Source organism: Mesorhizobium sp. Root102, from assembly GCF_001425625.1.
GTDB lineage: Bacteria > Pseudomonadota > Alphaproteobacteria > Rhizobiales > Rhizobiaceae > Mesorhizobium.
On the sequence record NZ_LMCP01000016.1, the window covers coordinates 1 to 57,671 of the forward strand.

General features: G+C 59.2%; 51 protein-coding genes, 1 pseudogene and 1 riboswitch (1 of these 53 running past the window's edge). Of the genes and pseudogenes, 25 read left to right on the forward strand and 27 right to left on the reverse strand.

Features of this window, described 5'->3' with window-relative positions; translation table 11 throughout:
* The 5 genes from ASD12_RS16115 to ASD12_RS16135 all read right to left on the reverse strand — a co-directional run.
* Positions 1-556 (reverse strand): thiamine pyrophosphate-dependent dehydrogenase E1 component subunit alpha (locus tag ASD12_RS16115; protein WP_162252253.1); only part of this gene is annotated, 556 nt, incomplete at its 3' end.
* Between the two features lie 116 nt (positions 557-672).
* A complete protein-coding gene (locus ASD12_RS16120) occupies positions 673-1,539 on the reverse strand; it encodes a carbohydrate ABC transporter permease (RefSeq protein WP_056587862.1) in 867 nt (288 codons plus the stop codon).
* 63 nt (positions 1,540-1,602) lie between these two features.
* A complete protein-coding gene (locus ASD12_RS16125) occupies positions 1,603-2,478 on the reverse strand; it encodes a sugar ABC transporter permease (protein WP_082525471.1) in 876 nt (291 codons plus the stop codon).
* A 38-nt stretch (positions 2,479-2,516) separates the two neighbouring features.
* Positions 2,517-3,989, reverse strand: coding sequence for an extracellular solute-binding protein (locus ASD12_RS16130; protein ID WP_244482863.1), 1,473 nt, complete (start codon positions 3,987-3,989; stop codon positions 2,517-2,519).
* A 77-nt stretch (positions 3,990-4,066) separates the two neighbouring features.
* Positions 4,067-5,182: an ABC transporter ATP-binding protein gene (locus tag ASD12_RS16135; protein WP_056587867.1), complete on the reverse strand. Its 1,116-nt coding sequence runs from the start codon at positions 5,180-5,182 to the stop codon at positions 4,067-4,069.
* A gap of 1,057 nt (positions 5,183-6,239) precedes the next feature.
* Between ASD12_RS16135 and ASD12_RS16140 the strand changes: the two genes are divergently transcribed.
* On the forward strand, positions 6,240-7,175 hold the full coding sequence (locus ASD12_RS16140) for a MurR/RpiR family transcriptional regulator (protein WP_056587871.1): 936 nt from the start codon (positions 6,240-6,242) through the stop codon (positions 7,173-7,175).
* A 159-nt stretch (positions 7,176-7,334) separates the two neighbouring features.
* Here the strand turns inward: ASD12_RS16140 and ASD12_RS16145 are convergent, their stop codons facing one another.
* From ASD12_RS16145 to ASD12_RS16170, 6 genes are all read right to left on the reverse strand, one after another.
* The gene (locus ASD12_RS16145) at positions 7,335-8,222 is read right to left on the reverse strand and encodes a fumarylacetoacetate hydrolase family protein (protein ID WP_056587874.1); all 888 of its coding nucleotides are present in this window, start codon (positions 8,220-8,222) and stop codon (positions 7,335-7,337) included.
* 94 nt (positions 8,223-8,316) lie between these two features.
* Complete coding sequence (locus ASD12_RS16150) at positions 8,317-9,903, reverse strand: GMC family oxidoreductase N-terminal domain-containing protein (RefSeq protein WP_056587877.1); 1,587 nt, start codon at positions 9,901-9,903, stop codon at positions 8,317-8,319.
* A gap of 151 nt (positions 9,904-10,054) precedes the next feature.
* Positions 10,055-10,474, reverse strand: coding sequence for a nuclear transport factor 2 family protein (locus ASD12_RS16155; RefSeq protein WP_056587881.1), 420 nt, complete (start codon positions 10,472-10,474; stop codon positions 10,055-10,057).
* A gap of 109 nt (positions 10,475-10,583) precedes the next feature.
* A complete protein-coding gene (locus tag ASD12_RS16160) occupies positions 10,584-12,344 on the reverse strand; it encodes a hydantoinase B/oxoprolinase family protein (protein ID WP_056587884.1) in 1,761 nt (586 codons plus the stop codon).
* Positions 12,345-12,453: 109 nt separating this feature from the next.
* Positions 12,454-14,529 (reverse strand): hydantoinase/oxoprolinase family protein, encoded by a 2,076-nt coding sequence (locus ASD12_RS16165; RefSeq protein ID WP_056587887.1) that lies wholly within the window; start codon positions 14,527-14,529, stop codon positions 12,454-12,456.
* A gap of 71 nt (positions 14,530-14,600) precedes the next feature.
* Positions 14,601-15,866, reverse strand: coding sequence for an aminotransferase class III-fold pyridoxal phosphate-dependent enzyme (locus tag ASD12_RS16170; protein WP_244482864.1), 1,266 nt, complete (start codon positions 15,864-15,866; stop codon positions 14,601-14,603).
* 746 nt (positions 15,867-16,612) lie between these two features.
* On the opposite strand from ASD12_RS16170, the pseudogene ASD12_RS35355 reads away from it, so the two are divergent.
* A pseudogene (locus tag ASD12_RS35355) lies at positions 16,613-16,828 on the forward strand (IS66 family transposase); the annotation flags it as partial.
* Between the two features lie 284 nt (positions 16,829-17,112).
* Here ASD12_RS35355 and ASD12_RS16180 read toward each other — a convergent pair.
* The 6 genes from ASD12_RS16180 to ASD12_RS16205 all read right to left on the reverse strand — a co-directional run bounded on the left by ASD12_RS16180 (position 17,113) and on the right by ASD12_RS16205 (position 24,087).
* Positions 17,113-18,000, reverse strand: coding sequence for an alpha/beta hydrolase (locus ASD12_RS16180; protein WP_082525473.1), 888 nt, complete (start codon positions 17,998-18,000; stop codon positions 17,113-17,115).
* A gap of 648 nt (positions 18,001-18,648) precedes the next feature.
* Positions 18,649-20,064: an FAD-binding oxidoreductase gene (locus ASD12_RS16185; RefSeq protein WP_200953703.1), complete on the reverse strand. Its 1,416-nt coding sequence runs from the start codon at positions 20,062-20,064 to the stop codon at positions 18,649-18,651.
* A 170-nt stretch (positions 20,065-20,234) separates the two neighbouring features.
* Complete coding sequence (locus tag ASD12_RS16190) at positions 20,235-21,188, reverse strand: C-terminal binding protein (protein ID WP_056587896.1); 954 nt, start codon at positions 21,186-21,188, stop codon at positions 20,235-20,237.
* Between the two features lie 144 nt (positions 21,189-21,332).
* The gene (gene gloA / locus ASD12_RS16195; protein ID WP_056587899.1) at positions 21,333-21,743 is read right to left on the reverse strand and encodes a lactoylglutathione lyase; all 411 of its coding nucleotides are present in this window, start codon (positions 21,741-21,743) and stop codon (positions 21,333-21,335) included.
* A gap of 250 nt (positions 21,744-21,993) precedes the next feature.
* Entirely contained in the window at positions 21,994-22,425 is a 432-nt protein-coding gene (locus ASD12_RS16200) for a hypothetical protein (protein ID WP_056587902.1), read from the reverse strand.
* Positions 22,426-22,428: 3 nt separating this feature from the next.
* Positions 22,429-24,087: a GMC family oxidoreductase gene (locus tag ASD12_RS16205; RefSeq protein WP_056587905.1), complete on the reverse strand. Its 1,659-nt coding sequence runs from the start codon at positions 24,085-24,087 to the stop codon at positions 22,429-22,431.
* Positions 24,088-24,165: 78 nt separating this feature from the next.
* Here ASD12_RS16205 and ASD12_RS34150 point away from each other — a divergent pair, with 78 nt between their 5' ends.
* From ASD12_RS34150 to ASD12_RS16220, 3 genes are all read left to right on the forward strand, one after another.
* The gene (locus tag ASD12_RS34150; RefSeq protein WP_156398601.1) at positions 24,166-24,375 is read left to right on the forward strand and encodes a hypothetical protein; all 210 of its coding nucleotides are present in this window, start codon (positions 24,166-24,168) and stop codon (positions 24,373-24,375) included.
* Between the two features lie 329 nt (positions 24,376-24,704).
* Positions 24,705-25,535, forward strand: coding sequence for a putative hydro-lyase (locus ASD12_RS16215; RefSeq protein WP_056587911.1), 831 nt, complete (start codon positions 24,705-24,707; stop codon positions 25,533-25,535).
* A 302-nt stretch (positions 25,536-25,837) separates the two neighbouring features.
* The gene (locus ASD12_RS16220) at positions 25,838-26,728 is read left to right on the forward strand and encodes a LysR family transcriptional regulator (protein WP_056587914.1); all 891 of its coding nucleotides are present in this window, start codon (positions 25,838-25,840) and stop codon (positions 26,726-26,728) included.
* 135 nt (positions 26,729-26,863) lie between these two features.
* On the opposite strand, the gene ASD12_RS16225 is transcribed toward ASD12_RS16220, so the two are convergent.
* Positions 26,864-27,085, reverse strand: a complete 222-nt coding sequence (locus ASD12_RS16225) for a hypothetical protein (protein WP_056587917.1) — start codon at positions 27,083-27,085, stop codon at positions 26,864-26,866.
* A gap of 595 nt (positions 27,086-27,680) precedes the next feature.
* Between ASD12_RS16225 and nadA the strand changes: the two genes are divergently transcribed.
* From nadA to ASD12_RS16310, 17 genes are all read left to right on the forward strand, one after another.
* Complete coding sequence (gene nadA, locus ASD12_RS16230) at positions 27,681-28,655, forward strand: quinolinate synthase NadA (protein ID WP_056587921.1); 975 nt, start codon at positions 27,681-27,683, stop codon at positions 28,653-28,655.
* On the forward strand, positions 28,652-30,193 hold the full coding sequence (locus ASD12_RS16235) for an L-aspartate oxidase (RefSeq protein WP_056587924.1): 1,542 nt from the start codon (positions 28,652-28,654) through the stop codon (positions 30,191-30,193). The genes nadA and ASD12_RS16235 overlap by 4 nt, the downstream gene beginning before the upstream one ends.
* A 26-nt stretch (positions 30,194-30,219) precedes the next feature.
* Positions 30,220-31,047, forward strand: coding sequence for a carboxylating nicotinate-nucleotide diphosphorylase (nadC, locus tag ASD12_RS16240; RefSeq protein ID WP_056588054.1), 828 nt, complete (start codon positions 30,220-30,222; stop codon positions 31,045-31,047).
* A 51-nt stretch (positions 31,048-31,098) separates the two neighbouring features.
* Positions 31,099-32,100: a biotin synthase BioB gene (gene bioB, locus ASD12_RS16245; protein ID WP_056588057.1), complete on the forward strand. Its 1,002-nt coding sequence runs from the start codon at positions 31,099-31,101 to the stop codon at positions 32,098-32,100.
* A complete protein-coding gene (locus ASD12_RS16250) occupies positions 32,097-33,236 on the forward strand; it encodes an 8-amino-7-oxononanoate synthase (RefSeq protein WP_056587927.1) in 1,140 nt (379 codons plus the stop codon). The genes bioB and ASD12_RS16250 overlap by 4 nt, the downstream gene beginning before the upstream one ends.
* Positions 33,233-33,868 carry a dethiobiotin synthase gene (gene bioD, locus ASD12_RS16255; RefSeq protein ID WP_056587929.1) on the forward strand — a complete coding sequence of 212 codons (636 nt, stop codon included), beginning with the start codon at positions 33,233-33,235 and terminating at the stop codon, positions 33,866-33,868. Before ASD12_RS16250 ends, bioD begins: the two co-directional genes overlap by 4 nt.
* Positions 33,868-35,133 (forward strand): adenosylmethionine--8-amino-7-oxononanoate transaminase, encoded by a 1,266-nt coding sequence (locus tag ASD12_RS16260; RefSeq protein ID WP_056587932.1) that lies wholly within the window; start codon positions 33,868-33,870, stop codon positions 35,131-35,133. The genes bioD and ASD12_RS16260 overlap by 1 nt, the downstream gene beginning before the upstream one ends.
* Positions 35,130-36,113 (forward strand): beta-ketoacyl-ACP synthase III, encoded by a 984-nt coding sequence (locus ASD12_RS16265; protein WP_056587934.1) that lies wholly within the window; start codon positions 35,130-35,132, stop codon positions 36,111-36,113. The genes ASD12_RS16260 and ASD12_RS16265 overlap by 4 nt, the downstream gene beginning before the upstream one ends.
* A gap of 56 nt (positions 36,114-36,169) precedes the next feature.
* The gene (gene panD, locus ASD12_RS16270) at positions 36,170-36,622 is read left to right on the forward strand and encodes an aspartate 1-decarboxylase (protein ID WP_056587937.1); all 453 of its coding nucleotides are present in this window, start codon (positions 36,170-36,172) and stop codon (positions 36,620-36,622) included.
* Positions 36,623-36,728: 106 nt separating this feature from the next.
* Positions 36,729-36,845: riboswitch (TPP riboswitch) on the forward strand.
* Positions 36,846-36,951: 106 nt separating this feature from the next.
* Positions 36,952-38,787, forward strand: a complete 1,836-nt coding sequence (gene thiC / locus ASD12_RS16275) for a phosphomethylpyrimidine synthase ThiC (RefSeq protein WP_056587944.1) — start codon at positions 36,952-36,954, stop codon at positions 38,785-38,787.
* Positions 38,784-39,785, forward strand: a complete 1,002-nt coding sequence (thiO, locus tag ASD12_RS16280; RefSeq protein ID WP_056587948.1) for a glycine oxidase ThiO — start codon at positions 38,784-38,786, stop codon at positions 39,783-39,785. Before thiC ends, thiO begins: the two co-directional genes overlap by 4 nt.
* Complete coding sequence (gene thiS / locus ASD12_RS16285) at positions 39,754-39,951, forward strand: sulfur carrier protein ThiS (RefSeq protein WP_056587951.1); 198 nt, start codon at positions 39,754-39,756, stop codon at positions 39,949-39,951. The genes thiO and thiS overlap by 32 nt, the downstream gene beginning before the upstream one ends.
* Position 39,952: 1 nt before the next feature.
* The gene (locus ASD12_RS16290) at positions 39,953-40,726 is read left to right on the forward strand and encodes a thiazole synthase (RefSeq protein ID WP_056587955.1); all 774 of its coding nucleotides are present in this window, start codon (positions 39,953-39,955) and stop codon (positions 40,724-40,726) included.
* Entirely contained in the window at positions 40,723-41,328 is a 606-nt protein-coding gene (locus tag ASD12_RS16295) for a thiamine phosphate synthase (protein ID WP_056587957.1), read from the forward strand. The genes ASD12_RS16290 and ASD12_RS16295 overlap by 4 nt, the downstream gene beginning before the upstream one ends.
* On the forward strand, positions 41,319-42,077 hold the full coding sequence (thiD, locus tag ASD12_RS16300; RefSeq protein ID WP_056587961.1) for a bifunctional hydroxymethylpyrimidine kinase/phosphomethylpyrimidine kinase: 759 nt from the start codon (positions 41,319-41,321) through the stop codon (positions 42,075-42,077). Before ASD12_RS16295 ends, thiD begins: the two co-directional genes overlap by 10 nt.
* A 134-nt stretch (positions 42,078-42,211) precedes the next feature.
* Positions 42,212-42,457, forward strand: a complete 246-nt coding sequence (locus tag ASD12_RS16305; RefSeq protein WP_056587964.1) for a hypothetical protein — start codon at positions 42,212-42,214, stop codon at positions 42,455-42,457.
* A gap of 451 nt (positions 42,458-42,908) precedes the next feature.
* A complete protein-coding gene (locus ASD12_RS16310; protein ID WP_056587967.1) occupies positions 42,909-44,492 on the forward strand; it encodes an ABC transporter substrate-binding protein in 1,584 nt (527 codons plus the stop codon).
* A gap of 582 nt (positions 44,493-45,074) precedes the next feature.
* Here ASD12_RS16310 and ASD12_RS16315 read toward each other — a convergent pair.
* Complete coding sequence (locus ASD12_RS16315) at positions 45,075-45,689, reverse strand: helix-turn-helix domain-containing protein (protein WP_244482865.1); 615 nt, start codon at positions 45,687-45,689, stop codon at positions 45,075-45,077.
* Between the two features lie 238 nt (positions 45,690-45,927).
* Here ASD12_RS16315 and ASD12_RS34155 point away from each other — a divergent pair, with 238 nt between their 5' ends.
* Both ASD12_RS34155 and ASD12_RS16320 read left to right on the forward strand, forming a co-directional pair.
* Positions 45,928-46,089: a hypothetical protein gene (locus ASD12_RS34155; RefSeq protein WP_156398602.1), complete on the forward strand. Its 162-nt coding sequence runs from the start codon at positions 45,928-45,930 to the stop codon at positions 46,087-46,089.
* Positions 46,086-47,489 (forward strand): cytosine permease, encoded by a 1,404-nt coding sequence (locus ASD12_RS16320; RefSeq protein ID WP_056587969.1) that lies wholly within the window; start codon positions 46,086-46,088, stop codon positions 47,487-47,489. The genes ASD12_RS34155 and ASD12_RS16320 overlap by 4 nt, the downstream gene beginning before the upstream one ends.
* A 267-nt stretch (positions 47,490-47,756) precedes the next feature.
* Here ASD12_RS16320 and ASD12_RS16325 read toward each other — a convergent pair whose 3' ends face one another.
* On the reverse strand, positions 47,757-49,829 hold the full coding sequence (locus ASD12_RS16325) for an acetate--CoA ligase family protein (protein ID WP_156398603.1): 2,073 nt from the start codon (positions 49,827-49,829) through the stop codon (positions 47,757-47,759).
* Between the two features lie 59 nt (positions 49,830-49,888).
* On the reverse strand, positions 49,889-50,707 hold the full coding sequence (locus tag ASD12_RS16330; RefSeq protein ID WP_082525474.1) for an enoyl-CoA hydratase-related protein: 819 nt from the start codon (positions 50,705-50,707) through the stop codon (positions 49,889-49,891).
* A gap of 140 nt (positions 50,708-50,847) precedes the next feature.
* Here ASD12_RS16330 and ASD12_RS16335 point away from each other — a divergent pair, with 140 nt between their 5' ends.
* Entirely contained in the window at positions 50,848-51,759 is a 912-nt protein-coding gene (locus tag ASD12_RS16335) for a LysR substrate-binding domain-containing protein (RefSeq protein ID WP_056587978.1), read from the forward strand.
* A gap of 61 nt (positions 51,760-51,820) precedes the next feature.
* On the opposite strand, the gene ASD12_RS16340 is transcribed toward ASD12_RS16335, so the two are convergent.
* From ASD12_RS16340 to ASD12_RS16365, 6 genes are all read right to left on the reverse strand, one after another.
* Positions 51,821-54,271, reverse strand: a complete 2,451-nt coding sequence (locus ASD12_RS16340; RefSeq protein ID WP_056587981.1) for an FAD-dependent oxidoreductase — start codon at positions 54,269-54,271, stop codon at positions 51,821-51,823.
* Positions 54,272-54,331: 60 nt separating this feature from the next.
* Positions 54,332-55,069 carry an SDR family NAD(P)-dependent oxidoreductase gene (locus tag ASD12_RS16345; RefSeq protein WP_056587984.1) on the reverse strand — a complete coding sequence of 246 codons (738 nt, stop codon included), beginning with the start codon at positions 55,067-55,069 and terminating at the stop codon, positions 54,332-54,334.
* The gene (locus ASD12_RS16350; protein WP_056587987.1) at positions 55,069-55,512 is read right to left on the reverse strand and encodes a MaoC/PaaZ C-terminal domain-containing protein; all 444 of its coding nucleotides are present in this window, start codon (positions 55,510-55,512) and stop codon (positions 55,069-55,071) included. The genes ASD12_RS16345 and ASD12_RS16350 overlap by 1 nt, the downstream gene beginning before the upstream one ends.
* A gap of 1 nt (position 55,513) precedes the next feature.
* Complete coding sequence (locus ASD12_RS16355) at positions 55,514-55,921, reverse strand: OB-fold domain-containing protein (RefSeq protein ID WP_056587991.1); 408 nt, start codon at positions 55,919-55,921, stop codon at positions 55,514-55,516.
* Entirely contained in the window at positions 55,918-56,811 is an 894-nt protein-coding gene (locus tag ASD12_RS16360) for a hypothetical protein (RefSeq protein WP_244482866.1), read from the reverse strand. Before ASD12_RS16360 ends, ASD12_RS16355 begins: the two co-directional genes overlap by 4 nt.
* Positions 56,812-57,113: 302 nt before the next feature.
* A protein-coding gene (locus ASD12_RS16365) for an ABC transporter permease subunit (RefSeq protein ID WP_082525475.1) crosses the window boundary here: on the reverse strand, positions 57,114-57,671 show its end. 1,131 nt of this gene lie beyond the right edge of the window; 558 of the gene's 1,689 nt are visible here — the last part of the coding sequence; the start codon falls outside the window, past its right edge — the gene reads right to left on this strand; its stop codon occupies positions 57,114-57,116.

The following is a 57,671-nucleotide window of genomic DNA, read 5'->3' on the forward strand; positions in this document are numbered from 1 at the left end:
CATTCGCCGTYGCCTCGCCAAAGCCGTTGTCCTCGATCGCGAAGATGATCGGCAGGTTCCAGATCTTGGCAAGGTTGAAGCTCTCCGACATCACCCCTTCGTTCATGGCCCCGTCACCGGCAAAGGCGACCGCGACCTGCCGGCTGCCCAAAAGCTTGATGCTCAACGCCGCCCCGCAGGTGATCGGCGCGCCCGCCGCCACGATCCCGTTCGCGCCAAGCATCCCCTTGCGAAGATCGGCAATGTGCATCGAGCCGCCCTTGCCGCCGCAGGTGCCGCTGGCGCGGCCAAACAGCTCCGCCATCATGCCGTCGATGTCGACGCCCTTGGAGATGCAGTGGCCATGACCGCGATGCGTCGACGAAATGTAGTCGTCGTCGCGAAGCTGGAAACAGACGCCAACCGCGCTCGCCTCCTGGCCGGCATAGAGATGGGTGTTGCCCGGAATGTCTCCGGTCCCCATCTCCTCCATCACCCGCTCCTCGAACCGGCGGATCGTCCGCATCGTTCGATAGATCTTGAGAAGTTCGTCGTGCGACAATTGTAGCGCTGACATTGATTCCTCTCGCTCAAACCCAACCGTTCAATCCATTGGCACTCAGCTTCTGGACAAGGCTCTCCAGCTGGTCCGCTGTTAGGACCGCTACAAAATGCTTTTCCGCTGCAAGACGGCTACTTCACCGCCCCACCAAGCGAAAATCCGGCCTTGAACTGGCGTGACATGCCGAAGAACAACACTATGACCGGAAGTGAGTAGATGATCGAATAGGCCGCAATCACACCATAGTTTATCGAATTCGACCCCATGAAGCCGAATAGGCGGACAGGGGCTGGCTGATCGGCCAGGCGATTGATGAGGACGACCGGCATCAAGAAATTGCCCCAGGCATTGACGAAGCCGAAGATCGCCGCCGAGGCCAGACCAGGCTTGGCAAGCGGGAAGATAACCTTCCACAGGATTTGGAAGCTGCTGGCCTGCTCCAGCACGGCCGCCTCCTCAAGCTCGACCGGTATGGCGTCGATGAAGTTCTTCAGTTGGTAGATCTGAAAGGGAAGAGCGGTTACGCCGAGCAAGATGCCTGTTGGGATGATGGACAACCATCCAAGCGCTGCGAACATCTTATAGATGGGAACGATCAAGATTGAGATCGGAACACCTGAAAGGAAAAGAACCGTCAGGAGAAGCGGATTCTTGAAGGGGATGTGCTGTTTCGACAAAACGTAAGCCGCAAGGAACGCGGCCATGGTTCCCACAACCGTTGCAACTGTCGAAATGATCAGGCTGTTGCCAAGCGCGCTGAGATTCTCCGACTGTACCGCGACCCAATAGTGGGCTGCGGTCAAGTGCGGCAGATTCAGCTGGTTTGTCGCTTCGCTGTCGACCGAAGCAAGCACCATCCACACCATCGGCAGTGCAAAGAATATGGCGAGCAGGGCCGCAGTCAAGTTGCTGATAACCCGACCTCCGGTCAGGGTCCGTGGCTCGTTGATCTTCAAATCCATCGGAAGGTTATAAGAAAGTTCAGTGGAGGTTTGCATACGCAACAACCTTTCGATTCGAGTCTCGGCTTGAGTCGCGATCAGTACCAGCCGGCGATGCCTCTATCGGCGAGACTTAGTAACGCTTACGAACAATCCACCAAGGACCGCTGACAATATCACCACAACATTTCCCAGAAGAGCTGCATAGCCCAAGTTGTGGAACTTGAAGCCCTGCAAGTATGTATAGACGGGGAGGATGTTTGTATCATTAGCCGGCCCTCCGCCAGTCATCAGATAAATCAGTGTGAAATTGCCAAAAGTCATCAGCATCATCAAAAGCGCGCAGGTGACGATGGTCGATTTAAGCAGCGGAAGTGTGATCGATGTTAAGATCTGCCGCAGGGACGCACCTTCGAGCTTGGCCGCCTCAATGAGGTCGCCCGGAATGTTGCGCAGGGCCGCGGAGAACATCGTCATGGCAATGCCAGCCAGGGACCAGGCATTGGCGAGCGAAACCACCAGCATTGCGTGACTGTAAAGAAGGTCGAACTGCCGGTTTCCTGCCAGCAACGAAATAAGACCAGACTGGGTGCTTGTCGCCATCCAGACAAAAGCGATGGTAGTCGGCGGCAGCGTCCAGGCCAGTATGGCCGCAGCGCTGCTGATCCATCTTACGAATGGCATGCAGCCTTGCAAGGCCAAGGCCAAGACGAGGCCGAGCATGGTTGCCCCGATCGCGCCCGAGCCGATCACGAATACGATCGTCAACCACAACGACTGATAGAAGATCTCGTCATGCAGGAGGAAGACGACGTTGCTCATGCCGGTGAAGCGGTAATTTATGGCATGTATTCCGATCAACTGCAGATTGGTGAAGCCGAGATAAATCGCGTAAATCACCGGCCCCATGAAAAGGGCACAAAGAAGCAGGGCGGCCGGGGCAAGAAAAACGAAACTTACCGGGTCGACGCGCGGAATATCCAGGCGCACGCTCATCGCGTGCGCCTGGTTAACCGCGGGAGAGCGGGTTGAGTTCACGGCAAGGTCTCTATGCGGTCAGCCCCAACCTGGTTTGCCATGTAGGAGCGCAAGATCTCCACTCCTTCATCGATCGTCGTTTCCGGCTTCAGCACCATGGCCTGCGTTGCCTGTTGGAATGCATTGCCCCAGATCGGGAATTCAGGATGGGAGGGCATGCTTTTGGCCGACGAACTGAGGTCGGCGAACCCCGCCTGGAAAGGCGCCCGGCTGAGAGCGAGATAGCTGGGTTCGGTTCGCAGCGAGGTGGGCGCCGGAACAACCGGAACCCAAGCGGCGATCTTCAGAAGGTTCTCCTTCTGCTGCATGATCTCGATCGCGGCCCAGGCTAGGTCGGGATTCGAAGCATTCTTCGAGACCGACAACACAACTCCGTTAAAGCTCGCCGCCGTCCCTGGCGCTTGACCTTCAGAAGTTGGCACCTGAGTGAAGCCTATCGTCTCTTCTTTGTCGTCCCAGCAGGGAGCGCAAATGTCCTTGCTCCAGAAGACCGGTATCCAGTTTCCGGCAAAGGTGATGCCGAATTTGTGATCGTGCAATGCCTGGGCCGGATGGGTCGCCCCGTTCGGATCCATGATCTGCGAAGTTGGCGCTAGCAGACCTTCAGCGGCTGCCGTCTTATAGAAGCCGAGGACCTCACGAATGCCCTTGCTGTCGACGACCCACTTGTCCGTTGCCTGGTCATAAATCGTCGGCGTGCTGGACGCGGAAAGCAGGATGCCCGGGCCGGCGACGACACCGAAAGTGCCTTGCGACGTACCGGTGATGACATAGAGCGGCGAGGCATCGGGCGAGGATTTCTTGATTGCCCGCGCACCGTCAAGAATCTCGTTCCAGGTCTTCGGCTTCCAGTCCTTCGGCAATCCCGCCTTGTCGGTCAACGTGCGGTCAAAGAGGACCGCGTAGGTATTGATACCCTGGGCGACCGAGTAGACTTTGCCATCGTACTTGCTCGATTCCTTCACCGCATCCGGCGTCTCTTGCCACCAAGGTGCGTTGGCGACCTTGTCGTCAAGAGGGGATATAAGTCCGCTACCGGCGAATTGCCCGACATTGATGTCGAAATACTCCACCACATCGGGAGCTGTGTCAGGGGAGTTGTAGAGGAGGCTCAGCTTGGTGATAAAATCGTCGTAGGTACCAGGGATCGGAATCAGTTCCATCGTATCGCCGGGATGGGCGGCCTCGAACTGGGTCTTGACGCCACCGAACCACTTCTCGGCGAGCTTGGGATCGGCAAAGGTCCAGTTCAGACTGAACGCGACTTTGACGTTGGCAGCCTCAGCGTCTTGCGCAAAGCCCGCAGTGCCGGCAGCCAAAGCAATCAAAGCCGCACTGAGCAATCCGCGGCTTGCCTTGCGCCAGGCGGCGGTCGCGATCGTCTTCGGAAGCAGCCGGCGATTCTGGGCCCGGTCAAAGCGGTGCAACAGATTCTGGATATCCAAGTTTTCCTCCTTATTGATGTTCATCACGCGTGGTTCCTCTCTCACTGTTTTTCCATTCTACCCGTGACTGATCTCCGCCAAACGGAGATAGCAGTACTTCTTCAGACGACCGACGGCTCCTTTGAACCGAGCCTCAAGTTCACTCCGGAGACACCATCGAAAAAGTAAAGATCATTCGCGTCGAACACCAAGTTTACTTGGTCACCCAGATGAATCGGCGCGAAGCTTGGGAATTTTGAATTGATGAGTGTCCCTGCCACATCGACCAGGACGAAGGTCTCAGATCCAGTTGTTTCAATTGCCGTGACGGTACCGCTTATCTTTTCCGAGCAACGGGAGGGAGCGTCTTTCGTCCAGTGAATCTCATCTGGCCGAAGACCCAGCTCCACAACCTGAGGAAGGCTCCCCGAAAATTCGCGTGCCGCTACCCCAAATGACGTTCCGAGGCAGTCAAACCGAACAGTCTCCCCCTCGTGCTGCAGTGAAGCAGGCAATATGTTCATGTTGGGCGACCCGATGAATGTTCCCACGGCCTTACTGGCCGGCGAACGGTACAATTCGGCCGGGGTTGCGACTTGGAGGACGCGACCCTTGTCGAAAACAGCGATCCTGTCGCCCATCGTCATGGCTTCCACCTGGTCGTGGGTGACGTAGACCGTCGTGACCCCGAGTTGCCGTTGCAACTGCGTGATTTCAGCCCTCATCTGTGTGCGCAAGCTGGCGTCGAGATTCGAAAGCGGCTCGTCGAGAAGGAAGACACGAGGCCGGCGTATCATGGCCCGCGCAAGCGCCACGCGCTGCCTCTGACCCCCAGATAATTCCGCAGGCCGACGGTCCAGCAGCTTGTCCAACCCGACCAACTGGGCAACCTTGTCGACGCTTCGGGCAATATCGGATTTGGCCTCCCCGCGTATGGCTGGCCCAAATGCCAGGTTCTTCCGAACTGTCATGTGCGGATAGAGCGCGTAGCTTTGGAACACCATTGCCGCGTCGCGGCGACCGGGCGGTGTGAGCGTCACATCCTCGTCGTCTACAAAGATTTTTCCGTAGGTAGGAGTCTCAAGTCCTGCCAGCATCCGGAGCGTTGTGGTTTTGCCGCAGCCGGAAGGACCGACGAAAACGATGAACTCCCCATCATTAATTTGGAGGTTCAGATCAGGTATGATCGTCAATTCGCCGAAGCGCTTCCACACATTCTGGAAAGTTACTGATGCCATGACTTCGTGCTATCTCTCGGCGGTTCTTTGTCTTGTTTCTGTATCGGTATGCGCAGTAGCCCTATCCGCGGCCAGCTCCTTGCATCGGCAGTTCTGACTTCTTGACACTCGCTCGCCTCAAGGCATTCGATTGTGCAATAGCTCTCCGATTGCTGCCCCGGGGCCGGGACAGCACGAAAGTTTTCATCCTGGTCTGGCGAACGCGATTGCGAGCCGGTACGCGCGCAAAGCGTTCATATCGAGCGGTTGTCTATCCGCGCCCGCGACCTATTGCTGGTGGCGTTTTCATCTCGTCGTTCCCCTGCCAGCCAGGCCCGTTCTCCGGAGAGCCTTCAAGCCGCAGTTACTTTCTTGTTTTCATTTACCTTCGGACGGAGGCTCCCCACTGTCAAATTTTGATCGTTGATGGGAGGAGATAAGCCATTTTTATCAGAACTGGCGAATGTGATTGCTTTCCAGTCTCTTGCGAACCTTGGCACCACCTCCGTCGCGAGGATGAACAAATTCTGCGAACTGCGCGAGCCACAGGGAAGTCTTGCTCTCGATGCACCTTCTGATGAAGGCCGCAGGGATCGCCATCAGCTCCAAGACCCAGCTTTGTCTCGCCTTCAATGCTCTTAGTTGGCAACAGTGAACATCATGATCCAGCTACTTGTCAAGAGGATCATGTGATCCTAACAGCGTTTTTGATCCTGACCCGGGAAGCGTTTGGAAATTCCGATCGGAGCTGGCATCCGCTGTCGGTTCTGCGTGTTCGCAACAATTGGCCGACTTCAGACCGGTGCCCCGGTTTGACATCTAACCGCTTCTGTTTTAAGGCGAAAATCACAGCTGGCCCTCCCGCCACCGGAGCAAATGGCTCGCCGGGCTGACGACATCGCACTGCCTGGTGCGCCCCGTCGTCGAAAATGGCCAAGCACCGAAATGAAAGCTTCGCTATCTCGACCAAGAAGACAATCTTACGGATCAATTGTTGCAAGTGATGTTTGAAATGTGTCAAGAATGCACTGCTTAGTCTGCTGGGACACTGCCTGTCCTTGAATTGCCGGAGAGAGCTTTGGCCGAAACCGACCTGCTTGAACGCCTTAAGAAGATATGCGTCGATCTGTCTGGGCAAACGGTGGACGCTGCCCACTATGTAATAAACAATGCGGACGAAATCCCGTTCTATACGATGCGAGAAGTCGCTCGCCGAGCGAGCATCCAACCGGTGAGCTTGGTAAGGCTGGCCCAGAAGTTGGGATTTTCTGGGTACGGCGAATTTCGGCAGCAGTTTATCGACGCGACACAGGAGCGCAATCACCGCGATCGACAGTCCGTCAGGCGCAACGAGTCCAGCGCACGCACACTCATCACCGAAATGGGCAAAAGCCGTGGGCTCAAGGCTTTCGTCGATGCCTTCTTTGCGACCGAGCTAGCCGTCGTCGAGCAGGCAAGATCGCATCTCTCAGAAGAAAAACTCGAGCGCGCCGTCGAGCTGCTGGTACATGCCCCAAAAATCTATGTCATAGGGAGGCGAACCGCGTTCACTCCCGCTTTCACTCTTGCCTACACTTTGCAAAAAGCTCGACCCAACATAGTTCTGTTGGATATGCCGGGTGGAGCACCCGAGGGCGCGCTGGACGATGTTCGACCAGGTGACGCTTTTGTGGGAGTAACCTTTGCGCCGTTCAACAGGCTGGTCCACAGGTTGACCGAGAAGGCTTCACATTCGGGTGCGAAAATTATTGCGATCACTGACAGTTTCGCTGCACCTATCAGCAAGTTCGCGGACCCATTGCATTTCGTAGCGCAAAGTTCCGGTCACGCGTTTCCCGAATCCGCATTAGGGGCAATTGCTATCGCCAACATCCTTGCTGCCTTGACCATCAGCAAGCTCGGCGAGGTGGCGCAACACAGGATCCGCGAGAATGAGCGGTTTCTGGTGAACTCCGGCGAGTACCTGCTGGCGGCCGCTCCGAAGAAAGGTCGGCGCGCTCCAGAAAGCCGCTGATGCGACACCTTTCCGGAAGGAAATCCTGAAGACCGCTTTACCCGATCAACGACGTGAGGTCGGATTGCCTGTTAGGGCCTGAAACGCGGCACGGCAAGCAAGACGGCTAATTTCGGTCCTGCGCACTGAGACATCTTTGACGTGCCGCCTGATATCGCTTTAGCCGACAACGTTGCGCAGCAAGCCGACTTGCTGGAGTTCTACCTCGACCGTATCGCCAGGCTTCAGCCACATTGGAGGCTGACGCTTGGCTCCGATGCCCTGCGGTGTACCCGTCGTGATGATATCACCCGGGGACAGGGTCAAAAAGAATGAGATGTAGGAGATCAAATCACGCACCGGAAATATCATAAGGCGCGTATTGGACGACTGGACCTGCACACCGTTCACACGAGTTCGAATGTCGAGATTTTGCAGGTCGCCTACCTCGTCCAATGTGACGAGCGCCGGGCCGCAAGGCGTCGAAGCGTCGACGGCCTTGCCTGCCAACCACTGCGTTCCCCGATACTGAAGATCGCGTGCCGTGATATCATTCAGAACCATCACGCCAGCGACGAAATCGAGCGCCTCTTCTTTGGCGACGGCGCGACATTCCCGGCCGATAACAACCGCGAGTTCGCCTTCGAAATCCAGATTTTGGGTGATGGTGGAGCAACGGATCTCGTCAAACGGACCGATCAACGTGCTGGCGAACTTCGCGAATATATCGGGATGAGACGGGAGCGCCCGACCCGTTTCGGCAACATGGTCGTTGTAGTTGAGGCCGATGCAAAGCACTTTCGCGGGGTCGATGACAGGCGGGCCGAGCCGCGTCGTTTCAACTGGGCCAACCGCGGTCTTCGGGTTTTTGTGGGCGGCCGCGATGAGCCGCTTTGAGAGCTCGGGCAACGCTGCTCCGTATTCGCGCAACAGATCGCTCATGGAGGGGACCGGACGAGCATCGGCGCCGATAGCGCTTTCAAGAAGTGTCGCGACATCAAAGACTGAGGAATTGACGACAATGCCTGGCCGCCAAGAGCCAGAAAAATCATAGGAAACGAGTTTCATTGGTTCTCCTGGACCCCTTCGGGTGCACTTGATTCAAAGCAGGCATGACAAGCTGTGTCGTTGGCGGACGGCCTCACGCACCTTCCTGCGCGGTTCAAATCCGATTTCCCTTCAGAAAATCGGCAGCGCGCTCACCGATCATGATCGCCGGAGCATTCAGGTTACCTGATGTCACGAATGGCATGACCGAGGTATCGGCGACGCGCAGACCGTCGATGCCATGGACGCGCAATTGTGGATCCACGACGGCCATCTCGTCGTTCCCAATCTTGCAAGCGCCGCTGAGGTGGTAGGCCCCTTGCGTATACTTTCTAGCAAAGGCCTCGAACTCGGCGCGTGTTGTAAGTGGCTTGTCTGGAAGGTGTGCCTCACTTACGAACTTCCGCATCGACGGTTGCGCCATGATCTCCTGACCCAGCCGAATACCGTCAACGATGCGGTCCACGTCGTAGGGGTGGCTCAGGTAGTTCGGATCGACAAGCGGCGGCACGGTCGGGTCCGACGATCGAAGCGCAATCCGCCCTCGCGATTTCGGGCGGCAGGCATACACGTTGAGGGTGCATCCATTTCCGCTAGCCGTAGTTTCAACGCCTTCCTCGATGCCGGCACCGGCGAAGAAGTGATATTGAAGATCGGGAGTGGGATCGGCCTTGTCTCCCCACCAGAAGGCACCTCCTTCGCAGATATTCGAGGTGACCGGCCCGTTACCGAACAACGCATATTGCAAGCCCGCAGCCGCCTGCCAGCGCAGCTTCTTGTACTTGTCGTAGCTGGTGTTCGACTTGAGGTTATATATGAGGAAGCAATCCGTATGATCTTGCAGGTTCTGGCCGACGCCTGGAAGGTCATGAACCACGTCAACGCCAATGCGCTGAAGATCGGATGCTGGCCCGATGCCGGAAAGCAGCAAAAGGCGAGGCGATCCGATGGCTCCCGAGGAGATCACCACCTCGCGTTCGGCACGCATCGTTACCAGGCGGCCGTTATCGACATACTGGACACCGATTGCTCGACCGCCTTCCACGACGATCTTGGTAACCTGCTTGTTGGTCACGACGTTCAGGTTGCGGCGGTTTCGAGCCGGGTGAATGTAGGCATCGGCTGAACTGCATCGCCGACCGTTCTTGGTGGTCAGCTGATACAATCCAGCCCCTTTGAGCTCTCCGGAATTGAAATCCGGATTGAAGGGGATTCCGGCCTCCTGGCAGGCTTTCACCCAGGCCTTGGTCAGTGGAAGCGTGTGCTGCTGGTTCGAAACGCTTAAGGGCCCGTCTTGTCCGTGCGCGTCATTCGAATAGACTTCATTGTTTTCTGCTTTGCGAAAATACGGAAGAACATCCTTGTAACCCCAGCCCTCCGCTCCGTGGGCCACCCAGCGATCGTAATCTGAGGGCGCTCCTCGCATATAGATCATTGCATTGAGCGAACTGCCGCCGCCCAAGACCCGCGCCTGCCCGACTTGCGTTTCAAGATTGTTTTGATGTTTTAGCGTTTCGACCTTGTACCAATGAAGCAGGGAGCTCTTGAAGGATTTGTAGAAGGTGACCGGGAAGCGGATCCAGATGCTGCTATCTCTCGGGCCGGCCTCGAACAATGTGACAGATGCGTCCGGATCCTCGCTCAATCGGCCCGCTATTGCGCATCCTGCCGATCCCCCGCCTACAACGATAAAGTCGGGCATGGCCCCTTCTTTCCTTCCATCTACCGCGCCAAAACTGCACGCGAACCCATACAGCGGGTACGAATGCATCGATCAGGACCATCGAGCTGACCGCCTCGCGCCGGGTCGCCCGCTCATCTTCGAGGTTCGGCCCGCGAAGCGGATACTGTGCCTATCGGATCCCGGCAAAAAACTTGTCTACTTCCGCCTGGCGCATGTCGCAGAACCAGCATTCGACGATCTTTTCGTTTTCGAAGCGATAAGCCGCAAGGCGGTCAGTGCGCACCCGCTCATCGCCACGGGACCAGATTTCATGAACCATGATCAGGATCGCGTTGTCCGAATCGGCGATGACTTCGTCATGGCCCGCCTCGCCCCCCACAATCCACTTGTCGGTGTAGGCCGCGACCTTGTTGACCCAGTTTTCGAGAAAATCCTTCGCCCCGTGAAAATCCCGGGAAAGGGCTGGATGCGATCCGCCCATGTGGACCACCAAGTTATCGGCGTAAAAGCTGCAGCCCTTTTCGACATCCCCACTCGACCACGCATCGTGGTAATCGCGAAGGATATCCTTTGCCCGCTTCTTGCTCATCTTGATCCTACCTCTTGTTACCAATGAAAAGCGCTACGCAAGCGCTTCAAAGGCATTTGAAGCTGCCGCGTCAGACCCGCGAACGAAGCACCCGAACACGCTTGAAGGCTCATTGCACATGAGGCGTGGCCGCCAATGACTTTCCTCGCGTCTCGGTCGACGCAACAGATTTTCCATCTGCCGAAATCTCGACACCATAGGTCTGCAGCGCGGACTGTCGCGAGACAACGCCATCGCGTACGTCGCGCAGAACCGCATCTGGGTCGCGCAGGTGAGGATGCCCCCAGCCGCCGCCGGCCGAAGCTTCAATCACAAGATGCAGCGGTTCGACTTCCTCGACGCCGTAGGGCGGACAGGCAAGTTCTTCACCGCTTCCCAGATCGAATGCTTTTATCGATCCCTTGGCGCCCCACTGTCCGCCATTGACGCCGGCGCCCGTTGGTTTGCGAGCGCCTTCTCCGCGCAACAGATGTTCGCCGCCTGCCAGCACATCGACCACATAGTCCACTCCGGTTCCGCCCCGGTACTGGCCAGCCCCGCCGGTATCGCTTCGCATCTGATAGCGATGCACGCGCATCGGATAGGATTGTTCATACGTTTCGATGTTCGGTATGAACATTCCGCCGAGTGTCATCTGGTGGCTGGTGGTGGGAAAGCCATCTCGCCCTTTTACCGCGCCGCCACCCGAGCTGCCATGCCAGTGGTAGAGAACAAAGACGCCACCAGATGGCTTCTTGCCGGAGGAAATACCGAATACGGATTTGCCCCAGCCCGCACAAGCGCGCTCGGGATCGGCTTGCGCCAATGCACCCCAGCAGGCGTTCATAATGTCGATTGCCGGGTAGACCGTATTCATCGTCATCGGCGCAGGCGCCAGCGCATTCACGGTCGTCCCCTCCGGGGCTATGATCTTGACGCAGCGATAGGTGCCCTCGTTGTGGGGGATATCAGGGTCCAGGAACGCTGAGAGCGCGCAATAAACAGCCGAATGCGTGTTGGCTATCCCGCTGTTTTTGAAGCCTCTGATCTGGGGCGAGGTCCCTGCAAAATCAAAGGTCATCGTATCGCCGTCGATGGTCAGCTTCACGCGGGTTTCGACGTCCACGATTTTGAAGCAATCAGTATCGCTTACGTCTGATCCCTCCCATGTGCCGCTTGGAAGTTCCGAGATCGCTTGGCGCATCCGCCGTTCGCCATAGTCGAGAAGAGCATCGAGGTAGGCATTGCCCTTCTTCACGCCGAGCTGGCCAACGATGTCGGCCAGGCGCTGCGCGCCGATACGCGTCGAGCCTATCATCGCGCCGAGATCGCCTTCCAAGAGATCAGGGCACCGCGAGTTAAGCAACAGCAAGCGCCACAGATCATCACGCAGCTGGCCTTTCTCAATCAATTTGAGAACAGGCAGCCGAATCCCCTCATGGAAGATTTCGGTCGCCTTCGCGTTGTAGGTGCCGGCAGCACCGCCACCAATGTCGGACTGGTGAGCACGGTTGCTGCAGAATCCAATCAGCTCCCCATCTACGAAAACGGGGCGGATCAGGGTCCAGTCAGGCAGGTGGTTACCGCCGGCCGCGTAGGGATCGCTCAGGATGAAAACGTCCTCCGGCTCAATGCGGCCGGCGAAATCCCTCAACACCGCGCGCACGGCGAAGCCACCACTGCCGGAGTGAATTGGCAGGCCGTCAGCCTGCGCGATCGTCTCGCCATCCGCATTGCTCAAAAAGCACGAAAAATCATGGCTCTGGCTAAAAATGGGGCTCCGCGCGGTGCGGATCATAATCGTTCCCATCTGCAAGCTGATGTGATCCAGCTGTCGCTGCAAGATGGCGATCAGAACCGGATCGTATTCGGTAGACGAAACAGTGCTCATGGTTTCACCTTAACCCATTTCATCAAGCGACTTGCCTGGCCCCATATCTGCTGCTGTCGGGCCGCAGGTGTCGCGATTGCCGAAAAATGCCAAAAGGCGGAATGCCAGCTCATGCCGCCTCGCCATGCGCGATGTCGACGTGGTAGTTGCTGGCATCAGTCATCGTGAGCTTATCACCCATCCCAAGAATGAGCGTCGTGGTCGCCTCCTCGATAATCGCTGGGCCGACCAACTGCTGGTGCGACGTCAGGACAGTCCCGTCGTAAACAGGGGTATCGACGAAACCCACTTTCTTGTCGATCCACACCGGCCGGCGTGAATGTGCTACCGGGTCGGAGACACGGGGAGGAACTTTCGCCAAATCCAAAGCATCCAGCTTGCCAATCGCGGCCAATCGCAGATTTACGATCTCGATAGCGCCCGACGGTTGTACATAGCCGAAAAGGCGTTGATAGGCCTGCTCGAAAGCCGCCCGTATGGTCGAGGCATCCGTCGAAGAGTTCTCAACGGCGATGGTCCATTGCTGACCGAAATAGCGTAGGTCGTAAGCTCGCCTCAGCTGCGCCTTGCTTCCTGTGAAACCTTCACGAGCCAGAACTTCAAGCGCTTCTGCCTGCATCGCCTCGAATGCGCCTTCGAGCTGACCCGGACCCGAGATTGCCGTCTTATCAAGATCCTTGAGCCAGCTTCGCACGAAGTCGTGGCGAAGGTCGGAATTGCACATTCCGAATGCGCAGAAAACGCCGGCAAGTCGCGGGATATAGAGACTTGGGCTGCCGAGCAGGCGCGCCGTCGAGGGACCGTGCAAGGGGCCCGCACCGCCGGCGGCCACCAGGGTGAATGTCCTTGGATTGTAGCCCTTCTCCAAGGAGGCTCTCTCCACCGCATGAAGGATGTTCTGCTCGACAAGTTGAATGATGCCGGCCGCGGCATCCGTGACGCTGAGGCCCAGCGGCCTGGCGATATGGGTCTCGATCGCCTCAACGGCCTTTTCCAAGCTCAAGGTGATCGCGCCGCCGGCGTATGGGCCAGGCTTTAGCCGGCCCAGCACAAGCTGTGCGTCCGTCACCGTTGGACGCTCGCCGCCACGACCATAGCAGGCAGGTCCGGGCGTTGAGCCCGCGCCTTCAGGCCCGGCCTTCAGTAGGCCTGCGCCATCAACCGATGCAATCGTGCCGCCGCCAGCGCCGACAGTATAGATATCAACGGACGGGATGTTGAGGTGGTAGCCGTCGACCACGATCTGATCGGTCATGGAGACCATGCCGTGCTGCATCAAGGTTACGTCGCAGCTCGTACCGCCTACCTCGATCGAGATCAGGTGTTCTGATCCGGTGTCCTCGCCGAAAAACTTCAGCGAACCGACGCCGGCGGCGGGTCCCGATAGAACCAGGCTCGCGGGTGCATAGCCGATCTCGTCTATCGAGATCGCGCCGCCGTTCGACTGGATCATCAACAGCTTGCGAGGCAGCCCCAGCGACGCCAACCGTGCGGCCAAGCTCTCGAGATAAGGAACGACCCGACGCGAGACGTATGCGTTGACTACGGTCGTCGACGTCCGCTCATATTCACCAATTGTCGGCGAGATTTCTGACGATGCGGTAACCCAGACATCGGGAAGATGCTTCTTGAGCTCAGCCTTAGCTGCTCTCTCGTGCTCTGGATTGGCGTACGAATGCAGAAAGCAAATAGCAACTGCCTCGACACCTTCCTCAGCGAAGACGCGGGCCGCAGCAGCGACAGACTTCGGATCGAACGGGATCCGCACTGTGCCGTCGTGCTCGATGCGCTCAGTCACCGGTAGGCGCAAATAGCGGGGAACCAAAACCTCCGGAAACGGCTTTCGATGATCCCATACGTTCTCTCGGATCGATCTCCGGATTTCGAGCGAGTCACGAAAGCCTTCAGTGACGAGAAGCCCGACCTTCGCGCCCTTCTTTTCGAGCAAAGTGTTGGTGGCGATAGTCGAGCCGTGGACAAAAAGTTCGGTATTGGAAAGGAAGGTTCCGACGTCGATAGACAAGGTCTCGGCCGCCAGCCGGACCGCGGACAGGACGCCTTCCGTCGGATCGGACGGCACCGATGGGGCTTTGAATGCCCGTACGGCTCCTCGAGCGTCGACCATGACCAGATCAGTAAATGTACCGCCGATATCAACTCCGACGCGGTAAGGTGAAACTAACATTGGCTTCCTACTTATCCTTGCTTCGGGTTCGCTATGTGCGTTGTTCTTCGCCAAAACCTTGGCGACAGCCTCTAAGCTACCGCGTCCGGGCGGCTGCCAAGTTCTCTTCCAACGACGCGTATGAGTTTGTCAGCTATCAAGAGAACCTCAGCTTCGTCCATTGGCGTGGAAAGCGCTCCTGAGCAGTTGGGCGTCAGCAGGACGTTTTCATCCACCATCGCCAAGTGAATACCGCGGATCAGCTTGGCTGTTTCTGCGTTGGCAAACGCGCTCCGGTAGCCAGTAACTTCGCCCGGCCCAACGTGAACCCGGAAAAGCGATCCCATGCCGGTCACGGTCGCCGACACGCCGGCGTTGGCAAAGCCTTGCCGGAGCTCCGCCCGAAGTCTGTCGCCGAGAGCGTTCATCCGATCCACAGCCGGTCGGGAGTAGTGCGCGAGCGAGGCCAGGCCCGCCGCCATGCTCAGCGGGTTCGCGCTGAAGGTCCCACCCATCGACACCTTGGGTTTCCCAGCGGAATGGTCGAAGATCGACATGCGATCGGCCAGTCCTGAAACCGCCCCGATAGGCAACCCGCCGCCTATGATCTTGGCCGTGGTAATCAGATCAGGTTCAAGGCCGAAAAGCGGCGAAGCACCCTCGAACGACAGGCGGAAGCTGATCACTTCGTCGGCGATCAGGATAATTCCATCCCGACGGCAGGCCTCCTGCACGACGGCAGCAGTTTCCATCGAGATCGGCACCGCCCCGGCCCGCGAGGCGTGAGGATCGACGATGACTGCAGCCAGGGAACGACCTTCGCGACGCAGGATGTCGGCGCAACGCTGAGGATCGTCATAAGGCAGGACCACCGTTTCGCGCAGCACCGAGTCGGGTGTCCCGGCGTTGCAGCGCACCGATGCGGGATCGCCGTTTTTGTCGTTCCAGTTGGCGGGCGTGGGATCTAGGCTGACTTCGACCCAATCATAGGCTCCGTGATAGCAGCCTTCGAATTTGGCAATTCTCTCCCGGCCGGTTATGCCGCGCGCGCCTTTGATCGCGGCCAACACGGCTTCAGTCCCGGAATTGCAGAAACGTGTCTGCTCCATCCTCGGGCTTCTGGCAACCAACGCTTCGGCTAGCAGAATCTCGCTCTCGGTGGGCATTCCGAAGGCAGTTCCTTTCACCATCGCGCCGCGCACGGCATCGAGAACCGGTTCGAATGCATGGCCGTGGATAAGCGAAAAGAAGTTGTTGGCGCAGTCTAGAAGCCGTCGCCCATCGATATCGACGACCCAGCAACCTTCTCCACGCGCAGCATACGGCGGGTTCGGCTGGAACCAGGACGCGGCACGCATCGATCCGCCTGGGACAACTCTCCGCTCCCGCAAGAACGCGGCCTCGGAGTGCTTGCCAATGACGGGACCTCCGACATCGCTGCTTTGTCCTGCCACGAGACTCATCCTGTGCTCCATACCCTCTTGAGTGCAGGTAGTGAACACTATGATCCACCACCGTGTCAATAGGATCATCTGATCCAAGGCGAGATTTTTATCCGTAAGCTGTCCAGAAATGCCGCCTGCCTGGAGGCTAGGCGGGAAAGCGGCCGATCTTGAACGGATCGTCTATCGATCTGACCTTTCATTCGACCTCTGACGGGTTAGCCGGTAACCGGTGTTCTGCCGCGACGTTGGACTGCCCGCTATGATCTGTGATCGGCTTTGCATGGACGAGCGAAGAGGGAGTTCCTACTACATTGAAGGTTCTCACGACCGGATGCGGTCAAAGCACGCGTCCGGGCGTGAAGGTCAACGGAGGTGGCGGAGCGTTACGGTCTGACGCCGAACCACCTATCGTCCTGGCGACGACGGCACGGTAGGACAAGGTGGTTGTGCCTGCGCCCGAGGATGCGGTGGAATTCGCAGCGATGGTCGTCGAGACGCCTGGGCCGCCTGCCAGGCAGGCCTCTCCTGCGCCGAGATCGTCGTCGGTCCCTGTTATCCGTTTCGAGGAAGGCGCATCTGCTGCTCGGATCATTGCGGTTGAGCGTGCTTTGGCGGCCTCGTCATGATCTCTCCGTCAAACCGTGTGCGGATCATGGTGGCGACAGGTTCGCAAAGACGAGCCGATCGAACGGCTGAAGAAACCGGTTGGAGGCTCCAATCAGGCCGCCTTCGGCCGCAAATCCGGGAAGGCCTATCCCGACCAATTTGATCTGGCGCTGGAAGACTTGGGGACCGCCATCGCCGCAATCGGGGCCGGGGAAGAAGCCGATGCCCCTCAAGGCGATAGAGCGTCCGAACCAAAGACCAATCGTGGCCTCCTTCCCGGCATTCTACCTCTCGCCTATCCTCAAACCTGTGCTGACCATTGCGGCTTATTCCAACTGTCCGACCGAAATGGGGGCAGTTCTACGGCCCTCGCTCTGCTTGCGCAGGATGCAACGGCAATGAACTGATGTGAACGACTGAACACGTAAGGATATCGAAGACTCGTCACGCAGTTCGAAGCGGCGGTTCACGCCGCCTCGCCCAGTGTGCGAGCCTCATGAGCACCCGAGTTCCTGTGGCATCTCGGACGCGCGTCGAACGCGCCCGGCATCACCTATTGCAGGAAGTTCTCGATTATTTCCGCAGCCTTTTGTGGCTGCTCCCAAAACATATTGTGGCCAGCGCCCGTGAAGGTTTCAAACCGAGCGTTCGGGAACGCCTCCTTCACTAATTTTTGATGATGGGAGTCGAAGAACTGGTCCTGATCCCCCCACAAGATCATCATCGGCGCCTTTATCAAGCTTGAGATTTTCGAAAGATCTCCCATAGAGGCTCCCCAAAGAACGCCTTTCCACACTTGGATCGGCACAGCAGCGCTCTCTTCGCGTTCAGGCTTGATGAATGCCATATCAACCGGATTGGGACTCCAGAACCAGTCTGTCATGAATTTGCCGTTAGGATCCATGGGGGGCTTCAGCTGCATAACATTATCCCATAGCCACGAGCCGGGCCCGACACCCGTGTTCAAAGTTGTGGAGATGAGCACCAGCCTGTTCACTTGTTCTGGATGCTGAGCCGCAAGCACCTGTGCCGTGACCGACCCAAGGGAGTGGCCAACCACGTCGGCCTTTTCAATCTTCATTGCACTAAGGAAATAATAGGCGTCGTTTGCAAGGTCGGTATAAGCGTAACAGCATTCCGGAGCACTCGACTTGCCATGTCCGCGCAGGTCGATGGCATAGATGTGGTGATCACTGAGATAGGGCGCGATCAACGACCAGGCCCGGCTGTTGTCGGTGAAGCCATGAATAAGCAACAGGGGTTTCCCATTGGGGTCCCCCATCTCAGAGTATGCCATCCTTATACCATTGGGTAGATCGACGAATTTCTTGGCGCCCGCCCATTCGGACTGAGTTGGCACAGCGATCTGATCCGCTCGTACCTGATTGGTTGAATTCAAGAGAACGAATGCAAAGCCGATGATTGCGAAGTAGCTCTTCATTATCTTCCTCTTTCGTTTTTGCAGTCAATCTATTCAGTTAACCGAATGGATACGTGGGTTTGCTGCAACTCAGATTGTCGAAACGCAACCTCGCGCGCGGCAGGGCGGCAGGGTGGCGACCGGTCATCCGCGACCGATCAGACATGATGAGGGATTGCCTAGCCTCCAGCATTCGACAAAAAGCCAACCTCTACGCTGAACAAGCCAATCTGGGGTTTCGATCAACCAGCGCCTATGGAGCTGGACGCCCGTATCAATTGGCCCTGCGCGGGAGCCACATACTCAGAGGTGGCTCGGGAAAGGAAGCGGCCCGCATCGTGGCAAAGTGGGTTGTCAATAAATCTCTCCCGGCGCCACCCATGCTTTTGACAGCTGAACAACCTGATGCCCTTGCCGGTATTCGTGTCGATCTTGGCGCAATCTTCGTCTCGATCGAGCTAAGTAAATCGACTTGGCCGATCGCTTCTTTGTTAGCCGAACGATTGCCGCGGTCTATCGAACTCACCTACACCCAGGTCATCGATGCCAACTGGCCCGGCAGGTGGATTGGATTGAAATATCTCCGAGGTCCAGCCAAAGGGGTTCCCTCGCCTCACGGGTCACATCCCGGTGGCGGGCTCCTCTCGAGAAGAGTCATCAGAACGGTTTTCAGCGACGAGGGACAACTTTCCCGGGGTTCATAATCAACAGCGGGTCGAGAGCCTCCTTCAAGACTCTCATCAATTCAATTTTCCCAGTAGCGCCATATTGCCTGAGAAGATCGAGCTTAACCCTGCCGATGCCGTACTCTGCGCTGAACGTGCCACCCATCTTGAAGGCAAGATCATATATTTTGGGCGAGATTTCGCGTTCGAAGCGCTCTTTGAAACCTGTCTTTTTGGACGAGGGAGGGGGAACGACGTTAAAGTGCACGTTGCCGTCCCCTACGTGCCCGTAGACCGAGAGAATAGCGTCGTCCGCCTCTCGTTTCACAATGGCCGTTGCACTCTCAATGAAAGCAGGCAAGCGCGAAACCCGAACAGCGATGTCGTGCTTCAATGAACCTCCATTTAGCACTTCAGCCTCAGGAATATTCTCGCGAAGATACCAGAGCTCAGCGCGTTGACTTTCACTGGCCGCGATAGTGGCGTCGATAATCAAATTGTTCTCGAAGAACCGCGCCAACATCGCGCTGACCGTATCCTCCAGGTTCAACGTAGGCGACGCTGTCGCAACTTCCAGAAGAAGGTAGTGCTCACTACTGTTCTCCAGAGGATGCCTTAGATTGGAGTTTGTTCGCAGGATCAACTGCAGCGAGGAACCCGAGATGTATTCGAACGACAGGATAGCTTCACCTGTTTCAACCTGAGTCTGATTGAAGATGGAGGTGAGACCTGAAATATCACGGATCGCGACGAAAGCGGTGACTATCTGTCTGGGCTTCCTGGCAAGCTTGAGAGAAACACCGGTGATGACACCAAGAGTCCCTTCCGCGCCCAAGAAGAGCTGCTTAACGTCATAGCCGGCATTATTTTTCCTTAGAGGGCTAAGTTCGCTGTATAGCGAACCGTCAGGTAGAACCACCTCAAGGCCCAGCACCAGATCTCTTGCGACACCATAACGAACAACATTGACCCCCCCTGCATTGGTGGAAAGATTGCCGCCGATCCTGCATGATTGCTGCGAGCCAAGCACGAGGGGCAGCATAAGATCGGCACTAGCGGCGAGCTCCTGCAGTTCGCTGAGGATCATTCCCGCATCGACGGTAACAGATAGATTGGCAGCATCGATTTCTCGTGGCGTAGTCATACGCTCGAGGCTCAGTACGAGTTCATCGCCGTTGTTGCTAGGCGTAGCACCGGTGCAATAGCTCGTATTGCCGCCTTGCGGCACGAGCCCAACGCGGTGCGCTGCGCAGGCGCGAACGATTTGCTGCACTTCTTCAGTCGTTCGGGGCCGAAGCAGTGCAAAGGTGCTGCCGTGATATTGTCGCCGGAAGTCAGTGGTATATCCGGAAATGATGTCCTGATCTGTCGTCACGATATCTGAAGGAAGTCCGGAGAGTACACGATCGATCCGAACCATTGGGGCTATCCCTTTATTGCGACTTGGAGGGTATCGCAGCAGCGTCAAGCTAGGAGCGCCATGACCGTCCCAAAGATGGGAAGGTCTATTTCTGATCTGACAACCGCCCCATCGAAATTGTCAAAAACATCCGGCACGCCGTCGTTATGAACGCTGGGGCCGAATGAGCTTCAGCGGTTAACGACATCCGGGAGCGGTTCACCTGTCAGAGCGCGCCGGGCCCTTTCGACAGCTTGTTCTTGCAAAGCATCCAGGGAGGTGCTGGAGCGCCAGGCAACGTGAGGCGTGAAAACTGTATTCGGCGCCGCGCGGAGCGGGTGATTAGCTGCCAAGGGCTCCTGTTCGAAAGTATCGAGCGCTGCGCCTGCAATCTTGCCGGCGCCAAGGGCGGCGGCTAACGCTTCTTCATCGATAAGCCCACCGCGAGAAACGTTCACGATGACCGCAGTGGGTCGCATACGCTCCAGGACCTCGGCTGAAATGAGGTGGCGTGTCGCCTCACCGAGAGGCACGTGAAGGGACACGACATCAGAGTCCTCCAGGACTTGTTTCAACGTCGCAGCCGGGACATCCGAAAACGTTGCCAGCGGATCGAATGCGTGCACCTGAGCACCGATGGCGGCCCACCATTTCGCAACCAATCGTCCTATGCGGCCCATTCCGACAACGCCAATTTTCAGCTTCGAAAGCTTGGGCACATCAAGACCGATGATCCCTGCCCACTCTCCCGCACGGACCGCAGATTGCCCCTGCGGAATCCGCCGAGCCAGACTCAAGCCCATCGCCAGAGCATGCGACGCCACTTCCTCGGACGCCGTATCGGGAACGATTGTCACCGGCACCCCTGCCCGCGTCGCCGCTGCGACATCAATGTTGTCGTAGCCCACACCATACCGCACGACGGCTTTGCAGCGCCGTAGCAGCGCAAACTCATCGGCAGTCATCTTTGCGTAGGGCGTGACCATCACCACCTCCGCCTCAGCCATGCGACTGCGAAATGAGGCCTGATCTTCTGCAGCCACGATCTCGCGACCGAAGCTTTCCGCCAATGCACGTTCCCTGTTGAGGTTCGGGAAGCGATGGGGAGCGATCAAGATAATCCCATGCTCGTTTGCCATTGCCATCTTACCAATTCTCCGCTTCTAACAGCACTGTTTAAGTGCGATCTCTTCCATGGGGCCGCGCAAGCGAGGCGTCTGCCTGTGGCCTGCGGTGGCCGCTGTCGAGGCTGACAAACCGGATCGCAAACCGGCTGGTCTGGCTGACCGTTAGCTCATCGTATCGAGGTCGATCAGCTCGATCTTGTATCCGTCGGGGTCCTCCACGAAGGCAATCACAGTGGTGCCATGCTTCATGGGGCCGGCCGGGCGAGGAATCCGGGCGCCGCTTGCCTGCAGCTCTTCACAGATGCTGTAGATATTCCTCACGCCGAGTGCGATGTGCCCATAGCCGTTGCCAAGATCATAGGGAGTTTCTTGATCCCAGTTGTGGGTCAGCTCGATGACCGCATGGGTTTCTTCCGGACCATAGCCGACAAAAGCCAGGGTGAACTTGCCTTCGGGAAAGTCCATCTTGCGCAACAGACGCATACCCAGGAGACGCGTGTAGAAATCGACAGACCGATCAAGATCTCTCACGCGCACCATCGTGTGCAGCACGCGAAACTTAGGTTCACTCATCGTAATGTTCCTTATAATTCTTTATCCAGCACCCGGAATGTTGGATTTATGCTAAAGTACCTGAAGCTGACTACTCTATCGTGCAGGATACGGCTGGTGGCGGCCGTCTCGACGGGCAAGGCCGCTGAAGCCGACGTGCCATCGGCTTCAGCGATGGGTGCCTCTTCCGTCCCGTAAGCGGCTGTTACGGGCTCAACCGGTCTTGTGCTGCCAGCCGCGTCGCGAGAACGCCGTCTCGGTATTGAGAGGTCTAAGCGGATCCGCGACCTTCCGGAACGTCGACATAGACCGAGCCTCTTGCCTGGACCCGTTCTATGGCTTCCATGATCTCGTCGTAATCTGGTGTCTCGTAAAGCGCTTCCTGCCCCGGATAACGTAGCTTTCGGTTGATCGCCTCGTCCAGGAAATAGGCTCCCGCAATCAGGAACGAAATCGTGTGGAAGTCATCAGCACCCAAAGCGCGGATCGCATCCAAGGGATCTCTGGGGCGGGTCTCCGGCAGGCGCAACAATGCCTTGAAAAACGACGGTGCCAAATCATCGCGCTCTTTCAGGGCGCGGGGCAACAAACGTCCGGGCACGCCGGCTTCTGTGGCAGACGGCATCCCGGACTTGACGTCTGAGGGGATGAGGGTCTCCGCGACCCACGCTATCCTGGTTTGAAAGTCATCGATGTTGTACATGGCCTATGGTCCAACCCTTAGCGCTTCAGCAGCATTACTGACCGGCTGTGAGCGCCTGTTTTCAATGATGGCTTCGGAATTTCGCAGCGCCAGCGCAGCAACCGTTCCGGTTGGATTTACTGCTCCGGACGTTGGCATGACGCTTCCGTCCATGACGAAAAGGTTGGGTACGTCGTGCGACCGGCCAAAAGAGTCGACGACGGAGGTGCGCGGATCGTCGCCCATTCTGACCGATCCCAGGATATGCCAACCGGTCTCCCTCTGAAGCGGCATCACCACAGTTTCATAGGCGCCTGCCTCCCGCATGGACTCGACAGCGCGCTCCTGGTTGTAGTGCAAAAGATCCCAGGTATTTTGCGATGCCTTGTAGGTGACTTTCGCGGCAGGCATACCATCGGCGTCGGTCAGGTCCGGATCAAGAGAAACCATGTTCTCCTCATTCGGAAGGTCCTCGGCCATGATCCCCCAATATGCGGAACGACCAAACCGCTTTTGGACGGTAGGATGGAAGTTCTCACCCCACACATCGCCGTTGCCGCCCCATGGCCACGTGCCTACCGTTGCAAGCGGGCCACCCATTCCCATCAATTGCCACTTTGCGCCTCGGTAGAAGTTTGTGTCCTTCCGGGTTTCGGCAAACTCCAGGGAGTAAGAACGCTGGCCGTAGGGTCCTTGCCAGTTTTCAAAAAAGTCGTCGAACAGGCCGCTCACAGTGCCATAGGGGTGCATCATCAATCGTTTGCCAACCAGGCCGGACGAATTGGCTAATCCATTGGGATGATCGCTCGAAGCGGAATTTAGAAGGAGCCTTGGCGTGCCCACGCCGTTGGCCGAAACGATGACGGTGCGACCTGGCTGAAAATGTGTACGCCCCGTTACCCTATCGACATAGGTGACGCCGGTGGCTAAACCGTCGGATCCGGTTTCGACGCGCAACGCGCGCGCATTCTGGACGAGTTTCACCCCAAGCTTGATACATGCCGGCCAGTGCGTACGGTCGACCGAAGCCTTGGCGCCATCGAAGCAACCCCAAGTGCATGCCCCACGTCGCACGCAGGGCAGGAGTCCGTTGTGCTTCACCGTTGCGATTGAATTGCTGCCCGGCCACCAATGCCAGCCAAGCCGATCATGGGCTGCCGCGAGTTTCCGATCCATCTCTGACAAAGGAAACGGCGGCAGCGGTATATCGAACCCCGGCGGATAGGCTGGGTCGCCCCCCACGCCCGAAACCGCGAAATCGTTCTCGACGCGCGTGTAAAAAGGTTCGAGGTCCGCATAGTTCAGAGGCCAGTCGTCGGCGATCCCGTCAACGGTCCGCACCCGGAAATCGCTTGGCTTAAGTCGATGCCAGGCAGCTGCATAGAGTACAGAACTTCCGCCGACCCCATTCCACATCAACGGCTCGACATCTGAACTATTGACATTAATCGGATAGTCCGAAGGTGCCTTGCGTCGATTTGGGTTTGACGCAAAATACTGGTTCTTGGTCAGCTCGAATTCGAAGCCAGAGTGTCGAAGTTTCGTGTAGTCAGGGTACTCACCCTGCTCAAGACAGATGACGGACATTCCTTCTTCCGCAAGGCGTTTTGCGGCCACCGCCCCAGATGGGCCGGCGCCGACGATCACGACGTCGTAGACGGTGGGTCTATCTTCATTCGTCATCTAATCGAATCCTTGTAATTCCCTGCGGGAGTGAGCGCACCGTGACGGGCGCTGCCGTGGAGTGCCATGCCGTTGTAGATGGTGGTCGTCGGCGACAAAGGCGGGTTCGGCGACGGCAGCGGCGGCGTGGTCGACGTCGCGCAATCCTTTCGGCGCAGCAGCATCGTACGCGCATACGACAGGTTCGCCTCGAACCACTCTCCCTCCCACAAATACTTTGTCGCGGAATATCTGGACCCTGAATACCGCCAACGGAGTGCTACCCGGCGGCAGGTTGGCATCGCTTGACTTATTCCAATCGCGCTTGAGGGGATTAAACATCATGATCCAACTTGCTGTCAAGAGGATCATATGATCCGCGATGAAATTCTCCCCTTCTGAAAGTTGGCGGAGCTCATATATCGCTTGGACATGTGCCGTTTCAGATCGCCGGCGATGGCGCTGTCACACCGTGTTGTGCGGTTACTAGCCGCCTAGCGGTATGCTGCCTCAAGGATCCGAAACTTGTGTGATCAAGAAATTCTATCGGGGGTCATCGAATATCGAGATTTGACGCTGTCTGCTTCGACGACAAAGTCTCTCGTCCAAAGAAAGCTCAGGAGAGGACCACACGGGCCATGCTGAAAGCGGAGGAATCTACTGCTAAACGCGATGTTCGGGCAATTCGCGCTGATATACGTGCCGGCCGCATGACCCATCAAACTTCGGGCATGGCTCCAGGTTTTGCGCAAGGCAACTTGGTCATATTGCCGAAGTTCTGGGCGGCGGATTTTCTGCGCTTTTGCCAGGTCAATCCCAAGCCCTGCCCCTTGCTTGCCGTCGGCAAGCCCGGGGATCCGGCTTTGCCGAGCCTCGGCTCGGGCATCGACATTCGCTCGGATGTGCCAAGCTATCGAGTGTTTCGCGAGGGCAAACTTGTCGAGGAAACGCCAGATATCACTGGCCATTGGCGCCATGATTTCGTGTCCTTCGTGATTGGGTGTTCCTTCTCGTTCGAATGGGCTCTGCAAAACGCCGGGATTGCCGTCCGTCACATTGATCTGGGTCGCAACGTGCCAATGTTCCGCACGAACATCGATTGCGCGCCGGCAGGCCGCTTCTCGGGAAAGCTTGTCGTATCGATGCGCCCGATGAAGGCGATGGCCGCGATCCGGGCGATTGAAATCACCTCGCGAATGCCTCAGGTCCACGGAGCTCCAGTGCATTTCGGGGATCCAGCGGCGATCGGCATCAAGGATCTCACCCGACCAGACTACGGCGATGCCGTGCCGGTACACGAAGGTGAAATACCGCTGTTTTGGGCTTGTGGGGTAACTCCGCAAGTGGCCTTGGCTGAAGCAAAGCCGCCAATTGCCATTACCCACAGCCCCGGCTGTATGCTCATTACGGATATCCAGGAAGAAGACCTGCTGAGCGGCCGATTCCAATTTGAGCCAGGTTCGGTTTGAGAGGTTGGGCAGACATCAAGTCGCGGAAATACCTATGGGAGTCTCCTAGGTCTTTCGCCTACAAATCGTTCCAGACAAGGCCTCGAAAAAGGGGGGCGTTTTGGCCGAAGGGCGCTGCCCGGCCGAAGGCTTTGCAAACCCGTCGTAGCTTCCCAGCCGGCCTCACTCATTTAGGGCGGCTGGCTTGAGTGCAGATTGCGCAACGGATCACCTAGGGAGCGCATCGGGCAGCGCCCGTCATGTGCATTTTTGGCTTGGGTTCTCCGGTCTCTAGGGCTAACTAGTCCAAAGGGGTGGTGCCTATGATTGACCTGCGGACGCTCGAGACTTTTTACGTGGTGGCCCAGACGGGTGGATTTCATCGGGCAGCCGAAAAACTCAATACAACGCAGCCAGCCGTCTCAGCCAGGATCGCCCAACTCGAACAGCAACTCAAAGTGCGAGTTCTCGAGCGAGACAAACGCGGCAGTCACCTAACGGTCAAGGGACGGGAGCTATTGGGTTACGTTGAGCGGATCATGGCTCTTCGCACTGAAATGATTCTGGCGATCGCGGGCCGCGACGGCCTTGGAACCACGGTCCAACTTGGTGTTTCCGAAACCATTGTGCATACTTGGCTTCCCGATCTGCTCAAACGCTTGAATAAGGAATATCCGTCGATCACTCTGGAAGTCAGCGTTGACGGATCAGCAAATTTGACCGCCGCGCTGGTCGAAGGAAGTATCAACGTGGCGTTGCTGATTGGACCCGTTAACGTCGGCAATGCTACAAACCTGCCGCTTTGCGACTATCCCATCAGCTGGATAGTGCCGACGCAATTGCCTTTAAAGCCGGACCCTGTGACGCTCGATGATCTGGCAGCCTTTCCAATCATCACCTTCGCCCGTCGAACTCGACCCTATTGGCAATTGCTGGAAATTCTCGAGAAAGCGCATTTGCACAAAGTCCGCATTTTCGCCAATTCATCGCTTTCCTCAATTATCCGGATGACCCTAGACGGCATTGGCGTCGCCGCTATTCCCACTCATGTTGTTGCCGAGCATCTTGCTGCAGGCCAATTGCGTGTCGTCGACACCGGGCATGAGATGCCTGTGCTGACCTTCACCGCCAGCTTCTTCAAGCGGGCCGATATGCCTTTGAACTCGATCGTGGCCGAAATTGCTCAACAGGTCGCGATGCAGCATAGAGGCTAGGAGCAAGCTAGCGCGGCCACTGGAATCGCATCGTGTCGTGCGAGGCGCGGCCAGCCTCGAACAGTGTTGAAATTGACTACTCTGCTGAAACGTTACCCGGCTGTCGGGCCACTTGGAGCGAGCCGCGATGGCCCGCTACCGTTTTCTTTCCGGCACCCCAAGCAGCCCGGCCCAAAGCGCATCGTAAATCGCTACCTTGGTTTCGGCGGTTTCGGCCTGCTTTTCGATGCTGGCCTTAAGCACACTGCTCAAGGCCAAGGTGCCCCGCCAATCAAACACCAAGCCGTCTAGCGTCCCAAGCAGCAGAAGGATTGTTGCCGACGCTAACAGCCTCGCCCGCTTGCCACCGCGTTCCATGCGCCCCCCTGCCAGCCAGCTCCAAAACTATGCCGAAAATACCCATACATCACAAAAACAGCCAATGTCAACGTTTACATCGGCGGCTAGCCATGCAATATTGGTGATTAGTCGCCGAATGATTGGAACGGAACGATGGCTCACGGAGATACGAAGTTGACCCCTGGCGGATGTGCAGCGCCTATGAAGTTTACTCGTACTCCCCTGTTGTCGCTCTATCGGCCAATTGGCCTAAAAGCAGTGCTGGCTGCCTGCAGCGTCCAGTCCCGGGAGCAGGGCCTGCCTGCCAGCGCAGACACGCTGGCTCAGTGCCGGTCATACGAGGAAATTTCACCAGCCGCCCGGCATCGCGGTCAAGTCCAGGCGACCGCGCTGCACGCACACGATTGATCGGCTGCACCTCCTGCAAGAAACGGCTCACGCGAATGCGCTGCAGCAGAACAGCAGTAGCCCTCATCGAATGGAGGAGCGCTGCGTCCGCCGGTTGGCGGGGCGAACTGTCGCAGGACCAAGATTGCCACTTTCACGTGCTTAGCATCCCCTGGACTTAGGTTAAGGATAAGTCTGGCTACAGCCTGAGTATAAGGAGCTAACGGTGCTCAAGACCTCGACCCGCACTGCTGCGCTTTATGACCGCGTTCGGAGAGTCATCCCACCTATCGAATGGCCAGCCTTCGCTGGCGACATCGATGCCATTCTCGACCTCAAGGCGCAAAGAAACGCAGTCATCCTGGCGCACAACTACCAGACGCCGGAGATCTTCCACTGTGTCGCCGACATCGTCGGTGACAGCCTGGCGCTCGCCCGCAAGGCAATGACGGTCGAGGCCGATGTCATCGTGCTCGCCGGCGTGCATTTCATGGCCGAGACCGCGAAGCTGCTCAACCCCGACAAGACGGTGCTCATTCCGGACACGGCAGCCGGTTGCTCGCTCGCCGATTCCATTACCGCCGAAGATGTCCGTCTCATGCGGCAGCGCTACCCGGGCGTGCCCATTGTCACCTACGTCAACACTTCCGCCACTGTGAAGGCTGAGTCCGACATCTGCTGCACCTCGGGCAATGCCAAAGCCGTCGTCGAGTCTCTCGGTGTTGCCCGGGTGATCATGCTGCCGGACGAGTATCTGGCCCAGAACATCGCCGCCCAGACCGACGTTGAGATCATCGCCTGGAAGGGTCATTGCGAGGTGCATGAGCGCTTCACGCCTGCTGACATCAGGGAGTTGCGCGAAAGTCATCCCGGCGTGACCGTGCTGGCGCATCCCGAGTGCCCGCCAGAATTGGTCGCGGAAGCAGATTTCTCCGGCTCGACGGCCGCCATGTCCGACTATGTCGGACAACAGAAACCGGCGCGGGTCGTGCTGATGACGGAGTGCTCGATGAGCGACAATGTCGCGGTCGAACACCCCGATGTCGAGTTCATCCGTCCCTGCAATCTCTGCCCGCACATGAAGCGGATAACGCTTGCCAACATCCGCACCGCACTCGAACAAAACCGCCATGTCGTAACCATCGAACCGGAAATTGCCGGGCGCGCGCGGCTGGCCGTCGAGCGGATGCTGGCCGTATGAGCGTGGACGTCCGCGATCTCGCTGAGCGGCCAGTCATCATCGGCGGCGGCATAGCCGGACTGATGACAGCGCTGCACCTGGCGCCCGAGCCGGTGCTTCTCTTGTCGAGATCCGCGCTTGGCGCGGACGCGTCGAGCACCTGGGCGCAAGGCGGCCTTGCCGCCAGCCTGGGCGAGGATGATGAACCGGCGCTCCATCTTGCCGATACACTTGCCGCAGGCGACGGTCTTTGCGATGTGGAAGCGGCAAGGCGCATCGTGTACGCGGCGCCCGCCGCAATGGAGGATCTGGCGCGTCTTGGGGTTCGCTTCGATCGCAAACCTGCAGGCGCCCTTCGTCTCGGGCTGGAAGCCGCGCACAGCAGGCGGCGTATCGTCCATGCCGGGGGCGACGGGAGCGGACGGGAGGTCATGCGCGCGCTAGTCGCGGCCGTCCGCTTGACGCCGACAGTTGAAGTTGTCGAGGGCATCGAAGCGCGCCGGCTGGCGGTGGAGGACGGCAGGATCACCGGGGTGCTGGCGAACTGTTCGACGGGTCCGGTGTTCCTCGCCACAGGACGGGTCGTTCTCGCCACTGGCGGGATCGGTGGCTTGTTCCACGACACGACAAACCCGCTCGGCAGTTGCGGACAGGGCCTTGCGCTCGCAGCGCGTGCCGGTGCTGTGCTTGCCGACCTGGAGTTCATCCAGTTCCATCCGACCGCGCTTGACGGGCCAGGCCGTCCGATGCCGCTCATCAGCGAAGCGGTTCGCGGCGAAGGTGCGGTGATCGTTGACGAGACAGGCCGACGGATCCTGGACGGCTTGCCAGGTGCGGAACTCGCACCGCGAGACATCGTGGCGCGCGCTGTATGGAGGCATCTTGCGAATGGCCACCGCGTTTTCCTCGACGTCCGCGACAAGCCAGGCGCGACGTTCGCGCAGCAATTTCCGACGATCGCCTCGGCCTGCGGCAAGGCCGGCATCGACCCGGCGCGTGGCCTCATTCCGATCAGGCCGGCGCAGCACTATCACATGGGTGGTGTCGCCGTGAATCTGGCCGGGCGCACGTCCGTTCCGGGACTGTGGGCTTGCGGCGAAGTCGCCTCGACCGGGCTGCATGGCGCCAACCGGCTGGCCAGCAATTCCTTGACCGAGGCCGTCGTCTGCGCGCGTTGGGTCGCGGAAAGCCTGACGGGAACCCCTGCCCGCCGGACAAAGCCGGCGATTGCAAGCGACTGCCCTTCGCCCGACCCGACAACCGTGCGCCCCCTTCTATCGCGCGCGCTCGGCGTCTTGCGGGACGGTGAGGCATTGAAGGCCGCCGCACGCACCTTGTTGCCGCTCGCCGAGCGTAAGGATGCGGCATCGGATCCCGCCGCTGTTGGATTGATGATCGCGATTGCCGCCTTGCTGCGCCACGAAAACCGCGGCGCTCATTTCCGGACGGACTTTCCGCATCATGCGGCCGTCGCCCGCCGCTCCCAGATCACCCTTGACGCGGCCATAGCCGTGGCCCGGGAACTCGCATCCTCCCCAACGCTGGAAAGCGTCCCGTGAAGAACCTGCCGCCACTTCCCGCAATCATGCTCGAACCTCTGGTACGGGCAGCTCTCCTGGAAGACCTCGGCAGGGCCGGCGATCTGACCACCGATGCCATCGTGCCGAAGGACCTTCCGGCAACGACCGTGCTTTCGGCCCGCCAGCCCGGAACCGTCGCCGGGCTCGATCTGGCAATGCTCGCTTTCAGGCTGATCGATCCTGAGGTCGAAATCGCGGTGGAGCGGGCGGACGGAAGTAGTGTCGCGCAAGGAGAGATTATTGCAACGGTGAGCGGTCCGGCCCGGGCCATTCTCACCGCGGAACGGACAGCGCTCAATTTCCTGTGCCATCTGAGCGGCATCGCCACGGCGACGGCATCGGTCGTCGCGGCGGTCCGCGCCCACGGCGCAAAGATCGTCTGCACGCGCAAGACGACGCCTGGTCTACGAGCCGTCGAAAAATATGCGGTGCGCGCCGGCGGTGGTGCCAATCACCGCTTCGGTCTCGACGACGCGATCCTGATCAAGGACAACCACATCGCGATCGCTGGCGGAATTCGCCCGGCAATCGAGCGGGCACGAATGAGCGTCGGCCATCTCGTCAAGATCGAAGTCGAGGTTGATACGCTTACCCAGCTGGAAGAGGCCCTGGCGCTTGCTCCTGACGCTGTGCTGCTCGACAACATGTCTGTTGACGAGCTGCGCCAGGCGGTGGCCATGGTGGCCGGCCGGGTGATCACCGAGGCGTCCGGCAGGATCACCGCCGCCACCGCGCCTGCCATCGCCGCGACAGGTGTCGATCTGATTTCTATCGGCTGGTTGACTCACAGCGCGCCGATCCTCGATATCGGCCTCGATTACCGTGAACTTTGATCGTGGGATCTGACCTTACGCCGCCACAACGCAAGGGGAAGAAGCATGGAAATGCACGCAGCGATTTCGGAAAAGACCCAGCCTGAAGTTCAATCCTTCGACGGCGGCCGGATATGGACTCTGGAAGAGGCTCGGGCGCTCCATGACGCGCCCTTCAATGATCTGCTGTTTCAGGCGCAGACCGTCCACCGCCAGAATTTCGATCCCAACAAGGTCCAGCTCAGCCGGCTTCTCAGCATCAAGACAGGCGGATGTCCGGAAGATTGCGGCTATTGCAGCCAGTCGGCGCATCACGAAACCGGTCTGAAGGCGTCGAAGCTGATGGAGGTCAGGCGCGTTATCGCCGAGGCGACCAAGGCGCGTGACGCCGGCGCCACACGTTATTGCATGGGAGCCGCCTGGCGAAACCCCAAGACGCGCGACATGGATGCAGTGGTGGCGATGGTCGAAGGCGTCAAGGCGCTCGGCATGGAGACCTGCATGACCCTCGGCATGCTCGATCCTGAGCAGACCACTCGTCTGAAGCAGGCTGGTCTCGACTATTACAACCACAACATCGATACGTCGGAACGCTACTACAGTGAGATCATCAGCACGCGCAGCTTTGCTGACCGGCTCGATACGCTCGAGCAGGTTCGCCAAGCCGGCATCAAGGTCTGTTGCGGCGGCATTGTCGGCATGGGCGAAGAACCGGTGGACCGGGTCGACATGCTGGTGACGCTGGCCAGTCTGCCGGAGCATCCGCAAAGCGTTCCGATCAACATGCTGATCCCGATCGCCGGCACCCCGCTTGCCGAAGCCAAGCCCATCGAGCCTATCGAATTCGTGCGTGTGATCGCGCTGGCGCGCATTATGATGCCGAAATCGCATGTGCGTCTTTCCGCCGGCCGCACCGCCATGACCGACGAGATGCAGGCACTGTGCTTCTTTGCCGGCGCCAACTCGATCTTCGTCGGCGACACGCTGCTGACGGCGGATAATCCCGGCGAGGACAAGGATACTCTGTTGTTCCAGCGCCTCGGTATCGAGCCGATGGAAATCGGCACACAATGAACGAAGCACTTCTTGCCCGGTATGACGCGACCTTGCAGGGACTGGCGCGCAAGGACCGGCTGCGGACACTGTCGCCGCGTACCGGGCTCGACTTCTCGTCGAACGACTATCTCGGGCTTGCCGCTTCGAGAAGGCTAGGCGATGCGGTGGCAGTGGCGATCGCGCAGGGCACGCCGGTCGGCGCCACCGGGTCGCGGCTGTTGCGCGGCAATGCGCCGGAACACGAGGCCCTGGAGGCGGACGCTGCGGTGTTCTTCGGAGCTGACCGCGCGCTGTTCTTCGGCAGCGGCTACATCGCCAATTTCGCTCTGCTGACCGCCCTGCCGCAGAAGGGCGACCTTTTGGTCCTCGACGAACTCGCTCATGCCAGCATGCATGAGGGGGCTCGTGCTGGCCGCGCCGAGTTCAAGCTGGTAACGCATAACGATGTCGATGCCTTCGAGGATGCAATCACGCGCTGGCGCGCCGAGGGCGGCACCGGGCGCGTCTGGATCGTGGTCGAAAGCCTCTACAGCATGGATGGCGACCGCGCGCCGATGGAGGGCCTGGTCGCGCTTGCCGATCGGCACGAGGCGTTCATCGTCGTCGACGAGGCGCATGCTACCGGCGTCTGGGGACCGGACGGCCGCGGCCTTGCCGCCGCTTTCGAGGGCCGCGACAACATCATTGCGCTCCATACCTGCGGCAAGGCGCTCGGCGCGTCCGGTGCGCTGGTCACCGGGCCGGGACTGCTGTGCGACTATCTCGTCAACCGCTGCCGGCCATTCATCTATTCCACAGCGCCGTCGCCGCTGATGGCCGTGGCAGCGCGCGAAGCGATTGCCATGCTGTCCGATGAGCCGCAACGCCGTGTCCAATTGCAGGAGCGCGTTGCCTTGGCGGGCCGCCAATTGGCCGAGCGCTGCGGCGTGAAGGCCAGCGGCTCGCAGATCCAGCCCTTTGTTATCGGCGACAACAGGCGCACCATGGCGGTGGCGGCAGCACTGCAGGCGCGCGGTTTCGACATTCGCGGCATTCGTCCGCCGACGGTTCCCGAGGGCACGTCGCGGCTGCGCATTTCGCTGACGCTCAATGTCGGCGAAGCCGACATTTCCGCCATGGTCGAGGCGCTCGTCGAAGTGTTGGCCTCGGCATGACCAAGCGCATCGTCATCACCGGAACGGATACCGGAATTGGCAAGACAGTATTTTCGGCCGGGCTCGCCGGCCTGCTCGACGGCTTCTACTGGAAGCCGGTTCAATCGGGCCTCGATGAGGAGACTGACAGTGAGGTCGTTGCCCGGCTTTCCGGCTTGCCCGCCGGGCGCATCCTGCCAGAGGTTTACCGTCTGAGGATGCCGCTGTCGCCGCATCGATCAGCCGAAATCGACGGCGTTGCGATCGAGGCGGCCAAGCTCTCACTCCCAGACTTGCCCGGTCCGCTCATCATCGAGGGCGCCGGCGGACTGATGGTGCCGCTCAATCGACAGACAAAGTTCATCGATATCTTCCGGGAGTGGCAACTGCCAGTCATCCTTTGCGCGCGCACCGCGCTCGGCACAATCAACCACACGCTGCTGTCGATCGAGGCCCTGCGAGCCCGCTCTATCCCGCTGATCGGCGTCGCCTTCATCGGCGACGAGGTAGCCGATACGCAAAGGACGATCGCGGAATTCGGCGGCGTGCCGCAACTCGGCAGGCTGCCGCACCTCGACGCGCTGACGGGTGAAACGCTGAGGGACGCGATGGTTGCCGGCTTCGACCTCACAGCGATCGCAGGAGGCGAATGATGTCGCAGTCCCATGTGTGGCATCCGTTCACGCAGCACGCACTCGAGACCGCGATCCCTGAAATCGTCCGGACGGAAGGCGCCTACCTCCACAAGGCCGACGGCACGCGCATCCTGGATGCTATTTCTTCCTGGTGGGTCGTCACCCACGGCCACCGCCATCCCCGCATCATCAAGGCCATCGAGACGACCGCGGCGAGCCTCGACCAGATCATCTTCGCCGGCTTCACCCACGAGCCGGCCGAACGCCTGGCCAAGGCACTTGTCGGCCTCGCTCCCGCCGGTCTCGACTGGGTGTTCTATTCCGACAGCGGCTCGACCTCCGTCGAGGTCGCGCTGAAGATGGCGCTCGGCTATTTCCGCAACATCGGCGCGCCGCGCTCGCGCATCGTCGTCATGGAGCACAGCTACCATGGCGACACGATCGGCACGATGAGCGTCGGCGCCCGCGGCGTGTTCAACGCTGCCTACGAGCCGTTGCTGTTCGAGGTCGACACCATCTCCTTCCCGGCCGCCGGGCGAGAGCAGGAGACGCTGGATCGGTTCGAGGCCGTCAGCCGCGACCGGCGCGCGGCCGCACTGATCGTCGAGCCGCTGGTGCTCGGCGCCGGCGGCATGCTGATGTATCCGGCCTGGGTTCTCACCGAGTTGAAGAAGATCGCCGAGGCCTCCGGCACGCTGCTGATCGCCGACGAGGTGATGACCGGCTGGGGGCGCACCGGAACCATGTTTGCCTGCGAGCAGGCGTCCATCTCTCCGGACATCCTGTGCACCTCGAAGGGCCTGACTGGCGGCGTAGTCCCGCTGGCCGCAACGCTTGCCACGGATGCGATCTTTCAGGCTCATTATTCGGTGGACCGGAAAAAGACATTTTTCCATTCGAGTTCCTACACCGCCAATCCGATTGCCTGCGCGGCAGCACTCGCCAATGTGGAGATCTGGCGCGACGAGCCGGTGGCCGAGCGGGTCGCGGCGTTGAGTGCAATGCAGGCCGCCGGGCTTCGGCGCTTTCGTAACAATGCCAACTTCACCGACAGGAGGACGACCGGCACGATCGCGGCCCTCGATCTGCGCACCGGCTCGGCCGGCTATCTGGCCGAGATCGGGCCGAAACTGCGCGCCTTTTTCCTTGAGCGCGGCCTGCTTGTGCGCCCGCTTGGCAATGTCCTCTATCTTTTGCCGCCTTATTGCATCACCGGCGAGGAACTGGACGGGCTCTATGGCGCCATCGAGGAGGCCGGCGACCGCTTCGGCTCAAAGCCATGAGCAGGTCGTCGCGGATTCTCGGATTTGGCCACCATGCGCCTGGCCGCAAAGTGGCGAATGCCGAGATCGAGACCAATCTCGGCCTCGAGCCGGGCTGGATCGAAAGGCGCACCGGAATCCGTTCCCGCTTCTGGGCAACGGACGAAGATACGCTGTCCGGTCTTGCCACGCAGGCCGGCGACATGGCGCTGGCGAATGCCGGTATTGACCGCAGCGACATCGGCCTGCTGTTGCTTGCCACCTCGACGCCCGATCACCTACTGCCGCCCAGTGCACCCTTGGTCGCGCACAAGCTCGGCCTTGGCCGCGCAGGCGCGGTCGATCTGACGGGCGCCTGCGCCGGCTTCATCTATGCGCTGATGTTTGCGGATGGATTCACCCGCCTGCACGGCAAACCAGCGCTGGTCATCGCCGCCAACATCCTCAGCCGCCGCATCAATCCAGCCGAGCGTGCGAGCTCGGTCCTTTTCGCCGATGCCGCCGGCGCCCTGGTGATTGGTCCGTGCGACGACCCGGATCGGGGCATTCTCGGCGCGTCGGTGGATTCGGACGGTTCACGCTACGGGCTGATCCAGATTCCGGCGGGCGGAAGCAACACGCCGTTTCATGGCGACCTCGACCTTGAGCAGACCCGAATGATGATGAGCGATGGTCGTGAGGTGTTCGCCAGGGCCGTGGACATGATGACTGCATGTTCAAAGGACGCGCTCGCCGCGGCCCAGTTGCAGCCGCAGGCCATCGATCGGTTCGTGCCGCACCAGGCCAATGCCCGCATTTTCGATGCGGTCGGCAGGAACCTTGGCGTGGCAGATCAAGCAATCGTCAAGACGATCGCCGACTACGGCAACTCTTCCGCCGCGACGATCCCGCTGTCGCTCTCGCTAGCCCACCAGATGGAGCCTTTTCGCCTGGGTGAAACGATCCTCTTGGCGGCAGCGGGTGCGGGTCTCAGCGGCGGTGCGCTCGTTGTTGGATTTTAGTGGCGCGAACCGGCTGCCAAGATTGACCTTGTATGGTGAATAGGACAACAGAACCAATGCGAAAGCTAGTCGCCGGTAAGCTGCACGGCATCTACGTCACCGAAGCAAATCTCAACTACCATGGTTCGATAACGCTGGACCCTGACCACTGCGAAGCAGCAGGGATCCTGCCCATGGAATTCGTGGAGATATGGAACAAGAATTCCGGTGCGCGGATTTCGACCTATGTCATTCTCGGCGAGCGCGGCTCGCGATGCTGCATCCTCAACGGAGCTGCGGCCCGCACCTGTCAGCCCGACGACCAGATCATTGTCTGCAACTCCATCTACCTGGATGAGGCGCGCATCACCTCGCTGAAGCCGCGGATCGTCACGTTCGACCAGGACAACCACATACTCGACCGCTTGAGCTACTCCGTCGATCTTGACGCATATGGCCGTTACGGTTTCTCCATCCTTGACGAGGCGAACGAGGCTTTGCCCACTCCTGCCCTGATCTCTGGGGCGTGACTTGCTCTCGATACGTGGGCGAGCTTTCTGCCCGGTTTAATTGGCTGCCGAACAACGCCGCGGGCCGAATGCGCTTGACAAGATAGCGCCGGCCCGTGCAACTCGGAGCATTCACCAGGGGAGTCCCGGCAAGGGGCTGAGATACTGCTAGCTTTCGCGGCGCAGTGACCCGTTGAACCTGATCCAGTTCATACTGGCGTAGGGACGGTGCAAGCGCTTTGCGGGAGTTCACGCCCGAAGACCTGTTTCCAAGCAGGTCTGCAGAAGCGTCTTTTCATCCTTCCGGCACAGAACTGGGTCTCCAATGCAATGAGCAAAGGAGCCTCAAGATGAATGCCCTCACCCCCGCCGTGTCGACGGGACCACTGCCCGCCTCGCGGAAAATCCACAAGCCTGGTGCGATCCACCCGCAGATCAGGGTGCCGATGCGCGAAATCTCCGTCCATCCGACAGCGGGTGAACCGCCCGTCACTGTCTACGATCCGTCCGGCCCGTATACCGACCCGACTGTCGACACCAGCATCGAAAAGGGCCTCGCCCGACTTCGCCATGAATGGATTACGGCACGTGGCGATGTCGAAGCCTATGACGGCCGCCATGTCCGGCCGGAAGACAATGGATTTGCGGCGGGCGAGCGCCTGACGCCGGAATTTCCCATTCGCAACCGGCCGCTCAAGGCCAAGCAGGGCAAGGCGGTGACCCAGCTTGCCTATGCGCGCGCCGGCATCATCACGCCCGAAATGGAGTTCGTCGCCATCCGCGAGAACCTTGGCCGCGAGATCCTGCGCGGCAAGCTTGAGCGCGACGGCGAATCCTTCGGCGCCGCGCTCCCCGACTTCGTCACGCCCGAATTCGTGCGCGAAGAGGTGGCGCGCGGGCGGGCAATCATTCCTGCCAACATCAATCATCCCGAGAGCGAGCCGATGATCATCGGTCGCAATTTCCTGGTGAAGATCAATGCCAATATCGGCAACTCCGCCGTCACCTCCTCGATGGCCGAGGAGGTCGAGAAGATGGTCTGGGCGATCCGCTGGGGCGCCGATACGGTGATGGACCTGTCGACCGGCCGCAACATCCACAACATCCGCGACTGGATCGTGCGCAACGCGCCAGTGCCGATCGGCACGGTGCCACTCTACCAGGCGCTTGAGAAGGTCGGCGGCATTGCCGAGGACCTGACCTGGGAGGTCTACCGTGACACGCTGATCGAACAGGCCGAGCAGGGCGTCGACTATTTCACCATCCACGCCGGCGTGCGGCTGCACTACATCCCGCTGACCGTTGACCGGGTCACCGGCATCGTCTCGCGCGGTGGCTCGATCATGGCCAAATGGTGCCTGCACCATCACCGCGAAAGCTTCCTCTACGAGCATTTCGCGGAAATCTGCGACATCTGCCGCGCCTATGACGTGTCCTTTTCGCTCGGCGACGGCCTTCGCCCGGGCTCGATCGCCGATGCCAACGACGCGGCACAATTCGCCGAACTGGAAACGCTGGGCGAGCTGACGCAGATCGCCTGGGCGAAGGATTGCCAGGTGATGATCGAGGGGCCTGGCCACGTGCCGATGCACAAGATCAAGGAGAACATGGACAAGCAGCTCGCCGTCTGCGGCGAGGCGCCCTTCTACACGCTTGGACCGCTGACGACCGACATCGCGCCGGGCTATGACCACATCACCTCCGGCATTGGTGCTGCCATGATCGGCTGGTTCGGCACCGCCATGCTTTGCTACGTCACGCCCAAGGAGCATCTCGGCCTTCCCGATCGAAACGACGTCAAGATCGGCGTGATCACCTACAAGATCGCCGCCCATGCCGCCGACCTGGCGAAGGGCCATCCGGCAGCAAAAGTCAGGGACGATGCCCTTTCCCGCGCGCGCTTCGAGTTCCGCTGGGAGGACCAGTTCAACCTGTCGCTCGACCCCGAAACCGCGCGGTCCTTCCACGACCAGACCTTGCCCAAGGAGGCGCATAAGGTGGCCCATTTCTGCTCGATGTGCGGGCCGAAATTCTGCTCCATGCGCATCTCCCACGACATCCGCGCCGAGGTACAGAAGGAGGGTATGGCGGCGATGGCGGCGAAATATCGCGAAGGCGGCGATCTCTATGTGCCGGCGGACGAGGCCGGCGCACCGCTCATGCCGGAGGCGCATGGGCCATCATGAGGGTGCTGGTTAAAGGGGCCGGCGTCGCCGGCCTCACCGCCGCCTTCGAGTTCGCCACACGCGGCGCGGCGGTGGCAGTTGCCGAGACAAGACATGCCCTCGGTGGTAATGCGTCGTGGTTCGCGGGCGGCATGCTGGCGCCATGGTGCGAGCGCGAAAGCGCCGAGCAGCCGGTGCTGGATCTCGGACGCGATGCCGCCGACTGGTGGGATGCGGCAACGCCGGGCCAGGTCATACGGGCCGGCACGCTGGTCGTGGCCGCGCCGCGCGATGCGGGCGAACTCGAGCGGTTCGCCAGCCGCACGTCGGGTCATCGGCGTGTCGATGAGGATGAGATCGCGTTGCTGGAGCCCGACCTCGCCGGCCGCTTCCGGCGTGGATTGCTGTTCCTCGATGAGGCTCATCTCGATCCGCGCCTGGCGATGGCAGCACTTCATGACAAGCTCGCGGCCATGGGTGCTGAGTTCCGCTTCGGCGCCGACGCCCAGCATGGTTCCGGTTTCGATCGCCAGATCGACTGCACGGGAATGGCAGCAGCCGATGACAGGCTGCGCGGCGTTCGCGGCGAAATGCTGATCCTGCGCACGCCTGATATCTCGCTGTCGCGCCCGGTCCGGCTGCTTCATCCGCGTTTTCCACTCTACGCGGTACCGCGTGCCGACACGCAGTTCATGATCGGCGCGACGATGGTTGAAAGCCGGTCCGTCGGTCCGGTCACCGCGCGTTCGATGATGGAACTGCTAGGCGCCGCCTATGCCCTTCATCCGGCCTTTGGCGAGGCCGAGATCGTTGAAACCGGTGTCGGCGTTCGTCCGGCCTTTGCCGACAACCTGCCGCGCGTCGAAACGAGCGGTGAGATTATCGCGATCAACGGGCTCTATCGCCATGGTTTTCTTCTCGCTCCCGCCATGGCGCGCCAGGCGGCCGACCTGGTTTTCAATCAAGACGGAACCAAGGAACTTACTCATGAAACTGATGGTCAACGGCGAAGCGCATGAGGTTGCTGCCACCACGCTGGCCGAGTTGCTTGCCGCACTCGACTATGAGGGCGATTGGCTGGCAACGGCCGTCAACAGCGACCTGGTGCACAAAGCCAGCCGGGCGGAATTCCGATTGAGCGACGGCGACCGGATCGAAATCCTCTCGCCCATGCAGGGAGGCTAGCATGTTCGATCTTCTTGGAACGACGCTTCCCTCGCGGCTGCTTCTCGGCACCGCTCAATATCCTTCGCCGGCCATCCTTGCCGATGCAGTCAAGGCTTCAGGCACCTCGGTGGTGACCGTCTCGTTACGCCGCGAGATGGCAGGCGGCAGGGCCGGCGAACAATTCTGGTCGTTGATCCGCTCGCTGGGCGTCAGAATCCTGCCCAATACTGCCGGCTGCCACTCCGTCAGGGAAGCTGTCACCACCGCAAACATGGCGCGCGAGGTCTTCGGCACCAACTGGATCAAGCTCGAAGTGATCGGCAACCATGATACGCTGCAGCCGGACGTGTTCGGCCTCGTCGAAGCGGCCCGCATCCTGTGCGAGGACGGTTTTGCTGTATTTCCCTATACCACCGACGACCTTGTTGTCGCCGAGCGGCTACTTGGGGCGGGCTGCAAGGTCTTGATGCCGTGGTGCGCACCGATCGGTTCCGCGCTCGGGCCGGTCAACATCATGGCGTTGCGCTCGATGCGCGGACACTTCCCGGATGTCCCGCTGATTGTGGATGCTGGGCTCGGACGGCCGTCGCATGCGGCAACCGTCATGGAGCTCGGCTTTAACGCCGTGCTCTTGAACACGGCGGTCGCCAGGGCGGCTGATCCGGTCGGCATGGCGCGTGCGTTCGGCAAGGCTGTCGAGGCCGGTCGTGAGGCCTTCAGCTCGGGAATGCTCGAGCCGCGCGACGTCGCCGTGCCATCGACACCGACGATCGGCAGGGCAGTTTTTTCATGAAGCTAGATCCCTTCTACCTGATCGTCGACAGCGCTGCCTGGATCGAGCGTTTGGTGCCGCTTGGCGTCAGGCTGGTGCAACTGCGTGTCAAACACATGGGTCAAGCCGGGTTACGCGCCGAGATTCGCAGGGCGAAGACCTTGTGTGCTCGAAACAATTGCCAGCTCATCATCAATGATTACTGGCGCCTGGCAATCGAAGAAGGCTGCGATTTCGTTCATCTGGGCCAAGACGATATGCAACTCGCCGACCTTTCCCAGATACGAGCGGCCGGCATAAGACTCGGGCTCAGCACGCATGATCATTTCGAACTGATGACGGCCATGGCAGCCGACCCCGACTATATCGCGCTCGGTCCGATCTACCCCACGATCCTGAAGAAGATGAAGTGGGCACCGCAGGGGCTCGAAAGGGTTCGCACGTGGAAAGGCAGGGTCGCGCCCATCCCATTGGTTGCTATCGGCGGCCTCAATCCCGAACGGCTGGACGGCGTTTTCGAGGCCGGCGCCGACAGCGCAGCGGTCGTCACGGACATAACGTTGAATTGCGACCCCGAGGGGCGCACACGGGAATGGATCGAAAAGACCAGACCATGGCGCTGAGGCGAGAAACGCATGTGCTGGTGGTCGGCGGTTCGGACTCCAGTGGCGGGGCCGGAATAGCACGCGATATCGAGACAATCGCGTCAATTGGTGCACGAACCTGCCTGGCCGTCACCGCGCTGACGGTGCAGACGCACGAAGCTGTCATGCAAATCCATCATTCGCCACCAAGCCTGGTGGCCGATCAGATGCGTGCCGCGCTAAAGGCAAACGAGGTAGCGGCCATCAAGATCGGCATGCTGGCCAAGGCCGAGATCGTCGCTGCCGTTGCCGCCGTGCTGCGCGAAAATCCGCAGGTGCCGGCAGTACTTGACCCGGTGCTGGCGTCGACGTCAGGTCGGGCACTCCTGGAAGCAGGCGCCATCGCCGTCATGAAGCGCAATCTGATGCCGCTTTGCCGTCTCGTCACACCCAATCTCATTGAGCTGGCGCTCCTTGTTGGCTCGGAACCGGCGGTCGATGAGGACAGCGCGGTCAGGCAGGGCCGGGAATTGCTGGCAGCCGGCGCGCGGGCTCTGCTTATCAAGGGTGGCCATGCGTCGGGAGCCCGGTCGACCGATATCCTGTTGTGCTCCGATCACGAACCAGTCCGCTTCGACGCACCCCGCCTTGCCACATCGATGCGCGGGACCGGATGCATGCTGGCCAGCGCGATCGCGGCGCATCTGGCGAAGGCGAGCCCACTCGAAGACAGCGTGCGCAAAGGCAAGCGGTTTGTTTTCGAGAAGCTTCAGCAGGACTCCCGTTGACGCTTGGCCTTCTAGTCCCATTGTTCGCGCCTGGCGGGAACTCAGTGAGTTCGGTTCCGACCCTGCTGAGACTTTCTTGCGCCAGCGCTATACAAGCTGGCACTAGAGACCGGTAGCGGGTCCGGGAGGGCGATTTGGAAACATTTCAGAAATTGGAAGTGCTCCTCGATACGCCAGGTTTGAATGCTGTCGAGGAGGCCAGTGCGCTTCTGCATCCTCTCAGGGAAACGGGTGGGCCGAGGGCCGAGGCCATCGACCACTTCATCCTGGATTTCATGACACTGATCTTTGTCGTGGAAGCCGGTTTTGAACACTTTTGCCCGGCAGCTCGGAAGCTTGCTCGAACGAGGCTGGCATTGATCAAGATGCTGAGGCGCTAAGCACCGGATTACCCCTCCTTCCGAGAAACGACAGGGTGGCAAATCTAGTGTGGATGATCGAGCGGACGGGCAAGTGAATAGCTTCGCGCTCGTGTTAGTGCTGAGCAGACTGGCCATAGATCGGTTGGAAAACTTTCCGGCGCCATTCGGGTCAAAAAAACTACAAATGACTTGGATCATCTGGGGCGGTGAGCCGAAATCACACGTCCACGAAAGGGTGTAGCCTGTCGACCCACCATTAGCCGGAATCTCTCAGCAGGCTTGCACGCCAACAAGCACGCACGTCTGCCCAAAGCATTCCCTATTGCCAATGGTCAGGCCACGGGGCGTCTCATTCCCCGTAACAAACTCTACATCTCATCTTGACAGTTTAGTGGCCAACGGTACTACTCCGGCTCGGGAACCTAACGTTTGTTAGTAGCCGCAAAAGCGGCAAGGGGAGGAAATGCGCATGTTGACTGAGTCCGAGTCTGCGAATTGTCTGGCAATTGCCGGCAAAATGAACCGACGCGAATTCATTGGCAGCGCGGCGGCAATCGGCTTAACAGCCGCCATTGCCAATTCCATGGGTTCGAGCGCCGCGAAGGCGCAGACGCCGCAAAAGGGTGGATTCCTGCGTGCCGGCATGCAGGGTGGCGCCACTACGGACAGCCTCGATCCGGCAATCTGGACGAGCCAAGTGCCGTATTGCTTCGGACGCCAATGGGGCGAGCAACTGGTCCAGATTGATGCCGCCGGTGCAGCACAGCCGGCGTTGGCCACCGAGTGGGGCTCATCTAAAGACGCCAAGATTTGGACGTTCAAAATCCGCAAGGGTGTGCAGTTCCACAACGGCAAGGAAATGACGCCGGAGGACGTAGTTGCCACGATCGAGCGTCACTCAGACGCCAAGTCCCAGTCAGGTGCGCTTGGCATCATGGGTGGTATCGCGAGCGTCAAGGCAGACAGCGACACTGTCGTATTCACATTGAAGGAGCCCAATGCCGATCTGCCATTCCTGATGGACGATTACCACCTGATGATCCAGCCCAATGGCGGCAAGGACAATCCAACTGAAGGCATAGGCACCGGGCCTTACCAGATTGCGGTAAACGAGCCCGGTGTCCGGCATGGCGGCGAGAAGTTTGCCAACTATTGGCGCGATGATCGCGGCTTCGCCGATCAGATTGAAATTATTGTCATCAACGACACGACTGCCCGCACCGCTGCCTTGCAAGGCGGACAGGTCGACATAATTAACCGGGTCGAGCCAAAGATCGTCAATTTGCTCAAGCGCGTGCCAGGAGTGACCATCCACAACGTGGCCGGCAGGGGCCACTACGTCTTTATTATGCACTGCAACACGGCGCCGTTCGATAACAACGATCTGCGTTTGGCACTGAAATATGCGCTCGATCGCGAGGAAATGGTCCAGAGAATCTTGATGGGATATGGCTCGGTCGGCAACGACACGCCCATCAACAAGGCCTACCCGCTCTACACTGAACTCGAGCAACGCAAATTCGATCCCGACAAGGCGGCCTTCCACTATAAGAAATCGGGCCACAGCGGCCCGGTGCAGTTGCGCAGTTCGGATGTCGCCTTCCCGAGCGCGGTGGACGCGGCACAACTCTATCAGCAGAGCGCCGCCAAGTGCGGCATCCAGATCGAAGTCAGGCGCGAGCCCGGCGACGGCTACTGGTCCAGCGTCTGGAACAAGCAGCCATTCTGCGCCTCCTACTGGAGCGGCCGACCGACACAGGATCAGATGTTCTCCACCGCCTATTATTCCAAGGCCGACTGGAATGACACGCGCTTCTTCAATGAGAAGTTCGACAAGATGCTGTTTCAGGCTCGCGCCGAGCTCGACCACGACAAGCGCAAGACGATCTATGCCGACATGGGGTCGATCGTGCACGACGAGGGTGGAGTTATTGTCCCGATGTTCAACGACTTCATAGATGCTATCGGTCCAAAGGTCGGCGGCTGGAAACCGAACGGCAACGAAGAACTGATGGGGGGCTACGCGCTGTCGAAGTGCTGGCTTACCGCCTGACCCGGCATTTGCCTGTGAAGGGGTAGCATCAAGCAATCCCGCCGCCTCAGTCCCGCATTTTGACCGCCAAGAGACCGGGCCTTCGCCAATTCGCGTGAAAGCCCGGATCCAACAAGCCGAAGTTTACCACGAACTTGCTCGTCTCCCGCTTCTGACCGTGAAATCGCAGGCATGACAACAACATATCTTCTTACGGTCCGGTGTAGACCGAGCACAGAGATCCTCGCAGCGATCTCTTCATATCTATGTGACTGCGGATGCCGGACCATGGATTCCTCCTGGAACCACAGTGACCAGCCCTCCAAGTGTTTCATCAGAATAGTGTTTCGGTCGGAGGCAGGAGCGACGTTTGAGCGGCTACGAGAAGGATTTGCGACACTGGTTGATCCGTTTCAAATCGAATGGGTTTTGAACAGTCGTACCAGCAGAACAAAGAAGCTCTATTCAGTGCTGACCGCGGCGATTGCCAGCGCCATGCGCATATGAAACCAACCTTCATCGCAACGGTACTACTTCCCGTTGGACGCGCCAACGGATCGAAATGACGGTCAAACTTCCGAGGAATAGCCTGTCAGCCGCATCTCAGATCATTGGAGGAGTGCATGCACATACGACGACGGCGATCTCGTCTCCGATGTTTCTAAGCTTGTACGGTTCACCGCTGAGGACTTGAAATCCGCCCTCCGGCCCGATGCGGCGGGTTAGGCCTCCAGCTTCCACCTCAACGATGCCCTGGATTACCACGGCTGCCGTCTCGCCCTCGTGAATGATCGGCTCTTCTCCAGTTCCGGCCCCTGGGTGGTAGTGTTCGAAAAACATCTGCAGCCGCTTGTCGCGGCGTTCCGCAGCCAACATGCGGATATCCGTTTCACCGCGGGAGACGACCGTGAACTCCTGGGCTTCGGCGAATACCACGTTTGTCTGCGAGGTCGGCAAAGCAAAAAAGTCTGCCAAAGTCACGGGGAAAGCCTGAAGAATGCGATGCAGAGAAACCAGCGACGGCGCATGCGCTTCCTGTTCGATAAGCGATATTGTGGCGTGCGTCACGCCAGATCGCTTGGCCAGCTCGCGTTGGGAAATGCCCGCGGCTTCTCTGAGAACTTTTAGGCGTTCTCCCACAGCCAGATCGGCCGCCTCGTCAGTCTGCTTTGCCCGTCGCCGATCGCGAACTCCGTCCAATAACTGTCTTTGTGCCAAGTCTCATGCTCCACAACGAACCATACCGGAGGGATGCAACGCGAGCAGAAGCGCGTCAAGCTGCGAGAAAAGCCACTTGCCTGTTAAATAAATTATGCCAATATGGATTTAATATTTGACACGCATAGGTCCGGCACGGCCGACAATGGCAGCGCCGGCACGCCTCTAGAGGGGCATTGCCTCTTCCAAAGAGCACCGAAAGAGTACTGACCAAAAACGATAACGGAGGGGAATACGTATGCGATCCGAAACGCTTGAGCCCGAGCTTGAAAGACGCCTGGCCGCTATCGAGGCGCAGGATGGCCTGGCCGCCGATTTTGATTTGATGGCCTGGATTGCACTGCTTGCTTTCGGTGTGGTGCTACCTGCCATCGTGCTGCTGCTGGGAGGCTTGGCATGACAAAGGTCGTTTCGGATGATTTCCTCGTTGAGGCCGACAAGAGCGCTTGGCCACTTTTGCCAGCCGAGCGAAACTGGGGAGGGTGGCGGTTGGGCATTTCTCTCGCCACCGCCGCTGCTGCCACCTGGTGCTACATTATCGGCGAGTATGTCGGTTATTACCTGGGTTTCTGGAAAGGCTTTGCCACACTTTTCGCCGGAAGTATGATCGGCATGCTCATTGTTGCTCTTGCGGCAGTTCCAGTCTGTATCCGTTTCGGTGTCGATTCAATTGCCTCGGCAAAACCCCAATTCGGAACCGCTGGATGGATTATCCCGGCGGTCTTGCAATTCATATCAATTGTCGGCTGGAACTCTCTACTGCTGATATTTTTTGGCAGGTCGACCACACAACTGTTTTACGCTCTTGGCTGGATCAGCGAAGGCTCAGGCGCAGTGTTAGTGCCAATCACCGTTCTGATAGCCGTCTCTCTCACATTCTTTTTTCTGTTGAAAGGTTCGGCTGGCGTCGATCGCGTCGCCAAGGTCCTGGTGGCGCACGTGTTTGTCGGGTTTTGGATGCTCTACGTGCTGTTGACCCACGAGTGGGATAAACTCAATTCAGCCTTGCCGGCTTACGCGAATGCCGACTCTCAATGGAACTACGTAACTGGGATCGAAATTGGCATCGTTTCGCTGTTGTCTTGGTGGCCCTATATCGGCGCCATGGTGCGGATGGCCCCCAATGGGCGCACTGCCGCTCTTCCGATCATGCTGGGCATGGGTATGCCGGTCCCGCTTCTGTGCGCGATCGGAATAGCGGGCATTTTGGTTCTCCAGGTTTCTGATCCCGCCCAGTGGTTGAGAACAATCGGCGGACCGGTTTACGGAGTCGTTGCCTTGGTCTTCGTCGCGGCGGCAAATCTTGGAACCGCGGTCGCCGGCGTCTACGCATCCTCCATAGGGCTTCGCCATATTCCCATCTTGTCTAGATCGCCATGGCCGGTGCTACTTGTCATCTCCCTGGCGCCTGTCGCGGTCGTGGGGCTGACAATACCTGAAATGTTTTTTGCGAACTTCGGAACTTTCCTAGCGTTTATCGGTCTCGGATTTGCTCCTCTTTGTGGCATCCAAATTGTGGATTACTATTTTATCCGACGCGGGCGTGTAACTGTTCGTGGCCTTTTCGAGACTGGTCCCAACGCTGCATATCGATACTGGGGCGGTTTCAATCCGGCTGCGATTATCGCAATGGTGGGCGGCTTCGTAACCTACAACTATATTCTCAATCCAATCACTTACCAAAGTCGCTTTCCTTATGAATATCTGACGGCGTCGCTTCCCACGGCAATCGTAAGCGGCGGCGTGTACTGGCTCCTGACGGTGTTTTTCGTACGCCCAGCGGGAAAGGGAGGATATTGATCTGTTCGTCAAGCTGGCGGGGGCATCGATGTCCCCGCCACAAGATGCTGCCTTATCGAGGGACCACTTGGTCGACTTTCTCAACTATAGTGAGGCGCGAGACAAGCTGCTGGAGCAAATGCGTTCCGAGATTGTTGAATTGCTCGCCTATGCGCAAATGCTGGGCCGACGGTCGGCGGCCAGTAAAGAATCGCGACATTCCATCCGCGGATCAGGAACGGGGTTGCCCAACCACCGCCGATGACACAGCCGCCGACAAAGCTACCTTCATGACCGGCTATCCAGTGTCGAAGCGGGTACAATGAGCCCGTCGACAGCAAGAGCCCCACAGGGAGAGACGACGACCGGATTGACGTCTGCTTCTCTCAATGTGCCGCCCAGTGCCGCGCACATGACTGAGAAATGAGAGAGAGCCTTTGCAGCCGCCATCTTGTCGGCGGGTGCGGCGCCACGCACCCCGGCAAGCAAACGCTTGATGGGCAGCCGATTAATGAGGTCCAGTGCACGGCTTAGGCCGAATGGAGCCAGCGCAAACTGCTGCCCGCCGAAATGTTCAACCAGGATGCCGCCAGCCGATACCATAACCAGTGGCCCGAAGTCTGGGTCCTGGATGCAACCAAAGGCTAGCTCGACACCCTGCGGGGCCATAGCCTGGACGATCACACGCGGTCCCAGAGATGTCGCCAGGCGCTCATAGGCCTGTGCGAGTTCGTGTCCGTCCCGTATGTTGAGCAGAACGCCGCCGACGTCGCTCTTGTGGTCGACACCATTGGCTGCGGTTTTCAGGGCAACCGGGTAGCCTAACCGTTCTGCAGCTGCAGCCAGCCCAGCCGGTTTTTCGTGGACTTCGTTACCTATTACCGGAACGCCAAAGCTGGACAAGAGCGCCAAAGCCTCATATTCGTCCAGGGGTTTTCCGACCGATAGACGCTGTCTCCATGAAGCGACGTTACCGCTGGGAATCTGCATTCCTGGCTCGGCAGCTAGGTTGGGGCGTTCGGACCAGGCTTGAAGCTTCGAGATGGCATTCAGCGTCTCGCTAATACCGTTGACGCAGGGGATTCCACGGTCAATCAATCTCTCTCCGAGTTGGAAGTTGTTCGCGCGGCTGAAGCTTGAATAGAAGAAGCACGGTTTGCCGGTACGCTGTGGCAGATCAAGCGCAAGGTTCAGCAGTCGGTCTTCATAGACGTAGTCGTCTCTAAGGTCTGCCTCAAGTCCGATCATGGACACCTCCTCGGCGCTCGACAGGACCTCGATGGCGTCTTCGAATGGCTTGCTGAAGTTTTCAGTCAGGTCCGCCGCGCAGTCCAAAGGATTCGAAGGCTCAAGTTGTGATGGTAGGATCCCGCGCAGGCTTCGAATGGTCCGATCCGAGAACCGCGCCAGCCTTGCATCTGTTTCGGCCGCAAGGTCCATGGCGAGTTCGCGAAGGCCGCCGGAGTCGGTGATGAGCGCGGCGCCCCCCTCGCCTGGCAATCGGCCCGTCGAACATAACGAGGCGATGTTCATTAGTTCGTCGATGGATTGTACACAGATTGCCCCCGTGTCCTCGAATACGGCCTCGTAGGCGGTCTTTGAACCGGCCAAGGCTCCGGTGTGTGAGCGCGCCATGCGTGCGCCTTCCTCAGATCGACCCACCTTGCACACGACCACCGGGATTCCGCGCTCGCGCGCGCGTCTGAGGCTGGCCCGAAAGCCAGCAGGGTTGCGGGCAGTTTCCATGAAAACTGCGATAACTTTCGTGCTTTCTCGGGTGGCGGCGCAGTCGATGTACTCGTCGATTGTCGCCCCGATCTCTTGGCCCGGTGATACCAGTAGGTCGAACCGATATCGCGGATCGTTCATCGCGAGCGTCGTGAAAACCGACCCGGAATGGGCGATCAGCGTGATCCCACCAGGCTTGAGATGTGCAGCCCCGTAGAAGCTGGCAACACAACCCGACCGTACGTTAATGAGCCCCATACCCGCGCCGCCGCACACGGGGATCCTGTGCTCGTCAGCAATTTCACGAAGCCTGGCCAACAACGATATTCCGCTCGCTGTTTCACCGAAACAGGCGTCGAAGATAACCGCCGACTTGGCGCCTGCATCGATAGCGTCGAGCAGCAACTGTTCAAGATTGCGGCCCCCGACGCCGAGTACCGCCAGGTCAGGCGCTTCATCCAAATCAGCGAAGTGCTTGCGGCAACGCCGGCCCAGGACGGCATCGCGCCTTGGATTAATGAAGTGGATCCGGCCAGCGTAGGCGGTGCTAGTGACGGCTTGCGCAAGTCGACGGCCAAAGGATCCGTCGCGTTCAGAGACGCCAGCCACAGCGATGGAACAGGCATCGACCATAGGCAGTAGTCGATGACGCACGCTAAACGGGACGTCCGGGAGACCGATAGCAACCACGCTCAGTGCCCTGTGAACCGCGCTTGACGCTTTTCCGCGAACGCTATTGCCCCTTCGTCGAAATCCTTTGACGCCAACATGCGTTCGTAATGGTGCAGACCACTCTTACCTATCCATGCCTGCTTACTGATTTCGTGAGCGGCTTCGGCGGAGAGATGAGCTGTCGCGCGCATGAACTGCTTCAAAGCGCGAACCACCAATGGCGCCGCTGCCGCAATGTCTCGGGCGATTTCCAGCGCGTGATCGAGGATGCGGTCAGGCGGGACGACGTCCCGAACAAACCCCCAGTGCTTGGCTTCCAGAGCTGACATGCGGCGGCCAGTCAGCATAAGGTCGACAGCGACGTTGTAGGGCACCAGCCGATGTAGACGTTGCACGGCACCACCGTCGGGCAGAAAGCCGCGTTGCATTTCCGGCAGCGAGAAGTAAGCCCCTTCGGAGGCGACAATGATGTCGGCAGCCATCGCCAATTCGAAGCCGCCCCCGACCGCCGCGCCGTTGACCGCTGCGATCACGGGTTTGGTCCGCTCGAAGAATTCCGGCAAGCCGCCAATTCCGCCGGGACCAAGGTCGAAGCCTTTTTCGGCGTCGCGGCCGTCGCCCCGGGCAACCGCTTTCAGATCCCATCCGGCCGAAAAGATGCGTTTGCGATTCTCACCGCCGATGAGGACGGCAACGCGGATGTCGTCTTCGTCTTCGAGAAGCCTGAAGGCCCTGAAAAGTTCGTAGGAAAATTCCGTGTCAATCGCATTCGCGGGCGGCTTGTTCATGGTGACGAGCATGATCCCGGATTGGATCTCGATAGTGAGATGGCTAGACATGATTGTCTGGGACGTCCTTGACGCTGATATTAAGACTCTTCATGTGAATGAAGGCCGCCGCAAGCGGTAGATCCTTAGACTAGGCCCGATGGGGGGAGACGGATATGTGCATCCCCTTCATGGAACTATGAGAGCAGCTCATGAAGTACTGGCGGCATATCCCTCCGTTGCGCGTAATGCTCGCCGTGGAAGCAACCGCCCGCTTGGGGAGCCTTTCGAAAGCGGCAGTCGAGCTTAATGTGACACAGTCGGCAGTTAGCCACCTTATCGCACAAGCTGAAGAGTTTCTGGCAGTCAGGCTTTTCGACAGGCAAAGCAGGCCCGTGCGGGTCACGCCTGAAGGTAGACGCTACGTAAGCGCACTTGTGTCGGGGCTCGATATTATTCGCCTCGAAGGCGAGGCGCTTCAAAGAGGACGCAATGCAAACACCCTTACCGTTTCATGCAACCTCGCTTATGCGAATTTTTGGCTGCTACCCCGCCTGAAGGAGTTCCACGAGATTCATCCTGAAATTACGGTGAACATGGTGACGGCCTACCAAGGCTTTCCTGAGCTCTCCGAGAGAATTGACATCTCTGTCCGCTTCGGCAAGGGCAACTGGCCGGACTGCGATGCGGAATTGCTCTTATCAGAGTTGATCACACCCGTCGCAAGCCCCGCCTATCTGGCGCGCGTCGCCACAATAACCAGCCCGCATGATCTTACCGCCGGGCATCTATTGCTCCACGCAAGGGCCGACGACAAGACGTGGTTCGACTGGGAGCAGTGGTTTGCCCATTATGGCATACGAGCAAACCCCTTGCCTGGACCGCACTTCGACAATCATCTGACGATGATGCAGGCGGCCTTAGCCGGAGAAGGCATCGCACTCGGATGGATCGGCACCGCGACCGAGTTTGTGTGCGCTGGCCAGTTGATCGAGTTGTTTGATGACAAGATTCAGGCTGATGGCGGCATCTATTTGGTCTGGCGGAAAAACGCGCCATTTTCCGCCGTGACCGAAACCTTTGCCAACTGGCTGCTCGCTGCAAAGGAAAGCGAGAGTACCTAGTAATGCTCATCCGGCGACAAGGCCGCCATCGACCAGAGGCCGGATTAAAGCCGGCGAAAAACTAGCTGCGTACTTTCGTGTTTTGCGGGTCATACCACGGCCCAAATTGGAGTTCGATTGGATAGCGCTCCATGGCAATCTCAACCTCCCATTTGCCATCGGCGAGCCAGTCCTTCGTCACGCCTTCGCCGTTGTACACATAGCCAAGGCCGAGCGATGCACCAACACGATGACCGTAGGCTCCAGACGTCACCGATCCAACAATTGCACCGTCACGCACGAGCGGCTCGTTATGGTACACCATCGGCATGTCAGTTCCGCCCGCGAGCTTCAATTGCACCAAGCGGCGCTTGATCGCGCCCTCTGCGCGTTGCTTCACCAACGCGTCGCGACCGAAGAACCCCCCAGACTTATCCAAGGCCACTGCAAACCCTAGACCACCGTTGTAGGGTGTGTCCTCCTCGCCGATATCATGCCCCCAATGTCGGTAACCTTTTTCCATGCGCAAGGAATTCAAGGCGAAGAAACCGCCATTCTTAAGACCGAGGTCCTGTCCCGCCTCAACGACCACGTCGTATACATGGGCAGCAAACTCGCTTTCCGGGTAGATTTCGTAGCCTAGTTCGCCAACGAACGTCAGCCGACTTGCACGAACACGAGCATAGCCAAGGTCGATCTCTCGACTTGTACCGAAGGGAAAGCCTTCGTTGCTGAAATCATCAGGTGACACGCGCGACATGAGCTCGCGTGCCTTCGGGCCCATGAGGGCGATCATGGGGAGGCCGGAGGTAATGTCCGAAATAAATACACGCGCACCATCTGGCACATGTCGCTTGAACCAAGCGAGGTCCCGTCGCTGAGATGCTGCAACTGTCACAAGAAGGAAGGCGTCTTCCGCAAGCCGCGTGACCGTCACGTCTGCCTCGATGCCGCCGATCTCATTCAGCCACTGCGTATAAACCACGCGGCCGATCTCCACGTTGCATTCCCCAGCGCAGATCCAGTTCATTGTCTTGAGCGCGTCCGGACCTTCGACCCTGTACTTCACAAAACAGCTGTGGTCGAATAAGGTGACGTTGTCTGCCGTATTGCGGCATTCTGCACTGACGTTGGCGAACCAGCTTGGGCGATAATAGGAATATTCGATGTTCGCAACTTCCTCAGCAGTGCCGTAGAATCCAGGCCGCTCCCAGCCTGCCAATTCGGTCATGAACGCCCCGGCGGTGACCAGCCGGTCATGGAAGGGCGAGCGCCTTACGCCGCGTGCGGAGACGAACTGCCGGCTCGGCCAATGCATGTCAAAATTGAGGCCCAGGGTCTCCACAGTGCGATGCTCGAGATACTTGCGGTTTCGCTGGAAGCTCTGTGTGCGACGTACATCAACATCAATCAGTTCGACCGGCGGCCGACCATCCCGGATCCAGGCAGCAAGCGACTTGCCCACCCCGCCCGACGACAGGATTCCGAGCGAATTGAAGCCGGTGGCGCAGAATAGGCCAGAGACTTCGGCCGTCTCGCCGAGCAGATAACGGCCGTCCGCGGTGAAGCTTTCGGGCCCGTTGAAAAACAGCTGCATGCCGGTTTGCGCCAGCAACGGCACCCGATTGGCCGCGGCCTCCAAATGCGGCGCGATATGGTCGATGTCATCTGGAAGGGCATCGAAGCAGAAGTCCCTGGAGATGCCGTTTTGACCCCACGGTTTTGCAACCGGCTCAAAAAACCCGACGAGGAGCTTTCCGGCATCTTCCTTGTAGTAGGTCCACTCGTCGCCGAGGAACATAACTGGAAGATCGCGTGGCAGATCGGGAATTGCCTCGGTGACCACGTAAAAATGTTCAGCCGCGTGAAGCGGCACAGTTACCCCGATCTCGGCGGCCAGATCGCGCGACCACATTCCGCCGCAGATCACCACGGTGCGCGCATCGATCCTGCCCTGCTCCGTCATCACCCCGACAGCACGGCCATTCTCAACCAGGATGCGCGTGACCGGCAGGTTCTCGATGATACGCACGCCTCCGCTGCGTGCGCCTTTCGCGTAAGCCATCGTCACATCGGCTGGGTTGACCTGGCCATCGTGCGGGAACCAGAAACCGCCGACGATCCCTTCGATGTTGACGGGAGCCCAACGTTCCTTGATTTCGCCTGTTGTCACCGCCTCGACGGGCAAGCCGAAGTTGCGGCCCATGGAAGCGCCCCGGGCAAGTTCTTCATAGCGTGCGGGGGTCGTGGCAATGCGCAGAGAGCCGTTTCGCTTGAAGCCGGTCGCCTGACCGGTCTCTTCCTCAAGATGAGCGAACAGTTCGCCGGTGTACTTCGCCAGCTCGGTCATGCGTTGCGTGGCGCGCAGCTGAGTGACCAAGCCTGCAGCGTGCCAAGTGGTCCCGCACGTCAATTGACGGCGCTCGCAAAGCACCACATCCGTGATGCCGATTTTTGTGAGGTGGTAGGCGATCGAGCACCCCGCGACCCCACCGCCAACGATCACGACGTCAGCCTTGGAAGGAATATTCATGACTCATGCCTTTGATTTGTCGTTCGGCCCGCCGGTCCGGCAGGCAGCACGATGCGAGTGTCAGATGATCGAGCCGCCATTCACACCGATGATCTGGCCGGTGACATAGCTTGCGTCGTCGGAGAGAAGGAATGCGATCACGGAAGCGATTTCCGATGGGTCCCCCTCGCGGCGCATTGGAATGTTCTGCAGCCAGCCTTTGCGGACATCAGCCGGAACCGCTTCGACCATCGCCGTCGTCACTGTTCCTGGCGCGACCGCGTTCACCCGTACGCGATGGCGCGCATGCTCGAAGGCGACGGTACGGGTCAGACCCACAAGTCCAGACTTGGCGGCCGAGTAGTTGGACTGTCCGAACGCCCCCCACCGCGCTTCCGACGAAAGATTCACAATCGAGCCGCCCTTGGCGGTCATGTGTGGAACCGCAATTTGGCAGCCCAGCCAAGGCCCTCGCAGATTGACATCGATCACGTCATTCCAGTCCGCATCCTTCATCTTCAAAAGCGAGCTGTCGCGCGTCATGCCCGCGTTGTTGACGAGCCCGTCTATGCCACCGAACGCGTCGACGACACGCGCGACGCATTCGCTCCAGCTTGCACGGCTTGCGACGTCCAGGGACAACGCCAGGCCCCGGCCGCCCGCGGTGGAGATTGTTTCGGCCACCAGCTCAGCGCCCGCAAAATTGCGGTCCGCCACCGCGACGATCATCCCCTCTTCCGCGAGGCGTTGTGAAGTGGCTCTGCCGATGCCTTGCGCCGCGCCCGTCACGATTACGACTTTGTCTTTCAGGCCACGCATCAAGCCGCTCCACCAATCAGGTATCTGTTGTATCCGGACTGCACGGTCTCGCCTTTTTGATTGGTCACAGTGACTTCAACTTCGACGACACCCTTCGAGGGGTCCTTTGATGTCGGCTTTTTGGAAGCAACGCGGTAGTTCTGCTGGATCCGGTCGCCCGGCAGCACCGGCACAAGCATCTTTCGTTGCGTCTCCAGGAACGCGAGGATCTTCCAGCTGTCCAACTCTCCGCAGCGCAGACCTTCGCCGATGGCGTGAACCAAAAGCCCGTGCGCGATGCGGGTTGGATATGGCGTGTTCGAGCGAACCCATTGCTCGTCCATGTGGAGAGAATTGAAGTCGCCCGTGACCCCGGCGAAGTTGACGATATCGGCTTCGCATACCGTGCGGCCTGCGGATCGGTATTCGGTACCGACCTCGATCCTGTCGAATGTGATTTCCATACTAGACCTTTGTGAAGCAGGGCATGATCAGCCCAGGATGAATTTCGCGGAAAACAACTGTGAGGCTCATGTCGCAGCGGAGTTCCTCCTCTGGAACATCCACGATCCAGGACGTCATGCGTGGCCCTTCCGCCAATTCGACGACGGCCAGCGTGAAGGGTACGAAGCTGACGAACTGTGGATGAACGGAGCGCTTCACGATCGTATAGGAATGCAGCGTCGCCGCGCCCGACGCCTCAACCCATTCGGGCTCCCGGTCGGGTGCACCAACGACGTGGGCGCGTGGATAATACTGAAAGCGTCCACTGGCCGGATCGCGTTGCAGGAGGAGTGTGCCGTTCCTGGCGGCTTCGAACCAGACTGTGGACACAGCGTCCTGGACGGGAAGGATCGAATCCATTTCGGTCATGCTGCGTTCCCCAAAATCAGCGTGGCGGTGGCGGAGAGCCAGCCACCGGTTCCGTTGACGAGGCAAAGTTCGGGCGAACGAAGTTGCAGTCCGGGGCTTTCACCTCGCAGCTGGCGGACTGCTTCAATCACGGCATACATGCCGCGCCGGCCGGAATGGTTGGAAGAAAGACCGCCGCCGTCCGTATTGATCGGTAGCCGACCCTCGGGGCCGAGCTGGCCACTGGCGATAAAATCGCCAATCTCCCCGCGTTTGACAAATCCGAGGGCCTCCAGCGTCAATGCCACCGTGATCGTGAAGGAATCGTAGATCTGGGCGACGCGAATATCCTGCGGTCCCAGTCCAGCGCTGGCAAAGGCGCGGCGACCGGAGTATTCGGCGGCTGTGGTTGTGAGGTCAGCCATCTGGTTTATCTGCCCGTGGCTAATTGCTTCGCCAAAACCGAGCACCGCAGGGCCACCGCGTCGTGTATCCCGCGCTTGTTCGCGCGATGTCACGATGATCGCACCGCCGGAATCGGTGACCACGCAGCAATCGAGCTTGTGCAAGGGTGTGGAAATCATGGGCGACGACAAAACATCGTCGACGGTGATCAAGTCGCGATACATGGCCTGCGGATTGCGGCTGGCGTATGCTCGCATCTGCACCGCAATTTGCGCCAGTTGCTCTGGCTTCAATCCGAACTGGTGCATATAGCGCGTCGCGGCAAGCGCATAGGCCGAGATCGTCGAAACGCCGTACGGAACCTCATATTGGCCTGGACCCGTTGGGCCTGTGTTGAAGTCGCTTGCCGGCAGGCGCCAAGATCGTCCTGAGGCAGCGTAGCTGATGACGGCCACCTTGCAGAGGCCGGCCCGGATGGCAGCAACGGCGTTGCCGACGTGGCTCAACGTCATTGCTCCTCCGATGTCCGTGCTGCACAGCCACGAGGGGCGCAGGCCGACATATTCCGCGACCTCGACGGCGGATAGCTGCCAGCCGGCTTCGGCTGGAAACGAAGCGGCTGTAGCAAAGCCGTCGACATCGGCGATGGTCAGGCCTGCATCCGCCAGCGCCCCTGCGATGACCTCTGCGTGGATCTGGAACGGATGGATGTTGGGTGCTTTTCGCCGTGGCGACTCATACGCGCCGACAATGCAGGCAGAACCTCGGGGAAAGCTGTCGTATGAACTCATTCGCGTTCCTCTTCTTTTCAGCCGGCTTTTCTGGCGGACCGAACGCCGTAAATCAGCGCGCCTACAAGAACCGGGGCGGTAATAATCGTCGCGACGGCCGATACAGCCGGCGTGATGCCGCTGCGCAGGAGCGAATAGATGGTGACCGGCAAAGTCTTGTCGAAACTGGTCTGGAACATCGCGATGACCGCTTCGTCCCAAGAGGTCACGAAGGAGATGATCAATGAGCCGATGACGGACGGAATGATGCTTGGCACGACAATCGACCAGAAAGCCTTGATGTTGCCAGCACCCATGGTCCACGACGCCTCCTCCATGGATACGTCGACAAAGGACAAGGCGTTAGCCAGCACCAAAAACGTAAGCGGAATGCACAGCACAGCATGTGCGAGAACGAGTCCTGCGTCTGTGCCAATCAGTCCAAGCCGGCCCTGAACGTCGAAAATGCCGATCGCAAGGAGGATCACCGGCACGATCAGCGGCGCGATGGCGACGACCTGGATCACGCCTTGCCAGAAACTGGAACGCAAGCGCGACCCGGCGCGCGCCAGTGCCAAGCCGCACAATGTCGATAC

Bases quoted from the DNA above. Each gene is read 5' to 3' on its own strand.
- ASD12_RS16310 (WP_056587967.1), top strand. From the start codon at position 42,909: ATGTTGACTGAGTCCGAGTCTGCGAATTGTCTGGCAATTGCCGGCAAA.
- ASD12_RS16325 (WP_156398603.1), bottom strand. From the start codon at position 49,829: ATGGTCGATGCCTGTTCCATCGCTGTGGCTGGCGTCTCTGAACGCGAC.
- nadC (WP_056588054.1), top strand. From the start codon at position 30,220: ATGCTCGAACCTCTGGTACGGGCAGCTCTCCTGGAAGACCTCGGCAGG.
- thiO (WP_056587948.1), top strand. From the start codon at position 38,784: ATGAGGGTGCTGGTTAAAGGGGCCGGCGTCGCCGGCCTCACCGCCGCC.
- ASD12_RS16160 (WP_056587884.1), bottom strand. From the start codon at position 12,344: ATGAGCACTGTTTCGTCTACCGAATACGATCCGGTTCTGATCGCCATC.
- ASD12_RS16130 (WP_244482863.1), bottom strand. From the start codon at position 3,989: ATGAACATCAATAAGGAGGAAAACTTGGATATCCAGAATCTGTTGCAC.
- ASD12_RS16150 (WP_056587877.1), bottom strand. From the start codon at position 9,903: ATGCCCGACTTTATCGTTGTAGGCGGGGGATCGGCAGGATGCGCAATA.
- ASD12_RS16155 (WP_056587881.1), bottom strand. From the start codon at position 10,474: ATGAGCAAGAAGCGGGCAAAGGATATCCTTCGCGATTACCACGATGCG.
- ASD12_RS16345 (WP_056587984.1), bottom strand. From the start codon at position 55,069: ATGCGTGGCCTGAAAGACAAAGTCGTAATCGTGACGGGCGCGGCGCAA.
- thiD (WP_056587961.1), top strand. From the start codon at position 41,319: ATGGCGCTGAGGCGAGAAACGCATGTGCTGGTGGTCGGCGGTTCGGAC.
- bioB (WP_056588057.1), top strand. From the start codon at position 31,099: ATGCACGCAGCGATTTCGGAAAAGACCCAGCCTGAAGTTCAATCCTTC.
- ASD12_RS16120 (WP_056587862.1), bottom strand. From the start codon at position 1,539: ATGCAAACCTCCACTGAACTTTCTTATAACCTTCCGATGGATTTGAAG.
- thiS (WP_056587951.1), top strand. From the start codon at position 39,754: ATGAAACTGATGGTCAACGGCGAAGCGCATGAGGTTGCTGCCACCACG.
- ASD12_RS16350 (WP_056587987.1), bottom strand. From the start codon at position 55,512: ATGGAAATCACATTCGACAGGATCGAGGTCGGTACCGAATACCGATCC.
- ASD12_RS16290 (WP_056587955.1), top strand. From the start codon at position 39,953: ATGTTCGATCTTCTTGGAACGACGCTTCCCTCGCGGCTGCTTCTCGGC.
- ASD12_RS34155 (WP_156398602.1), top strand. From the start codon at position 45,928: ATGCGATCCGAAACGCTTGAGCCCGAGCTTGAAAGACGCCTGGCCGCT.
- ASD12_RS16135 (WP_056587867.1), bottom strand. From the start codon at position 5,182: ATGGCATCAGTAACTTTCCAGAATGTGTGGAAGCGCTTCGGCGAATTG.
- ASD12_RS16355 (WP_056587991.1), bottom strand. From the start codon at position 55,921: ATGACCGAAATGGATTCGATCCTTCCCGTCCAGGACGCTGTGTCCACA.
- ASD12_RS16125 (WP_082525471.1), bottom strand. From the start codon at position 2,478: ATGAGCGTGCGCCTGGATATTCCGCGCGTCGACCCGGTAAGTTTCGTT.
- bioD (WP_056587929.1), top strand. From the start codon at position 33,233: ATGACCAAGCGCATCGTCATCACCGGAACGGATACCGGAATTGGCAAG.
- ASD12_RS16295 (WP_056587957.1), top strand. From the start codon at position 40,723: ATGAAGCTAGATCCCTTCTACCTGATCGTCGACAGCGCTGCCTGGATC.
- gloA (WP_056587899.1), bottom strand. From the start codon at position 21,743: ATGAGTGAACCTAAGTTTCGCGTGCTGCACACGATGGTGCGCGTGAGA.
- ASD12_RS16215 (WP_056587911.1), top strand. From the start codon at position 24,705: ATGCTGAAAGCGGAGGAATCTACTGCTAAACGCGATGTTCGGGCAATT.
- ASD12_RS16185 (WP_200953703.1), bottom strand. From the start codon at position 20,064: ATGGTTCGGATCGATCGTGTACTCTCCGGACTTCCTTCAGATATCGTG.
- ASD12_RS16225 (WP_056587917.1), bottom strand. From the start codon at position 27,085: ATGGAACGCGGTGGCAAGCGGGCGAGGCTGTTAGCGTCGGCAACAATC.
- ASD12_RS16320 (WP_056587969.1), top strand. From the start codon at position 46,086: ATGACAAAGGTCGTTTCGGATGATTTCCTCGTTGAGGCCGACAAGAGC.
- ASD12_RS16200 (WP_056587902.1), bottom strand. From the start codon at position 22,425: ATGTACAACATCGATGACTTTCAAACCAGGATAGCGTGGGTCGCGGAG.
- ASD12_RS16235 (WP_056587924.1), top strand. From the start codon at position 28,652: ATGAGCGTGGACGTCCGCGATCTCGCTGAGCGGCCAGTCATCATCGGC.
- ASD12_RS16180 (WP_082525473.1), bottom strand. From the start codon at position 18,000: ATGAAGAGCTACTTCGCAATCATCGGCTTTGCATTCGTTCTCTTGAAT.
- ASD12_RS16335 (WP_056587978.1), top strand. From the start codon at position 50,848: ATGAAGTACTGGCGGCATATCCCTCCGTTGCGCGTAATGCTCGCCGTG.
- ASD12_RS16330 (WP_082525474.1), bottom strand. From the start codon at position 50,707: ATGTCTAGCCATCTCACTATCGAGATCCAATCCGGGATCATGCTCGTC.
- ASD12_RS16250 (WP_056587927.1), top strand. From the start codon at position 32,097: ATGAACGAAGCACTTCTTGCCCGGTATGACGCGACCTTGCAGGGACTG.
- ASD12_RS16170 (WP_244482864.1), bottom strand. From the start codon at position 15,866: ATGCGTGCCGCGTCCTGGTTCCAGCCGAACCCGCCGTATGCTGCGCGT.
- ASD12_RS16220 (WP_056587914.1), top strand. From the start codon at position 25,838: ATGATTGACCTGCGGACGCTCGAGACTTTTTACGTGGTGGCCCAGACG.
- ASD12_RS16145 (WP_056587874.1), bottom strand. From the start codon at position 8,222: ATGAAACTCGTTTCCTATGATTTTTCTGGCTCTTGGCGGCCAGGCATT.
- ASD12_RS16165 (WP_056587887.1), bottom strand. From the start codon at position 14,529: ATGTTAGTTTCACCTTACCGCGTCGGAGTTGATATCGGCGGTACATTT.
- panD (WP_056587937.1), top strand. From the start codon at position 36,170: ATGCGAAAGCTAGTCGCCGGTAAGCTGCACGGCATCTACGTCACCGAA.
- ASD12_RS16340 (WP_056587981.1), bottom strand. From the start codon at position 54,271: ATGAATATTCCTTCCAAGGCTGACGTCGTGATCGTTGGCGGTGGGGTC.
- thiC (WP_056587944.1), top strand. From the start codon at position 36,952: ATGAATGCCCTCACCCCCGCCGTGTCGACGGGACCACTGCCCGCCTCG.
- ASD12_RS16260 (WP_056587932.1), top strand. From the start codon at position 33,868: ATGTCGCAGTCCCATGTGTGGCATCCGTTCACGCAGCACGCACTCGAG.
- ASD12_RS16190 (WP_056587896.1), bottom strand. From the start codon at position 21,188: ATGGCAATGGCAAACGAGCATGGGATTATCTTGATCGCTCCCCATCGC.
- ASD12_RS16205 (WP_056587905.1), bottom strand. From the start codon at position 24,087: ATGACGAATGAAGATAGACCCACCGTCTACGACGTCGTGATCGTCGGC.
- ASD12_RS34150 (WP_156398601.1), top strand. From the start codon at position 24,166: ATGGTGGTCGTCGGCGACAAAGGCGGGTTCGGCGACGGCAGCGGCGGC.
- ASD12_RS16265 (WP_056587934.1), top strand. From the start codon at position 35,130: ATGAGCAGGTCGTCGCGGATTCTCGGATTTGGCCACCATGCGCCTGGC.